Genomic DNA, 57,671 nt, shown 5'->3' with positions numbered 1-57,671 from the left:
CATTCGACTTTGATCAGCACTATCGGAATCCAGACATGAAGCTTTCCTTCCGTTCGTCCGCCCTCGCCACGGCCACCGTCGCCGGCCTGCTGGTCCTCACCGCCTGCGGCAAGAAGGAAGATCAGCAAAACGCCGCGCCGGCGCCGTCGGCGACCGCTCCGGCTGCCGCAAGCACGGCTCCGGCCGCCGCTCCGGCTGGCGCGACCACCGCTGCCGCCGCCCCGGCTGCACAGCCCGCCGCCGCTCCGGCTGCGCCCGTCGCCGCGGCACCTGCCGTTGCCGACACGCTTAAGGTCGGTGCGGTCACGCTCGGCAACGCCGTCGGCGCCGACAAGAAGGTTGCCAAGGCCAAGAACGCCTTCGCTCCGTCGGACAAGACCATCTACGCTTCGGTCGCCACTGACGGCGCTACCGCCGGCGCCACGCTGAATGCGAAGTGGACCTTCCAGGACGGCGAGACGACCACCACGGTCAGCGACATCAGCCAGTCGATCAGCACCGAAGGCCCGGCCGTCACCACGTTCAAGATCCAGAATCCGAACGAGTGGCCGGAAGGCAAGTACAAGGTCGCTATCTCGCTCAACGGCCAGGCCGTGGGCAACGAGGCATTCGAGGTCAAGAAGAAGTAATTCGCTTCTTCCTGCTGAGCGTGTCGAAAAAAGGGTGGCGAAAGCCACCCTTTTTTACTGCTTGCTCTAACTGTAGGAGCCGATTCATCGGCGATAGGGTGCTCGCCTCAGATTAGCCCGCTGCGGCGGGATCGCCGATGAATCGGCTCCTACACAGAGAATTCGCTCGCCTACTTTTTCAGCAGTGCGTTGAGCATGGGATAGCTGACGGCCGCCGGCTCCCCCTTGCCCATGAACTCGGCCGCCCTACGCGCCGTGTTCGCATACGCCTCCAGCGACAGCGCGATGCCCGCACTTAGACGTCGCGCGCCAGCCGCAAAGAGTTCTTCGCGCGAGGGCAGCCCCGGCACCAGCATCACGTTCAGCGGCGCCGGTGTGATGGCTTCGGCGAGACGGCGGATTTCATCGGTCGCCGAGACGCCGGGAACGAACATGCCGTCCGCGCCGGCGGCGATGTAACGCTTTGCACGGCCGGTAACCTCTTCGACGGCGGCATCTCCCGCCGCCATGCCGCGCAGGTACACGTCGGTGCGTGCGTTGATGTAAAGGTCGCGATTGCCCAGCGTGGCGCGTATCGCCTTCAGCTTGGCGACGAGGATGTCTGGCGACTTCGATCCGTCCTCGATGTTGATGCCCGCCACGCCGGCATCCACGAGCGTGGCGACCAGGCTGGCCACTTCGGACGGCTCGTCCGAACAACCCTCTTCGATGTCCACGGTCAGCGGCAGGTCCACCACACGGAGGATGCGACGCACCGCGCCGATCATCTCGTCGGCAGGCAGCTGGTCGCCGTCGGGCCAGCCGCACGACCATGCCACGCCGGCGCTTGTCGTGGCGACGGCCGGGGCGCCGGCATGCTGGATCACCACGGCGCTGGCCGGGTCCCATGCATTGGGCAGGACGAGCAGTTCGCTGCCGCGATGGAGGTCTCGAAGGCGTTGTGCACTCATGGGGAACGTTCCTGGCGAGAAGGTCCGCACACCATCGCGCCTTGGCGCTGCCGCCGCAACTGCCGCCCGACGTGTAGGCGACGCATAGGCCCGGTGAGACAGGGGCTCACCCGTTGACGACACGGACTTCAGACCGCCGATGGTCGAATAGCACCCGACCTGGAGCAGCAAGTGTTGCCGCCCGGGCGGCAGGATCGCTCTATCCAACCGAATTCGCTTCTACCGCACCACCAGAGGAGTCATCGACATGCTGCATTGGGCCGTAGTTTTCTTCGTCATCGCCATTATTGCGGCGGTCTTCGGCTTCACCGGCATTGCCGCCGGCGCCGCCAGCATCGCCAAGATCCTGTTCGTGGTCTTCCTTATCCTGTTCATCCTGTCGCTGCTGTTCGGCGGCCTGCGTCGCGGACCCAGGATATAAATCACGCGCACATCGAGTAAGAGAGAGAACGCCCCGGCCCCAGACCGGGGCGTTCTCTTATCCGGACGTCGCCAACGAGGGTGACCCGTTCTGCGCTCGCCGCGGACGGCGAATCGGCGGATCATCAAGGGTCTGCCCCTCATGTCTCCCCGGACACGCCATGTCATACGACGCCCTTGCCGCGCTTGATCGCCTCCCTCGCATCGCCCTGCTGGACGCCGCGACCGCGATACATCGCCTCTGCCGTATCGAGGAGAGGCTCGGTCTCGCCGCACGCGGCATCCGCCTGAGCATCAAGCGTGACGACGTGATGGCCCTTGGCGGCGGTGGCAACAAACTGCGCAAGCTGGAGTATCACCTGGGTCATGCGCGCGACATCGGCGCGGACACGATCATCACTGTCGGTGGCGTGCAGTCCAACCACGCGCGGCTGACCGCGGCGGCGTCCGCGCGGCATGGCTTCGCCTGCGAAATGCTCCTGGCGCGCATGGTTCCCAAGGACGGAGACGACTACGAGAAGAACGGTAACGTCCTTCTCGACGAGTTGTTCGGCGCGAAGGTGACCCTGTTGCCTCGTGGCGAGAACGCACTCGTTCACGCCAACGCGCGCGCCGAGGCCCTCCAGGCCGAAGGCCACACCGTGGTAATCCTGCCCACCGGTGGATCGACGCCACGTGGGGTGCTGGGCTATGCACGTTGTGCACGTGAGATCGCGCAGCAGGAAGATGAGCTTGGTGTGCGCTTCGATCGCATCGTCGTCCCGAATGGGAGTTCAGGAACACATGCGGGTCTCATCACGGGTTTCGCCGCGCTGGATCGCGATCCGGCGCGGGTGACGGCGTACTCGGTTCTCGCCGAGCGGGATGCTGCCGTCACGACGACGCTCAAGCTCGCGCGCGACGCGCTGGAACTACTGGGGGCTTCTGTCGAGCTTGCTCCGGAGCATGTGCGGATCGACGGATCGCAGCGCGGTGATGGTTACGGCGTACCGACCGCCGGGATGAAGGAAGCCTTGCGCCTGATGGCCAGTGCCGAAGGCATCCTGCTGGACCCGGTGTATTCGGGGAAAGCCTTCGCCGGGCTGATGCAGGATCTGCGCAGTGGTGTCGTACGCGACGGAGAGCATGTGTTGTTTGTCGCGACCGGCGGGCAGCCAGGGCTTTATGCGTATCGCGAGGATCTTGCTGGTTGAGCTCTATGTGGGAGCCGCTTCAGCGGCGATGGGTGCTAGCGACACAGTCAGGAATCGCCGATGAATCGGCTCCTACGTAGAGCATTCGCCGCTGAAGCGGCTCCCACAGGGATGCAGCCTCAAGGCAGCTCGACGCGTGCCACCAAACCGCCTCCGGGGCGATTGGCCAGCGTCAGTCTGCCGCCCACGGACAACATCAGCTGCGCTGCGATAGCCAGACCCAGCCCCGTCCCACCGGTATCCCGATTGCGCGAGGTCTCCAGCCGGTAGAACGGTTCAAGCACACGCGCCAGCTCGCCCTCGGGAATACCCGGGCCCCGATCGGCGACCTCGATGCACAGGGCCCCGAAGGACGTACGCGCCATGCCCACTTCGGCACTCCCCGCGTACTTCAGCGCGTTGTCGATCAGGTTGCCGAGCACTCGCCGCAGGGCCTGCGGTCGCACGATAGCCGTCCCGTCGATGCTGCCCGAGAGACTCACCGCTTTGCCGGTGTCCTGGTAATCGAACACGAGGCTTTCCACGAACGCCGCCGGGTCGATCTTGCGCGGCGTCTCCGTCGCGCCGTGCGCACTGCGCGCATACGCCACGCCTTCGCGTACCAGGTGTTCCATCTCGTGCAGGTCCTGGAGCAGTTTGCCGCGCTCGGTTGAATCGTCGAGCGCTTCGGCACGCAGGCGCATGCGCGTGATCGGTGTCTGCAGGTCGTGCGAGATCGCGGCGAGGATCTGCAGGCGCTCCTTGACGTACAGCGCGATACGGTCCTGCATGGCGTTGAAGGCGACGGCCGCCTGTGCAACTTCGGTCGGGCCCTCCTCGCTCATGCGCGGGCCTTCGTTCGCCGGCGTGATGGCCTCGGCGGCGCGCGCCAGCCGGACGAGCGGACGCGTAGCCAGCCGCACAGCAACCCAGGTGATCACCAGAAGCACGACCATCTGCAGGATGAAGACGAAGGGTAGCCAGTCGGCCAGCGGCATCACGCTGGGCGTCACCTCGATGGCCAGGGGTTCGCCGTCATGCAGGGTGAGGTGCACCTGGTAGCGCTCAGGTCCCACGGAGACCGTGTTCGCCTTGACCGCGAACGAGGGCCCGACCTCATGCTGGATGAGCTGGGTCACGACGCGCGAGCGATCCGAGATCAGATTGGTACCGGGCTGACCCGGGCCGAGGATATAACGGTAGTTGTCACGCTGGAGACGGCCCAGCCACGCTGGCCGTTCAGCGGCGGGGAGGCGGTCGAGAATGGCGACTGACGTGCCGACGTCATGCTCGAGCGTATTGAGCATGACCGTCTTCGCACTCTCGTAGCGTTCGTAGAAGAGCAACCCGAACGACATGCCGTGCGCCAGCAACAGCCCGGCGAAGATGATCAGGTACAGCCGCGATGCGATGCTGTGCGGCATCCAGCGCTTGAGCGTCGCGTTCACCACTCCTCCCCGAGCACCACCACCGGCATCGTGAAGACGTAGCCCTCGTTGCGTACGGTCTTGATGTACGCCTGCTCGCGTGCATCGTCGACGAGACGCTGGCGCAGACGGCTTACCATCAGGTCGATCGAGCGGTCGAACAGCTCGGCGTCGCGACCCTGGGTGAGGTTGAGCAGCTGGTCGCGCGAGAGGATCCGCTGCGGGTGATCGAGGAAGACACGCAGAAGACGAAACTCCGCCCCGCTCAGCGACACGATGGTGCCTTCGTCGTCGAGCAGGTGGCGCGCGGTAGTGTCCAGGCGCCAGCGTCCAAAGCCGAGCATGCCGCTGGCTTCGGTCACCCGAAGGTTGGGCGGAAGCATGCGCGTGCGGCGGATCACCGCATTGATGCGTGCCAGCAATTCGCGCGGTGAGAACGGTTTCACCACGTAGTCGTCGGCGCCCATTTCCAGGCCGATGATGCGATCGGTCTCGTCGTCGCGAGCGGTAAGCAGGAGCACCGGGATCGCCCGGTGCTTGCTTGCGCGCAGGTTGCGGGTGAGCACCAGCCCGTCATCGCCCGGCATCATGATGTCGAGGACGATGAGGTCCACGGCGGTGGCATCGAGCAAGGCGTTCATCTCGCGACCGTCCGCGGCGACGCTGGTGCGCAGGCCGTTCTTCTGCAGGTAGTGCGCGACGCCGGTGCGGATCTCTCGATCGTCATCGACGACGAGGATGTGGTCGACGTGGTCCATGCCAGGCTCCCGTAGGTGGTGGTAGGCAGTTACTAGCAGGTTCACACCTTGCCGAGCAGCTGGCGGACGCGTGCTTCGGTTTCCTCGTAGTTTCCCTCGCCGTAGTGGCTGTAGACAATCCTGCCGTTCTGGTCGATCAGGTAAACAGCGGGCCAGAAGCGGTTGCCATAGGCGTTCCAGGTGGCGTAGCCATTGTCGACCGCAACCGGATAGGTGATGCCCAGTTGCTTGATGGCCGAGGCTACGCCGGGAAGCTCGCGTTCTTCGTCGTACTCAGGCGTATGGACACCGACCACGACCAGGCCGTCCTTCGCATACTGCTGATAAAGCGCCTGGGTATGCGGCACCACGTGCACGCAGTTGATGCACTCGTGTGTCCAGAACTCCACGAGCGTGACCTTGCCATGCAGGTCCTTCAGCGACAGTGGCTGCGAATTGAACCAGTGATCGATGCCGGCGAATTCCGGCGCAGGCATGACCGTCGGGGCGGATGCGGCATCGCCGGCGCGATCCCGGGCCCAGCCGGCGGGCCAGGAAGCGATCAGGGCAACGCACAGGGCGGAGAAGACCAGGAGAAGGCGGGGGGAGGTCATGACGGGTCATCGTTGAATGAGGATGACTTATTGAAGCCCCGCCACGTATCCCACGCGTGTCGCGCAACAGCCGTTTTGTATCCGAACGTACCGGGGGCCGGGGCTCGTTCCGGACCTGGTGGCATTCGCGTGTATCCGAATGTATCCAGCGGCCCTCGCTACACATTCCGACGCGTTTCGGCAGGGATGGCGACACACCGGGGATACGCCGCGGGCGTCTCCTACTCATCACCTTCAACCGAACGGGAGACCACCATGTCACGCATCGAAAATGTCCTCTATACCGGCAAGACCCGCACCACCGGCGGCCGCGACGGCGAGTCGCACAGCTCCGACGGCCGCCTCGTCGTCAAGCTCTCCCCGCCCGGCACGGCCGGCGAAGGCACCAACCCCGAGCAGTTGCTCGCTGCCGGCTGGTCGGCCTGCTTCATCGGTGCGATGGGCCTGGCCGCCCGAGCGCAGCACGTCGCCCTACCCAAAGACACCGAAGTGAATACCGAAGTGGACCTCGGCACCGCCGGTGATCAGTACTTCCTGCAGGCCCGTCTCAACGTGAGCCTTCCGGGCCTCGACCGCGACGTGGCCCAGTCCCTGATCGACTCTGCGCACCGCACCTGCCCGTACTCCAAGGCGCTGCACGGAAACATCGACATCGTCACCACGCTGGCCTGAATCCACTTCGCTACGCATCACGTTGCACGTCAGCCGTGGAGTAGCCATTTTGGCTATGTGACCGGCGGCGCGATAGGCGTAGATTACTGCGGGCCACGCTTTGTGGCTCCCGGTAACGAACGGAGATGCGCATGTTTCGTCGGTCGTGGTTCGTCTGGATGTCGCTATTGATCGTCGCAGCGACACATGGCCAGGAGATGCATGACCATGGGGTTCCCGAGAAACTGGGGAAGGTCACCTTCCCTGTTTCCTGTGACGCGAAGGTGCAACAACCCTTCGACCGTGCCGTCGCCCTGCTGCATTCGTTCGCCTATGGGCCCGCCGCCAAGGCATTCCATGAGGTCGCCGCAGCGGACCCAACCTGCGCGATGGCGCATTGGGGCGTGGCAATGACTTACTTCCACCCGGTCTGGGCACCCGCACTTCCCCCCGACACATTTGCCACGGGTCAGAAGGAAATGCTTGAGGCGACCCGCCTGGGTGCCGCGACCCCTCGCGAGAAGCAGTTCATCCATGCGCTCGGCGAACTCTACAAGGTCGATCCCGGCCTCAAACTCCCGCAGCGCACGCTGGCCTACGAAAAAGCCATGGCCCAGCTCGCCCATGACAACCCGAAGGATATCGAAGCGCAGGTGTTTTACGCCCTGGCCCTCCTTTCGAATGCGTCACCCGCGGACAAGACACACGCGAAGCAGAAGCAGGCCATCGATATCCTCGAGCCGCTTTTCCGCCGCAACCCCGACCATCCGGGTATCGCGCACTACCTTATCCATGCCTGCGACAGCGCGGAACTGGCCCAACGCGGCCTTCCGGCCGCAAGGAAGTACGCAAGCATCGCGCCGTCCGCACCGCACGCGCTGCACATGCCGTCGCATATCTTCACGCGACTCGGCCTGTGGGACGACTCCATCGCGTCCAACCTCGCCTCGGAGAAATCCGCGCGCGAACACGGCGACACGATGGGCCAGCTCCACGCCATGGACTATCTGGTTTACGCGTACGTGCAGACCGGCCGTGTAACGGAAGCCGGCGCGGTGGTCGACGACCTGCATGCCATGCCCCCGCTGGACATGGGGGACTTCGGTGTCGCCTATGCCGCCACCGCCATGCCCATTCGTGTCGCGGTGGAACAGGCACACTGGGCAGACGCGACCGCGATCAAGGACCCGGAGGGGGCACCACCTTCGGTCGTCGCCATTGCCGTATGGGCGAGAGGGCTGGGCCTGGCGCGCACGGGGCATCCGGTGGAAGCACGGCAGGAAGCGACGCGATTGGGGCAGATAGCGAAGCAACTCAGCGACACCGGCGAGCCCTACTGGTCGGTGCAGACGAGCGTGCTCGCGGACGAAGTCATGGCGTGGTCGGCTCAGGCAGCTGGCGATACGGCAAACGCGGTGACGCTGCTCAGCGCCGCGGCGGACAAGGAGGACTCGCTGGAGAAGCGACCGGTAACGCCGGGCCCGATCGTGCCTGCGCGGGAGCAGCTTGGAGACCTTCTGTTGCTGCAGAAGCAGCCTTCCCGGGCACTTGCCGCCTTCAGGACGACGCTTGCGGGATCGCCCGGTCGCGCGGGCGCCCTGGCGGGTGAGGCGCGAGCGATGAAGGCCGGGTTGTAGGTGCCACCGGGCCTATCGCCGGCAGAGCCGGCTCCCACACAAGGTCAGGCAGGTACAACCAGTCCCCATTGGAAAGCCGGCCGAAGGGCCGACTCCTGCATGATCGCCATGCCAGAATGCCCTCAACGAACCCCTGCCGAATCCCCCCCATGACCTTCCCCCGCTCCGTCGTCTTCGCCGCCCTGGCGGTCTGCGCGACCTTTGCCCTGACCACGGCCACCGGCGCGCCCCAGGCGGCAGCGACGAGCGCCGCCGCCGCAGCCGCAGCCGGGCCGATCGCCCTGGTTCCCGCTGACCAGGAAGCCGTCGCGGGGAAGGTAGCCATGCTGTTCCTGACCCGTTTCCACTACCGTCCGCGACCGCTGGACGCCACGTTCTCGGCCGTCGTTTTCGACAAGCTGGTCGAAACGCTCGACCCGGAACGCAGCTACTTCACCGCCGCCGATATCGCGCACTTCGCGCCACTTCGTCCCACGCTGGGCACGGCGATAGACGAAGGCGATCTCACGCCCGCTTTCGAGCCGGTGAACCTGTACCTCAACCGCGTCGTCGAGGAGTCGCGCTATGCGCAATCCTTGCTGAAGGACGGCTTCGATCTCGGCGCCCATGAGTCCATCGCCACGGAGCGCAAGGCAGCGCCCTGGCCGGCGTCCACGGATGAACTCCATGAACTCTGGCGCGAACGCGCCAAGGAAGACTGGCTTCGCCTGAAACTGGCCGGCCAGACCGACGATGCCATCCGCAAGACGCTGACCCATCGTTACGCGAACCTCGCCTCGCGCATCCAGAAGACCAGCGCGGACGACGCCTTCCAGCTATTCATGACCGCCTATGCCGAATCGACCGATCCGCATACCGATTACTTCGCAGCGAAGGCGGCGACAGCGTTCAACACGGAGATGTCGCTGTCGCTCGAAGGTATCGGCGCTTATCTTCGCGAGCACGATGAATACACCCAGGTCACGGAACTCATCGCGGGGAGCCCGGCGGCGAAGTCGGGAAAGATCCACGTCGGCGACCGCATCACCGGGGTCGGTCAGGGCACTGCCGGTCCATTGACCGACGTGATCGGCTGGCGGTCGGACGACGTCATCGCATTGATCAAGGGCAAGAGTGGTACGACAGTGCGTGTCGAACTGCTTCCCGATGAGAGCAAGGGCGATGTCGCCCCGCACGTCGTCACGCTCACCCGACGCCACATCAGCATCGAGGATGAAGCCGCGAAGCAGACGGTGCTCCAGGTCGGCGAGCCCGGCCACGCGCACAAGCTGGGCATCATCACGGTGCCCTCGTTCTATGAAGACTTCGATGCCCGCCGTGCGGGCGACGCGAACTATCGCAGCGTAACGCGCGATGTCTCGCGCATGCTGGGCGAGCTGAAGAAGCAGAAGGTGGACGGCGTCGTCATCGACCTTCGTGACAACGGCGGCGGCTCGCTAACCGAGGCGTCGGACATGGTCGGCCTTTTCACCGGCGCTGGCCCGGTGGTGCAGGTGCGTAGTGCGGATGGCAAGGTCGAGGTGCAGGGCGCCAACACAACCGCACCCGCCTGGTCGGGCGCCCTGGGCGTCCTGGTGAACCACGGCTCCGCTTCGGCGTCGGAGATTTTCGCCGCGGCGATCCAGGATCGCGGTCGTGGCGTCATCCTCGGCCAGCGCACCTTCGGCAAGGGCACGGTGCAGAACCTTCTCGACCTCGACGATGCCGTGGAGGAGGAGCACGACGGCAAGCTCGGCGAGCTCAAGATGACGATCGCGCAGTTCTACCGCATCAACGGCGACAGCACCCAGCTACTCGGCGTGACGCCGAACATCGCTTTCCCGGCAACGGAAGACGAAAAGGACTTCGGCGAGTCGACCTATACGAACGCGCTGCCGGCGTCCTCCATTTCGGCCGTGCCTCATAGATACGACAAGACGCTCGAGCCGCTTGTTGCGAAACTCGATAGCGCGCACGCGGCGCGCGTGCAGCACGCGACGCGCTGGCAGCTCACCATCGACGAGCTCGCCTCCTTCCAGGCCATGGCCGCCCGCACCACCGTCTCCCTGAATCTCGACGAGCGCAAGGCTACTCGTGAGGCCGACCTGAAAGTCTCGGCGGACTTCCGCGCCCGTCGCAAGACACTGAACCTGGCGGACGGGCTCCCGGTCGACGACGACGCCTCACCGCTGGGCGACGACGGCCTCGATCCGGAAGAGCGCAGCGTGGCGCAGGACAAACGCCCGGAGCCGACCAAGCCGTCGAAGGATCCGTACGTGCAGGAAGCCGCGCAGATCGTCGCCGACGAGGCTGTGATGCTGATGACGGCAGCTCCGGCGCAGGCCGCCGGGTAGCGCCTTTCGCCGCTCAGTCGTTCTCGCTCCCGGTCGGTGTCGATCGCCGGATGGATGCCTCGATGAAGGACATCATCGAGTTCACCGCCGGGCTGACCAGGCGACCGCCGGTGGGAACGGCCCATATCTCGTCGGTCGGCAGGCTCCAGCCGGTCAGGACGGGACGAAGCGATCCGTTGGCGAGCTCGGAGGCAACATCCCATTCGGAGACGACGGCGATGCCGGCCTGGGCGAGCAGCGCGTCACGCATGCCCTCCCGCGAGCCCACGCGAAGCCTGCCCTTCAACTCGACATGCTGTACATCGTGGCCTCGGTGAAACGACCACGTGTTCGACGCCTTATCGGCCGACCAGATCACCACCCGGTGTTTCGCGAGCTCGTCGGGCGTATGCGGCTCGTTGTTGCGGGCGAAGTAGGCTGGCGAGCCGACGACGAGGCGGCGTGCCAGACCGATGCGGCGGCTTCCCGGGATCTTGCGTCCCGGCTCACCGTGGCGCAGGCACAGGTCGATCCTTGCCTCCGCGACATCATGGAGCGCGTCATCCATGACGACCTCCACCTCGAGTCCCGGGTTGTGATCGAGAAATCGCGGCAGCTCGGAAACGACATGTTGGCGAGCAAATCCGGGCGGTGCCGCCACCCTGAGCTTGCCGGTCAGTTGCTGTGCCTCCGCACGCACCGCACTGAGCGCTTCTTCGAGCTGGGTCAGTGCATGCTTGGCGTGCCCATGCAAGCGACGGCCCGCATCGGTGGTACTCATGCTCCGGGTCGATCGATGCAGGAGGCGGACGCCGAGCTCCGCCTCAAGCCGCGCCATGGCCTTGGAAGCGCCTGACTGGCTGATGCCCAGTTGCCTGGCAGCCGCTGTGAACGATCCGGCGTCGACGATGCGAACGAAGGTCTCCAGCGCGGTAAAACGTTCCATGCCGTCGCTCCTCAGCGCGCCGCAATCGGTGCGGCCGCAGGACCTTGATTCGCCGTGTCTTCCCAGCCGCCACCCAGCGCGCGAATCAGGTTGACGGTGGCGATGGCCTGCAGGCCCTGCAACTGCACGGCATCGCGGCGGGCGCTGAGTACGCTGCGCTGGGCATCGAGGACATCGAGGTAGTTCGTCTGGCCTTCGGTGTACTGCGTACGTAGCAACGACGCGGCCTTCGTGGAAGATGCCACGGCCTCCCCCTGCGTCTGTGTCTGTCCCTCCAGGATCCGCAGCGTCGCCAGGTTGTCCTCGACCTCGCGGAAAGCCAGCAACACCTGCTGCTGGTAGGTCGCAGCCTGTTCTTCGTACGTGGCTTTCGCATTGGCCAGGTCGCCCTTGCGCTTGCCGCCGTCGAACAGTGGAAGGCTCAGGGCCGCGCCGGTCAACGGACCGAGCAGAAACGAGCGACTGCTCCACTTGAACAGATTGCCGAAGGAGGACGACTCGAATCCACCGGTTCCGGTGAGCGACAGTGAGGGGAAGAAAGCGGACTTCGCCACGCCGATCCGCGCGTTCGCCGCTGCAATGGCACGTTCGGCCGCGGCGATATCCGGCCTGCGTTCCAGCAGGGACGACGGCAGTCCGGATGGGATACGCAGATTCACCGCCTGCAACGGTCTGGCAGGCATCGTGAACTCCGCAGGCGTCTTGCCGAGCAGGACCGCGAGGCTGTGCTCCGAGGTGGCACGCAGGCGCCCCGCGGTCATCGCGGCCGAGCGTGCCGTGGACAGCTCAGCCTCGGCGCGCAACACGTCGACCTCGGATATATCGCCCTCGTCGAAGCGGCTCTTCAGCAGCTTCAGGCTGTCCTCACGCAGGGCAACCGCATGGGCATACACCTCACCTTCGGCATCCAGCTCACGTAACGCGAAATAGTTCTGCGCGACATCCGCCTGCAGCGCGAGCTGCACTGAGTGGAAAAGCGCCTCACTGCGTTGTGTGTCCGCCTTCGCGGCATTCACGCTCGAGGCCACGCGACCGAACAGGTCGACCTCATAAGACACGTTCGCCTGGGCGCGATACACCGTGGACGGCTGGACATGTGTTCCATCAGTCAGGCCCTGGGATGCGGCCGACGGTTGCTGACGCGTGGCGCCAAGTCCGGCGTCGACCGTCGGGAAGTACGCCGAGCGGGCTACCTGGTTGAGCGCACGCGCCTCCTTCACGCGCGCGGCTGCAGCCTTGAGATCCTGGTTGGCCCCGAGCGCCTGGTGCTCGAGGCCATCGAGGACGGTGTCGTTGAAAATCTTCCACCACTCACCGCGCCCCACTCCTTCCGAAGGCACTGCAGCCTTCCAGGTGCTGCCGTCCAGCGCGGTGGCGGTTTCCTGTGACCACGACGGCGACGCTTCCTTGAAGGCTGCGTCCGCGGGAGCGGACGGCGCATGGTAAGCGGGAGCCATCGAGCAAGCGGCGAGAATAAGCGTGGCAGCCACCGCGGTGGCGCCTTTGAACAGACGCCCCATGAAAACGGTTCTCATGACGTACTCCTCAATGTTCCGACGCAGCGTCGAGCTGCATATGCGTATGGGTGCCGTGCTTGTCGACCAGCGGTTTGCCGCCGGCGAGCTTGCGCAACAGGACGTAGAAGACGGGCGTGAGCATCAGGCCGAACAGGGTGACGCCGAGCATGCCGAAAAACACCGCGATACCCATGGCGTGGCGCATCTCCGCGCCGGCACCCGTCGACGTCACCAGGGGAATGACACCCATGATGAAAGCGAACGAGGTCATGAGGATCGGGCGCAGGCGAAGTCGACTGGCTTCGATCGCCGCTTCGACGATGCCTCGTCCATCCATCTCCAGCTCGCGAGCGAACTCGACGATCAGGATCGCGTTCTTCGCCGACAGGCCAACCAGCACCATCAAGCCAATCTGGGTGAAGATGTTGTTGTCGCCTCCGGTCAGCCACACGCCGATCAGGGCCGACAGGATGCTCATGGGAACGATGAGCAGGATCGCCAGGGGCAGCGTGAGGCTTTCGTACATCGCGGCCAGCACCAGGAACACGAGCAGGATGCTGATCGGGAATACCCACAGGGCCGAGTTACCGGCGATGATCTGTTGGTAGGTGAGGTCGGTCCATTCGAACTTGATGCCACGGGGCAGCGTTTCTGCGGCGATGCGCTCGACAGCGGCCTGCGCCTGTCCCGACGAGTAGCCGGGGGCTGGGCCACCGTTGATGTCAGCGGCGGTGAAGCCGTTGTAGCGCACGACCATTTCCGGTCCATAGGTGGTGGTTACCTTCACCAGCGACGACAGCGGCACCATCTCGCCCGCGGCATTACGCGTCTTCAGTGGCCCGATGTCGGCCGCGCCGGCGCGGAACGGCGCATCGGCCTGGGCACGCACCTGGTACACGCGGCCGAACTGGTTGAAGTCGTTGACGTAGAGCGAACCCAGGTAGATCTGCATCGTGTCGAACACGTCGGTGACGGCTACGCCCAGTTGCTTGGCCTTGACGCGATCAAGGTCGACGTCCAGCTGCGGCACGTTGATCTGGTAGCTGCTGAACATCGGGCCGAGCTCGGGAGCCTGCGACGCCTTCTTGAGGAATGCCTGCGTCGCGTTGTTGAGCGCCTCATACCCGAGCGCGCCACGATCTTCGATCTGCAGCTTGAAGCCACCCAGCGCGCCGAGTCCGGAAACCGGCGGCGGCGGGAAGGTCGCGATCTGCGCACCCTTGATCTTCGCAAACTTGGCGTTGAGCGAAGCGGCGATCTTCCCGGCGGAGAGTGCGTCGCCACGTTCCTTCGACGGCTTCAGCACCGGGAACACCAGTCCGGCTGACGATGAGTTAGTGAAGCCATTGACCGACAGGCCGGGGAACGAGGGAACGCCGACCACGCCGGGCTCCTTCAGGGCGATCGCGGTCATCTCCTTGATGACGGCATCGGTCCGCTCCAGGGATGCACCGGCGGGAAGCTGCGCGATGCTGACCAGATAGTCCTTGTCCTGGGCCGGAACGAAACCACCCGGGACCACCTTGCCCAGCGCCACGGCGCCACCGAGAAGCACGAGGTAGACGCCGAGCATGAGGGCCTTGCGACCGACGACGCGGCCCACGCCCTTGCCGTATGCTTCCGAGCCGCGATGGAACAGCTTGTTGAACCCCGCGAAGAAGCGGCCTAGTACGCGGTCCATGCCCCGGGTCAGCCAGTCTTTCGGTGCGTCGTGGCCCTTCAGCAGGATGGCGGCCAGCGCGGGAGACAGCGTCAATGAATTGAAGGCCGAGATCACCGTGGAGATCGCGATGGTCATGGCGAACTGTTGGTAGAACTGACCCGTCAGACCGGACATGAAGGCCAGCGGGACAAATACGGCGACGAGCGTAAGCGCGATGGCAATGATCGGGCCGCTCACTTCGCGCATGGCCTGGTAGGTGGCGTCCCGCGGACTCAAACCCGCGGCGATATTGCGTTCCACGTTCTCCACGACGACGATCGCGTCATCGACGACGATGCCAATGGCAAGCACCATGCCGAACAGCGACAGCGCATTGATGGTGTAGCCGAAGGCCAGCATCAGAGAGAATGTACCGACGATCGAAACAGGAACGGCGAGCAACGGAATCAGCGAAGCGCGCCAGGTCTGCAGAAACACGATCACCACCAGAACGACCAGGGCGATCGCCTCGAACAACGTGTGGATAACAGCGTCAATGCTCTCGCGTACGAACTGGGTCGGGTCATAGATGATCGAGTAACCGACGCCTTCGGGCATGTCCTTCTTCATGTCCGCCATCGCGGCTCGTACGTCGTCGGAAATCTGCAGCGAGTTCGCTCCCGGCTGCTGGAAAATGATCAGCTGCACGGCCTCCTTGCCATCGAGCATGCCGCGCAGGGCGTAGTCGGAGGCGGCAAGTTCGATACGCGCAACGTCAGACAGATGCGTCACGGCACCATCCGGCGAGGTTCGGATGATGATGTCGCGAAACTGCTGCTCGGTCTTCAGGCGACCCTGGGCGTTGATCGACAGCTGCAGGGGCACATCCTTGCTCATCGGCGACGCGCCGACGATGCCCGCTGCCACCTGCACGTTCTGCTCGCGAATCGCCTTCACGATGTCGGACGCCGTCATGTTCTTCTCGGCGACCTTCTGCGGGTCGAGCCACACGCGCATGGCGTAATCACCTGAGCCCCACATCGCCACTTCGCCGACACCGGGCACACGCGCCAGGCGGTCCTTGATATTGATCAGCGAGTAATTGCGCAGGTAGGTCAGGTCGTACTTGCCGTTGGGCGAGTTAATGTTGACGCCCATGGTGAGTGTCGGCGACGACTTCACCGTGGTGACGCCGAGGCGCTGCACATCCTCAGGGAGTCTCGGCAGGGCTTGTGCCACGCGGTTCTGCACGAGCTGCGCGGCCTTGTCGGGATCGGTGCCCAGCTTGAAGGTCACCGTGGTCGCCATGTTGCCGTCGCTGTTGGCCTGGGACTGCATGTAGAGCATGTCCTCGACACCGTTGATCTGCTCCTCGATGGGTGCAGCGACGGTTTCGGCGATGACCTTCGGGTTCGCGCCAGGGTATTGCGCGCGAACGACGACGGACGGAGGAGCCACTTCCGGATACTCAGCGGTGGGCAGCTTGGTCAAGGCGATGATGCCTGCGAGCAGGATGATCGTTGACAACACCCCCGCGAAGATCGGACGGTCGATGAAGAATCTGGAGATATTCATGACGCTGTTCCCGTGATCAGGCGGACGGCAGGACCGCGGCAACCACCGCGCTCATGTCGACCGATGTTGGTTTGACGACTTCGTTGGGGCGTGCGCGCTGCACGCCATGCACGACGACGCGCTCGCCGGGCTTAAGTCCCGAAGTGACGATGCGCAGGCCTTCGTGCAGGTCGCCCAGGAGCACTTCCCGGTACTGGACCTTGTTACCCTCGTCGACGACGAGGACATACTTCTTTGCCTGGTCGGTGCCAACCGCGGCGTCGTCGATCAGGATGGCTTCGTGCGGCCTGCCGCCGCCGACCTTCAGGCGTGCGTACAGACCCGGAACCAGCGAACCGTCGGCGTTATCGAAACGGGCGCGGACACGAATCGTGCCGGACACGGTGTCCAATTGGTTGTCGACGGAGTCGACCACGCCCTTCTGCGAATAGCCGCTTTCATCGGCGAGGCCGAGCGCGACCGGAATGGTCGCGCCATTGTCACCGCGCAGGTAACGCAGATAGGTCTGCTCGTCGACATCGAAGCTGGCGTAGATCGGCGAGACCGAGACCACCGTGGTCAGCACCGGTCCGCTGGCACCGGCATTGACGACGTTGCCTACCGTCAGCTCCGCACGCGAGACGCGTCCGGATACGGGGGCGACGACGTTCGTATAGGCAAGGTTGATGCGCGCCGCGGACAGCGCGGCGCGCGCGGCCTTGAGGTTGGCCTGGGCTTCGCGCGAACCATTCATTTTCTCGTCGTGGTCGCGACGGGCGATCGCGTTGGTGGAAATCAGTCGCTCGGCACGCGCCGCGTCCGTGCTGGCATACGCGGCACGCGCATCGGCGGCGGCGACCTGCGCGGACGCGCGCTCCACTTCGGCCTGGTAAGGCGCCGGGTCGATCGTCAGCAGCGTGTCGCCTTTCTTCACCAGCGAACCGTCACGGAAGTTGACCGAAGCGATCCTGCCGGAGACGAGCGGCCGGATATCGACGCGGTCCACCGCCTGCAACCGGCCAGAGTAGCTCTGCCACTCGGTGATGGTGCGCGAGATGACGGTAGCGACGTCGACTTCGGCGGCCGGAGCGACGGCGTCGGCGTGCGCGGCGGCGACGGCCTCGTGGCCGTGATAGGTCGCGATACCGGCGGCTCCGCCGACGACGAGCAGGGCACCGAGCGCGACGGAGAGTCGTTTACGGATGGCGGTCATGGGATGTCTCCTGGAACGGGTATGAATGAGGGAAGAGCGGATGTCGGTCAGAGCCGGAGGAGGCGCGTCGCCGCGCGGGCATGACGGTCATGACTCACGGTGCATAGAGTGGCTTTCGCCGAGCGCGGGATAAATCCGGCTAATTGCGTTTCTTTGACGCCCCGACAGCGACAATCTCTCGCTTTCTGTGGGAGCCGCTTCAGCGGCGATATCCAGCTGCCCGTCGGCCGATAAACGCCAATTGACGGACAAATTCGATCAGCGAATACTCTTTGGCGCCCAGGGGAACACAATGACCGAACGCGCCGATGCTTCCGTACCCGAGATCGTGGCCTTCACCGCCGTGGCCCAGACGGGGAGCTTCACCCGGGCTGCCGAGAACCTGGGGACAAGCAAGTCCAATGTCGGCAAGGCGGTTCAGCGACTCGAAACGAGGCTGGGGACCAAGCTCTTCCAGCGCACGACGCGCGCGGTGCGTTTGACCGAGGACGGGGAGATCTACCTGCAGGCGTCAGAGGCGGCCCTCGCGGGCTTGCGGGACGCGGAGCAATCCCTGGCGGCAAGGCGTGCCGAGCCGATCGGCAAGGTGCGCATCGATCTCCCCGCTGGGTTTGGGCGGCTGTTCCTGCCGACGCTTGCGGCGCTGCGCGACACCTACCCGAAGATCTCGCTCGAACTGGCCTTCGTCGACCGCCTCTCCGACCCCGTCGCCGAAGGATGGGACCTGGTCGTGCGTATTGGCGAGTTGCCGCCCGAGAGCGACATGTCGGTGCGCAAACTATGTACCTTGCGGAATGGGCTCTATGCCTCACCACACTATCTGGCGCGTAAGCCTGCGATCACCTCGATCGCCGATCTGAGCACCCATGACGCAGCGATCTTTCGTGCCTCGTCCGGCCGCCTGCGGCCGTGGACCGTGCAGGACGGCGACGCCACGCGCGATATCGCGCCTGCCCCCGTGCTCGTGCTATCCGATGGACAGGCCCTGATCGACGCGACCGTCCACGGATTTGGCATCTCGCAATTGTTCGATCGCGTCGCGCGGCCGTTGGTGGCGTCGGGGGCCCTCGTCCATGTGCTGCCCGACGCCGACATCCCCGGGCCGCCCGTTCACGCGCTTATCCCACTCGGTCACCGCATGCCGTCGCGCACACGCATCGTGCTGGACACACTCGCGGATTTTCTTCGCTAGGCCTGCAATCAGTCGTAGAAGGCCGGAATGATCTTCAGCGTGTCGGTTTGCGCCTTGTCATGATTGATGAACAGCTGCGCACGATACGTTCCCATCATGGTCTTGACCTTCTCCATCGACGCGATCGAGGCGGCCTTGTCGGTGTTCAACGTGGGCACAATGTCGTTGCGGAAGTTCCCGGCGAGATGGACGACATCACCCGACAAAATGATGAAACCCGAATGCCTCAGGTGGACAAGCAGGGATTGGCTTCCAGGTGTATGGCCGGGCGTTGGAAAGAGCGTGACACTGCCGTCGCCGAACACATCCGTGATCCCATCGAGAAGTTGAAGATGCTTCGGCGATCCCATGAGCTTGCGCGCGAGCGCTTTCAACTGGTTCACGTTCGGGTTCGGCCCGTCGGGTGAACTGATCCACTCGTATTCGACGCGCTGTATCAGGATGGTCGAATGGGGAAACAGCGTGACGTTTCCGATATGGTCGCCATGCGTGTGCGATATCGCGACGTATTGGATGTCGTCCGGTTTCAGGCCGATCGCGGAGAGTTGGGCGGAAATTGTCTTGTCCAGATGATAGACAATCAGTTGCGGAAGGGTCGACCAGCCTTTCGGATCGTTCAACGTCGATTCCGGAACCCCTGTATCCCAAATCAGCCAATTGCTGCCCCGCTTGATCAGCCAGCATGTCGACGAGAACTCGATGGGCCGCCCGACATTCTCCCCAGGCGTCCACACCGATTCATCGTTCGCGAGCGAATGGCCGCAATCCAGTCGATACAGCCGATCTGCAAAGCCGGCACGTGCCGGATCGGGAAGCGGCGTAGCGGCCTTTCCAGTGGGCGCTATCGCCAACCCGACCAATGTAGTCAGCATGATCACTGCCATCAACGCCCGCGCACGCATTTCCATGACATCCACTCCACTCGTTTATTGCCAGGATATGAGGACACGAGCGTGATGCGAAGGATTGGCGAATTTCGCTCAAGCAGCGAGCGACTCGTGCATGGCGACGACATCCGCCTCGTCCTGAAGCGCCTTTCGCACAGACGGCCGCGCATCGACACGCGCCTTCCATGCCATGAGGTGTTCGAGATGTTCGATGGGCGCACCGCTACGCTCGTGCCACATCGTGGACCATACGTATGCGTCGGCAACAGTGAAGGTGTCACCGTTCAGCCAGGCGCGCCCATCCCCGAGACGCTGGTCCAGCACCGCGTAAGCATTGACGATCTTGTTGCGCGTCCACTGCGCGCCTTCCGGCGTCATCAGCTTGCGCATCAGCGGAATGTGCTTCTGCGCGATCTCGGTCGCGGTGAAGGTTAGTAACTGGTCGATGCGTGCACGCTCGATGGTACCGGGCGAGGGAATCAGACCTGAGCCGGGGTGCCGGTCCGCGAGCCAGGAGACCACGACGATAGTCTCCGAAAGTTTCTCATCATTCGCGTCGTCGAGGACGAGCACAGGAACGTAACCGAGCGGATTGACCTGACCGAAGTCGTCACCGTTCGAGGTGCTCTTGTCGAACACGTTGTAGTGGATGAGTTCCGGCGTCAGGCCGAGCTCGTTCGCGATGATCTGTACGGCCTGCGAACAGGTCTGGTTGGCAATATAGAGTTTGGACATGATCTCGGTGCTCGGCGGTGACGGAACGGCGATCCACATGGAACCGTAACGACAGTTTGCTGACGTCGCGTCCGTAGATAAATCTGTCTACAGGCGAATCTCTGTCGCTCCACCGGATACAAAGGATTAGCAATCAGGCGAAGCCGTTGTACACGCCGATCAGATACCGCAGTGTGGCTTAGCGCAGGCCGAAAGCGTCGGCCAGATCGCCCGCATCGCCGAGGAGGGCAGCCAAGCGTTCGGCCCGCGCGTTTGTCGAGCACCTGATCACAACGCTTTTAGGCAAAACCCCGGCTATCATGCAAGGTCATGACCCCGCACAACCTGAAGGTTAAGCCGCAGCCGCTTCGCTACCGTGTGCTGGTCTACTCCGTGTGCGCCTGTGCAGCCACCACGGGCATCGCAGCACTTCTGCTGCGGGTATTCGACCTGTCGAACGTGGTGATGGCCTTCCTGCTCACGGTCGTTCTCGTCGCCTTGCGTTGGGGTCGTGCTGCGGGGGCATTGGCGGCCTTCGTCGCCGTGCTGAGCTTCGACTTCTTCTTCGTGCCGCCGGTGTGGTCGTTCCGCGTCTCGGACACCCAATACGTCTTCACGTTTCTCCTGATGCTGGTGGTGGCCCTCGTCACCGGGCAGCTCGCTGCCCGATTGCGCGACGAAGCGGTCACCGCAGCCGCCGGAGAAAAGCGCGCAAGCGCGCTGGCGGCGGTAGCCACGGACCTCTCGATAGCCGTGCGTAGCGAAGACATCGCACGGGTGTGCGCCGCACGCATTGGTCCGTTGTTCGATGGCCACGCCACGCTCCTGCTTCCCGGCAACGACGAGCGCATGTCGTCGGATGCCGCCGGGGACATGAGCATCGCCCAGTGGGTGCTCGAGCAGGGCCTCCCTGCCGGGCGCGATACCGAGGCGCTGCCCGCGAACAAAGCAACCTACCTTCCGCTTTCCACGTCCATGCGCACGCGTGGTGTCCTCGTGCTGGAGCGCGCGACGAAGACCCCGCTGGACGCGGGGCAGATCGCCTTGCTACGTGCGTTCCAATCGCTGGTCGCGCTGGCGATCGAACGCGTGCACTACGTCGAGGTGGCGCATGAAACCCAGCTGCGAATGGAGGGCGAACGCCTGCGCAGTACGCTGCTCGCTGCCGTATCCCACGACTTGCGAACACCGCTGACCGCTATCTGCGGCATGGCCGGCATGCTGGGCGAGAACGAGGTGGCACGCGCCATCGTCAGCCAGGCCGATCGCATGCAACGCCAGGTGGTGAACCTTCTGGATGCGGCGCGCATGCAGGGCGAAAGCGTCCGCCTGGACTTGCAATGGCACGCCCTGGATGAAGTTGTCGGTTCCGCGCTGGCCGCCGTACACCTCGGCGGGCGTCGGGTCGTCGTCGACATGCCGCGGGATTTCCCTCTGGTGGAACTGGATGCCGGCCTGTTCGAGCGAGTGCTGGCAAATCTCTTCGACAACGCCGCCAAGTACACGCCCGATGACGCGACACTGCGGATACGGGCCGATCGCACCGGTGCGCGCATCTACCTGACCGTCGAGGACGACGGCCCCGGCTTCCCGCCCGACATCAACGCCGATTCGCTCTTCGAAGAGTTCGCCCGTGGAGCACGCGAATCGGCAGTTCCGGGTGTTGGCCTGGGCCTGGCGCTTTCACGACGCATCGTCGAGGCCCACGGCGGCAGCATTGCCGCGTCTCGCGGCACGCCGCATGGCGCGCGTTTCGAAATCATCCTGGCCGCTGGTGAGCCGCCGTCGATCGACCTGGAAGACTTCGCATGAACAAGCCGCGCATCCTGGTGGTGGAAGACGAAGCGGACATCCGCCGGTTCCTGCGGCTGGCCCTGGAACGTGAAGAGATGACCGTGTTCGAGGCCGGCGATGCGCTACGAGCCCGCATCGAGGCCGCCAGCCGCCAACCCGACCTCATCGTGCTCGACCTCGGCCTGCCCGACGACGATGGCAAGGCGGTGATCCGTGACGTGCGCGGGTGGTCGTCGGCACCAATCATCGTGCTTTCCGCGCGTGACATCGAGGCGGAGAAAGTCGCCGCGCTGGAAGCGGGCGCCGACGACTATCTCGCCAAGCCTTTCGGTGTTCCCGAACTGGTCGCCCGCGTGCGAGCGCAGTTGCGCCGGGCCAGTCTCGCCGGCGACCGTAGCCAGGCCAGTGCACGCGTGCGCTTCGGCGATATCGAAGTGAACCTGGCCACACACGAAGTCTCCCGTCGCGGCGAAGCCATCCACCTGACGCCGATTGAGTACCGCCTGCTGACCGCGCTGGTGCGTGGGCAGGGCAAAGTGCTGACCCACCGACAGCTCCTGCACGACGTATGGGGGCCGGGCTATGCCACGCGACCGCATTACGTGCGTGTCTACATGGCGAATCTCCGACAGAAGCTGGAGGAAGAGCCGGCGAGGCCGCGCCATCTCGTGACGGAGCTCCAGGTGGGTTATCGGCTGGCAGGTCTGAACTGAAGCGTCTTGATGGCGCCTTGATATCGCGGCGGACAATACAGCGCCGTCCTTAGACGTCGGTGCCTAGCATGGGCGGTCATCCCTGATCCAAAGGCTTGACCATGAATTTCCGCTCCATGCTTCTTCCCGCCGCCCTGCTGACGGCCCTTCCGGTATTCGCCGCCCGGGCCGACGACGCTCCCCCCATCTGCACGGACCGTCCTACGAAAGCCAACGGCACCTGCACCGTGCCCGAGGGCGCGTGGCAGCTGGAAGCCGATGTGGGCAATGCCACGCATGACGCGCACCCGGGAAGCAGTACCGACACGCTTTACTTCGTCAATCCATACCTCAAGTACGGCATCGGGGCGCATACCGACATCGAAGTGAACTGGGCGCCGGCCGTACGCATCCGCACGAAGGCCGATGGCGACCGCCAGACGACGCGCGGCTCGGGTGATGTCTATGTCCGCGTGAAGACCGGTCTCTATAGCGGTGAGGTTTTCAGCGCGTCGATCATTCCCTTCGTGAAAGCACCGACGGCATCCCACGGTATCGGCAACGATCACTGGGAAGGTGGCGTCGCCGTGCCGATGAGTGCAGCCGTGGGCGGTGGCTTCACGGTGACGATCGGTCCGGAGCTGGACGCGCTCGCGGATGCCGACGGGCACGGACGCCATCTTGCCGTGACCAACCTGGTGAACATTGCGCATTCGTTGACTGGCCCGTTGTCGGTAGCCGTGGAGTACTGGCGACAGGACAACCATGATCCGTCGGGCCGCGTGAAACAGGAGTCCGCGGATATCGCCTTTACCTACCTGGCCAGTCCGGATCTGCAGCTGGACGTGGGTGCGAACATCGGCGTGAACAGGGCTACGCCGGACCACCAGCTTTATGGGGGGATGTCATACCGATGGTGATGGAATGGGGAGCGGTATCATCAGGCGACCCGATGATTGCAGGCATACCCGATGACCGCTCCCCTTCCCATGCCCGAATCCCCCGAGCGCGTCGTGCGCTTCTGGCGCGAGGCCGGCTTCGACTGTTGGTTTACGAGTGATGCCGGTTTCGATCGCGTGTTTCGCGAGCACTTCATGGGCGCACACCTGGCGGCGGCGTCCCGGAAGCTGGACGCATGGATGGCGAGCGCGGAAGGTTGCCTCGCCCTGCTGATCCTGCTCGACCAGTTTCCGCGCAATGCATTTCGTGGCTGCGCCCATATGTACGCCACGGATCCGCTCGCACGCTTCATCGCACGACACGTGCTGGAGCGAGGCTTCGACAGGCAGCTCGACGACAACATGCGCGCGTTTGCCTATCTGCCGTTCGAACACTCCGAGGACCTGGGGGACCAGGAGCTTTCGGTGAAGCTGTTCGATGCACTGGGCGGCGCATTCCAGCCGTACGCAGCGACTCACCGCGACATCATCGTGCGTTTCGGACGCTTCCCGCATCGCAATGGCGAGCTGGGGCGTGAGACGACGCCGGCGGAACAGGCGTTTCTGGAAAACGGTGGGTTTGCGGGGTGACGCTGGGGGATCGCCGCTGAAGCGGCTCCCACATGAAGCGGAGGGAGATGGTGCGCCCGGAGGGATTCGAACCCCCGACCAATGGCTTCGGAAGCCACTACTCTATCCGGCTGAGCTACGAGCGCTGATGATGCAGGTGCGCATTGTAGCGGAATGGCTCGGGGCGGCCTAGCCTGAGCCGTCAGGCCCTGGCCAGGCTGGGTTCGGAACCCGCCGCCGCGGCACGCAGGCTTTCCCTGTACCGCCGGCTGCAAGGCAGGACGGTGCCGTCGGCCATGTGCAGCCGGGCGTCACCGGCATCCAGCGGTTCGATGGCCGTGACCTGCGCCAGCTGGACCAGATAGCTACGGTGCGCCTTGACGAACACCGCCGGATCGAGCCGGGTCTCCAGCGCGGCCAGGGTGCTGCGCAGCGGATAGTCGCGGCCGCGCACGCGCAGGTTCACGTAGTTGCCGGCGGACTGCACCCATTCGATGTCGGCCGTTGCAACGAGGAAGTCACGGCCGAGCTTGCGCACGAGGAAGCGCTCCGGGCGGTCCACCGCTTCGACCGGCGGGCCTTCGTCCGGCACGTCGAGCAGGCTGGCCTCGCCCTGTATGTGGCGCCCGAACCATTCCACCATGTGACCGACGGCGACGATGAGGAAGAAGGTGCGGATGTCCTTCAGGTACTCGTAGACCGCCTGGTTTGCCCAGGGACCCGGTTCGTACCGTGAACCGAAGGTCGAATAGACCAGCATCCGAAGCAGGTCCATGCCGACCACGTGGCAGGCGGAGTAGACAAGGCTGCCGAGGAAGTACAGCGGCAGCCGGCGACGCCAGGTGTCTGCGTGCAGCGGCCAGCGATCACAGGCCTTCAACATGAAGGGCAGCATCAGCAAGCCGAGGACGATGCTGCTGAATTCGTTCGTCGCGATCTGCCAGGTCGGCGACGGGATGTCGTAGCGGATGGCGTCCATCCGGCTGGTCATGGTGTTGCCAATGGCCGCCGTGACGAAGACCAGCACCCAGAAAGCGATCATGAGTGAACGGCGACGGCGGTGGGCGCGGTCGAGTTCCCTGCCGGGCGGTGTGGGGGTCGTGGCATCCATGTCGGGAATCATAGCGTCGTCGTCACCGATCCTCACCGAAGCCGGTCCCACCTACCCCACCATTCGTCCCCGAATGCCTCGCGTTCGCCCCCTCGTGGTGGTGGCAGGCCCGGTGCCAAGCCGATTCTGGCCATGCCTTCCCTACAGGACGCATGGACATGAGCACCACCCGCCGCCACGACATCGATGCCTTGCGCATCTTCGCTTTCGCCCTCCTGATCCTCTATCACACGGCCATGGCCTATGTGTCGGGCTGGGACTTCCATATCAAAAGCGTGCACACGGCCGAGTGGCTGCAATGGCCGATGATCTTCATGAACCGCTGGCGGATGTCCCTGCTGTTCCTGATCTCGGGCGCCGCTATTGCCCTGGCCGCGCCTGAGGGCCGCCTCGGGCGGTTCGCCCGTGAGCGCACCTGGCGGCTGATGCTGCCGCTGATCTTCGGCATCTTCGTGGTGGTGCCGATCCAGCCTTACTGCGAGGGCGTGGCCAGCGGCCATCTGACACCCGGCTTCTGGAACTTCCTCGTCAGCTACTGGAACATTCACCCCTGGCCGAAAGACAGCTTCACCGGCTGGCAGTACGGATTCACCTGGAACCACCTCTGGTACCTGGCCTACCTGTGGACGTACACGCTGTCCCTGGTCGCCCTGATGCCGTTGCTGGGCCTCGCCCGGGTTCGCACGGCCGTCGCTGCCTTCTGCCGGGCACCTGTGTGGGTCTTCGTGGGTGCGCCGACCGCGCTGCTGCTGTTCTACATCCTGTATCTGGCGCCGATCTTTCCGGGTACGGGCGCCCTGGTCGGCGACTGGTATCAACACGCCAAGTACGCGACGATTTTCCTGGGCGGCTATCTGCTCGCCCGTGAGGCCGGGTTCTGGAACCGCGTCGTATCGATGCGCAAGATAACGCTGGCGACCGCACTGGTGTCGATCACGCTCTACCTCGGCCTGCGACTGACCGGCCAGCTGGTAAGTGCCGATTCGTGGGTGTATCGCGTGCCGCAGACGTTCTGGGATGTGCTGTCACAGACTGCGCAGAGCGTTTATCTATGGGCCGCCCTGCTTACCATTCTCGGCTGGGGCAAGGTCTTCCTCGACCGTCCCTTCCGCTGGCTGCCGTATTGCACCGAAGCGGTGTATCCCTGGTACATGCTGCACCAGAGCCTGATCATCCTGCTGCTGTTCTGGCTGAAGCCGATGGCACTGGGGCCGTGGCTGGAACCGGCGCTGGTGCTGGGCGGGACGGTTGCCGGGTGCTATGTGCTGCACGAATTTGTGATTCGGCGGGTGGGTTTCATCCGGCCGCTGTTCGGATTGAAGGCGATCAAGCGCACCGAGCGCGCTCTTGTAGGAGCCGATTCATCGGCGATGGGTGCTCGCGAGGGAATCTGATTTCGACGCGCCGCAGGGATCGCCGATGAATCGGCTCCTACAAGAGCATCGCCGATGAATCGGCTCCTACCCAATGAAGAAGGGCGCCTTGCGGCGCCCTTCCGTGTCTCATTTGGTCTTGTAAAGCTCGCCCAGCCAATCGGGCTTGCTCTTGTCGCGTTCCAAATGCGGGTACATCAGGCCGCCGTGGTAGTCGACGTTGATGGTCTTGTACTGGTCGAAATTCTTGACCAGCAGCTGGATCGGGGCCTTGTTCGTCTTCGCATCGGTGACGGCGTCCTTCAGCACGTCGCCGCCGAATTCCTTGTTGTTCACCGCCACGATGTGCATACCCGGCGAGAGGCCGGCGTTGAAGGCGGGGCCGTCCCAGCGCACGTCGGAGATGTCGCCCTTCGACGACACGGCGAAGCCGGCCGAATAGGTCAGGTCGGTCACCATGCGGCGGGTCTCGAAGCCCTTGATCGCTTCGGAAGGCTTGTCGTTATAGACCAGCTTCCAGCCGCTGCGCGCAATACCTTCGATATCGCCCTTGTGGCCATCGACGCGCTCGCGCAGGTAGGTCGACCAATCGAACGGCGCGATGCCGTTGAGGGTCGAGGCCACTTCTTCAAACGTGTACGGATTGACCTTCCAGTCACCGTCCTTCATACCGAAGAACGCCTTGGCGAAATCGTCCAGGTTGCGCTTGTTCTTGGTGAGTTCGCGCAGCTTGGTGTCGACATCGAGCCAGATCATCTGGCCGCCCGAATAGTAGTCTTCGCTCATCTGGTAATTGCGATACGAGAGCGGGCGACGCTGGGCGATGGTCGGATCGTTGGTGGTGTCTTCAATATTGCGCCAGGACAGGCCCGGACGGCCCTTGTCATAGGTCGCGGCGACGAAGGCGAGCAGGTCGCGCGCCTGATCCTGCGAGACGAGGCCCGAACGAGCGGCAACCACGTTCCCCCAGAACTGCGTCTGGCCTTCGTAGACCCACAGCAGGCTGTTGCCCATCGGCACATTGAAGTTCGGCGTGGCCAGGTCGGCGCCACGGCGGTATTTGCCGTCCCAGGAATGGTTGTACTCATGGGCGAGCAGGTCGCGGCCGAGCCAGTTCTTCTCCCATTCGGTGAAGTAGCCCGGGGCGGCGCTGTTCTCCGAAGAGCGATGGTGTTCCAGGCCGATGCCGCCGAGCTTGTCGGTCAGCGCGAGCAGGAAGTCGTAATGGTTGTAGTGGCGTGCACCGTAGAGCTTGTCCATCTGCTGGACGAGCTTGCGGTGGATCTCCAGGGCTTCCGGCTTGATCTCGAGCGACTTGGCGTTGTCGGCAACGATGTTCAGATGGACCGGCGAGCGGCCGTTCGGATCGAGGTCGACACGCTTGAAATAGCGACCGGCAAAGATCGGGGAGTCGACGAGGTTGTTGTAGTCGATCGCCTTGAAGTTGACCGTGTCGCCGCTCTTGCTCGCTTCCTCCAGCGCGCTGCCGTACTGGAAACCAGCCGGGAACTTCACGCTCGCCTCAACCTGGATGCGATCGGCGCGATAACCGGCCGGGTACAGCGACACCTGGTTCCACTCGACGTTGACGATGTCGGGCGTCATGACGATGCGACCCTGGCGAGTGTCCTGCGGGGTCAGCGTCTGGAACTCGACGTCCACGGAGGAAGCACCGGCCGGCACGTCCACGTTGAAGGCATAGACGTTGAATTCGTCGCGCTTCCACTCGACGCGCTTGCCACCGGCAGTCACGACCAGGCCAGCGAACTGGTCGATCGGGCCGCTCGGTGAATGGTGGCCCGGGATCCACTGCGGGAACAGCAGGGTCAGCGGACCCGGCTGCGCGGGAATATTCTCGCGGACGCGGAAAACACGGTGGTCGAGATCGGTCGCATCGACGGCGAGCTTGAGCGTGCCGTTGTAAGCAACGTCCTGCGGAGCGGGGACATCATCCGCGCGGACGGCCGTCGCGCCGACGCCGGCGAGGGCCGCCAGCAGCGCGGAGGCAAGAAGGGTGGATTTCACTGAGTTCTCCCGTGGAGCGTGTGGGTCGCCCGGCCATCCATGCGAGCGGGTCGGCGCGAGCCCCTGCGGTTCGCGCAAGCCGTCGATCCTAAACTTCGCGCGCCGGGGTTCCCTATGCCAGAGGTAACGGACGGCGCACGCCACCTGGCATGCGCAGGAACTTGCGATAGCGTGAGGGGCGGATTGTGCTTGGCGCTGGAAGTTAAAAGATCGTAATATCGCGCGGCCAGTAAAGGGGCCGCCCGGCGAAGGGGCCGGTGCGCACTACCAGGAACACAGGGAAACTCATGGAAAAGCTTCTTCTTACAACGGCCGCTGCGGCCGCACTTTCGTTCGCTTCGTTCGGCGCGCATGCCGCCAACGAAGGCGCCTTCATCGGTATCAACGGTGGCAGCGCCAACTACGATATCAGCCACAGTGGCTTCCAGGACAAGAACGACACCGCCTTCGGCGCGGTGGTCGGCTATCGCTGGGCGGTGGATCGTCCGTTCTACTTCGGCGTTGAAGCTGGCTATGTCGACCTGGGCAAGATCACGAGCCGCTACGAGACCTCGCAGACCTTCGGTACCCTGCTCGATACGTATAAGGAAAAGTACGAACTCAAGGGCCGGGCTTTGCTCGTGGGCGCCAACGGCAAGTGGGTGCTTCCGCACCACTGGACGATCACGACCCGCTTCGGTCTTGCGCATTCGCACACGTCCTACGACGCGGATCAGAATGAGATCTTCGATGGCAAGAATGTCTACAGCTACTCGCTCCGCGATTCGTCCAATGACAACGGCATCTACGCCGGTGTCGGCTTCGGCTATGACTTCACGCCGAACTTCGGCGTGACGGTGAACTACGACAACTACTCGCTGAAGGCGCAGAACATTACCGGTGACAAGCGCACCGTGAATGTCGGCGTCTGGGGCGGTGCGGCAGAATTTCGTTTCTGATCGATCCTTGTCGTGCACCACGAGAAACGGCCGCTTTCGCGGCCGTTTCTTTTTGCGATGCGCCGAATCAGGTGCGCGACGGAATCTTGAGTCCCCGCTCCACACCTGGCCGCGACGTGCCACGCTCGAGCCACGCGATGACGTTCTGGAAATCATCGAAGCCGACCAACTCGCGCGCACCGTAGAACGTCACCAGATTATTCACCCATCCCAGCGTGGCGATATCCGCGATGGTGTACTCGTCGCCGATGATCCACTCGCGACCGTCGAGCCGGCGATCCAGCACGCCGAGCAGGCGCTTCGCCTCGTCGACATAGCGTTGCAGCGGACGCTTGTCCTCAAACTCGCGGCCGGCGAATTTATGGAAGAAGCCCACCTGCCCGAACATCGGTCCAATCGCGGCCATCTGGAAGAACACCCACTGGATGGTTTCCCAGCGCTTCGCCGGATCGGCGGGAATGAAGCGTCCCGTCTTCTCCGCCAGATAAAGCAGGATAGCGCCGGATTCAAACAGGCCGATCGGCTTACCGTCGGGACCGTTCGGGTCGATCATCGCGGGAATCTTGCCGTTCGGGTTCAGCGACTCGAACTCCGGCAGCTTGTTCTCGTTCTTCATGATGTCGACCAGATGCACCTCATACGGCAGGCCCAGCTCCTCGAGCAAGATCGAGGTCTTGACCCCGTTGGGGGTCGGCAGCGAGTAGAGCTGGATGCGATCGGGGTGCGCAGCGGGCCAGCGCGAGGTGATCGGGAACGCGGAGAGATCTGACATGGTGCCTTTCCTTCGGGCCGTGAACCTTCGAAGGTAGGTCGTTACCGTGCCCGATTCAATGGGCCTTTCCCTGACTTCCACAATTGCCGTAGGTGTATGGCGCATTCGGGCCGAGAGTGACCATGAACGCTCTCGGCCGCGGTATCGTCCGCGCCCCACACGCAAAGGACTGCCATGGCATTGCCGCTAGCCGAACCACGTAGGCGTTTCATTCTTATTAGGATGGCCTTTGGCACCCTCATCGCCCTGGTTCCATGCGTGTCGCATGCACGTACCGATAATGCGGTCGATCTGTTCGATGAGGCGATCGCCCGCGGATTGCCGCAAACGATCGTGCTTGACGATGGCGCGCTGACCATCGAGTCACCGCTCGATGTCGAGCTCCACTTCCCGAACGAGCGGGCAGGCGACGTACCAGGCAGCATGTACCTCGTGACATGGCGCGGCGAGCAAGCCGTGCTGACCCGGTCAGGGACGCATGTCGATATCAGCATGCCTCGATCCGGTAGCGTGGAAGTCACTGGATTCAGTAGCGAAGCCGAAGGAAGCCATCACATGGAAACCGGTGCGCCTCACAGCTTCACCGAGTCGGTCGCACGGCAAGCCTCGTCGCAGAAGATGACCATGCCCCGATACGCCGCGGGAAAGACCACCATCATGAAGGCGCAGCGCGCCGCCGCCCAGCCTACGTTGATCTTCTGGCTGTTCCTGCACGACGACACGCTGGGCGTCACCCGGCAACATATTCACGCAAGTTACGTAGCCTGGTGGCTCGCCGATATGAAGCGCATATTTCCCACCCGGCGATTGTCGGCGATCTACAGTCAGCACGTCGCCGGCTTGACCGATATCCCCTATGGGCACGAATCGTCGCTCAAGGACTGGTCCGCCGCCGTCGACAACTATGCGTGGCGGGAGAAACTCCCGCGTGTCCCGGGCGAATTCGAATACAAGTTCATGCTGGTTACCCGCGACGAGGTTGCACCAGGCGCATCCGGGCTCGCCTGGCTTGGCGGCGATGAGGCCATGGCCTCGCTTACGGGACGTTACACCATCGTCGCCCATGAGTACGGCCACACGCTGACGGCCAGCCACGAGGACGCCGAAGTGCGCTGGTCCTCGGGGTGGCCGTGCGAAACCAACCTCATGTCGTCCGTCAGTCCGCTACGCGCGAACTGCTATCGCTATTCGGCGGCGAACGAACGACGCATGCGCAGGCATATGGCGAACGAATGGACGGTGCCGGTACGACTGGATCCTCCGGGCATTCCACGCCTTCGGATCGAGTGACTGGCGAGCCGCGTCAGTCGCGATTGAGCTTGCTGTGCCTCACGCTATAGGTGAAGTACACGATCAAGCCAATCGCCATCCAGATGGCGAAGCGCTCGAAGGTAATCCACGGCAGGCCCCAGATCAGTGCCAGCGAGAACAGGATGCCGAGCGGCGCGACGAACCAGACCGCTGGCGTCTTGAACTTCCGCTCCAGGTCCGGCTTGCGCACGCGCAGCACGAGCACCGAAGCGCAGATCAGGATGAACGCGCTGAGGGTGCCGATGTTGACCAGCTCGGCCACTTCACCGATGGGCAGCAGGCCGGCGACCACGGCGGTAAAGATGCCGAGGATCATGGTCGGACGCGCCGGCGTGCCGAACCGCGGATGCACACGAGCAAACCAGGCCGGCAGCAGCCCGTCGCGCGACAAAGCGAACCAGATGCGTGCCGCACCGAGCATGAAAGCAAACAGCACGCTGATGACGCCGATGACGGCTGCCACGGCAATGACATTGCTGAGCCACGGCAGGCCAATGGCGTTGAAGGCATCGGAGACCGACGCTTCACCATTGAGCGTGCCGTAGGGCACGATGCCGGTGAGCACCAGCGATACCGCGATGTAGAGCACCATCGCCACAGCCAGCGAGAGCAGCACCGCGCGCGGAAGATCGCGCTGCGGATCCTTGGCTTCCTCGGCGGCGGTGGTCAGGGTGTCGTAACCGAACACGGCAAAGAATACGACGCTCGCGCCGGTCAGCACGCCCTGCCAGCCGAAATGGCCCATGCCTTTATCGTCGAACACGCGTTCGGGGATGAACGGGTGCCAGTTGGCGGTATTGATGTAGAACGCACCGACGCCGATCACCAGCGCCACGCCGATCACCTTGATGCCGACGATGACGGTGTTGAGGCGCGCGCCCCACTCGGTCTTGACCGAAAGAAGGATGGCGACGAAGAGAGAGATGCCGGCCGCGATGATGTTGAAGCGGTGCGCGTCGGTCGGCGCGGCGACCGGATGGGCGAAGCTCACGCCCAGCGGGCCCATCGCGTGCTGCCAGTAATACGCCATGGTGTCGGCGCTCATGCTCTTCTGCGCCCACTCCGGCAAATGCACGCCCGCCGAGGCGAGCAGTACCTGCACGTAGCCCGACCAGCCAATGGCAACGACCGCGACCACCAGCGCGTATTCGAGCAGCAGATCCCAGCCGATGATCCAGGCGGCGCCTTCGCCAAGCACGGCGTAGCCGTAGGTGTAGGCGCTGCCGGTGACCGGGATCAGGCCGGCGAACTCGGCATAGCAGAGAGCGGCGCAGGCGCTGCCGAGGCCGGCGATGATGAAGCTGAGCGCGACCGCCGGGCCGGCATTGAGCGCCGCCTGCTGGCCGGCGAGCACGAAGATGCCCACGCCGATAATGCCGCCGATGCCGATCGCGGTGAGCTGCCACAGACCCAGCACCCGCCGGAAGTCCTTGCGCTGGCCTACCTCGGCCTGCAGCTGCTCGACGGACTTGTGACGGAGGAACTTGGCTAACGACATCGGGGGGTCCCTGGGACTGGCTGACCGGGGATCATACCTGCGGCAGGCCCACCCCGTGGGGCCAGCGACCCTGTGGGAGCCGCTTCAGCGGCGAATCCTGACCGTGTCGCAAGACCCATCGCCGCTGAAGCGGCTCCCACAAGGGGCAGGCTATGGCGTATCCAGCGCCTTCCGGCCCAATGCCGGATCGTCGGTGAAGAACGCATCGATACCCGTCGCCAGGTAGGCCCGAATCTCGGCCACCGAGCCCGCCTCGTTTCGCGCCGAATCCCCCGCATCGTTGCGAAAATCCGCAGCGAGGAAGTGATTCTCCGGCCGGAACGTGTACGGATGGACCTCTAGGCCGGCGGCGTGCGCGTCATGGACCAACGGGGCTACAGGCGCCAGGCGGCCGTCCTTGTCCAGCGGAATGATGCTGCGCGTCGACGGCCCGATGGCGTCGGCGTAGGTCGCGACGGCCCTTAGCCCCTTCGGCGTCATCATCGCGCCATAGGTCGTGCCGGCATCGTCGGCCGGGTGCTCGCCGGCGTCATCCATAAGCTGGAGAAGGCGAATGTTCGGATGCCCCTTGCCGAGCTTGCCGTGCAGGTACTTCAGGTTGCCGACCTCGAAGGACTGGATTTCGACCGGGGCCGTGCGCGTGTACGCGTGTGCCGCGAGAGTGGCCAGCACCTTGTCTTCCATCGGCAACCCAACCCCACGGAAATAGGTGGAGTGCTTGATCTCGGGAATGATGCCGATGACGCGACCGCGGGCCGACGACTCCGCGGCGACGTATTCGATCATCTCGTCGAAGGTCGGCACGCTGAACTGACCGTCGTAAGCCGTGTTGGCCTTGCGGATATCGGCGAGGCGCTCGCGGGCACGCAGCGTCTTCAGCTCGGCGAGCGTGAAGTCCTCGGTGAACCAACCCGTGATCTGCACGCCGTCGACCGTCTTGGTGGCGCGCCGGCCGGCGAACTCCGGACGCGCGGCGACGTCGGTCGTGCCGCCGATCTCGTTCTCATGACGGATGACCAGCACCCCGTCCCTGGTCGACACCAGATCGGGCTCGACGAAGTCCGCACCGTCCTCAATGGCGACCGCGTAGGACGCGAGCGTGTGCTCGGGACGTAGCGCGCTTGCGCCACGATGGCCGATGACAAGAACCTTCGCGGCGAGGGGCTTGGCCGGTGCTGCATGCGTGGACATCGAAAGCGCTCCCAACGCCAGGGCGAGAGCGCACGAGGATAGTGCAAACAAAGGGCGTGTCTGTGTCTTCATCAGAAATCCGCCGTGAGGGTGACGAAGCTCTGCCGCGGCGCGCTGGCGTGGAAGGCGAGCGCGCGGCCGTTCGGATCCGTGGCCGCGAAGGCGGTCAGGTTGGTCGCGTAACGGTGATCGGTGAGGTTCGTGATGTTGAGAGCCAGGGTGAGTGCCTTGAGGCTGGCGACCGGACCAAAGTCATAGCTCGCGCCGAAGTCGAAGGCGGTGGCGCCGGCCACGCTCTGGTCGTTCGTGTATGTGTAATAGCGCTTACCCGTGTACTTGCCCTGCAAACTGGCTGACCAAGGGCCATAGGTATAGCTGATCTCGCTCGCCACCATGCGCTTGGGCGTGTCGACCGTGGTCTTGTCTTTGACCGGCACGACCTGGCCGTTGGCGACGTAGTTATCGTCGTACTTCGAGCGGTTGAACGAAGCCGAGTTGTACCACTCGAGACCACGAACCGGCTTCCAGATGAAGGTGAACTCCGCACCACGACTGCTGACGGATCCGACGTTCACGAAGGCGGTGTTGCACTCCGGGCGCGTGCCCTGCTCGATGCTCGGGCAAGGATTGAGCGAGAGCAGGCGGTTGTCGAACTTCACATCGTAGAGGGCGACGGAGGCTTCGTACCATGTGCCGACACTGCGGAAGCCGCCGTCGATGCTGCGCGATTCTTCGGGCTTCAGGCTGGATTTCGTGCCCTCGAACGCGGCCTGCGAGACCGAGAGCGGGCCGCCGGCGCCGCCACCCTGGAAGGCTGCGATATTCTTCGCATAAGAGAGGAACAACTCCTGGCCAGGTGCGAGCTGGTAGGCCAGGCCCGCCTGCGGGAGGAAGGACTTCTCCGCCTTGAGCGTACCGTTCGCGTACGGACTCTCGACACCCGGCAATTCGCGCGCGGTCATCGTGGTGTGCGGGCTTTTCACCCCGAAGTCCACACTCAGGCGGTCGTCAAACGCCTTGAAACTGTCCTGCAGGTAGGCCTGCTTCGTCGTGATGACATAGTCCTGGGCGAACAGGCGGCGATCCGGATCCGAAAGGTAGCGATCGTCGCTCACCGGTCCGTCGATGTAATAGAAGTTGCGCTCGACGTGGTGATCGTTCTTCTCGTACCAGAGGCCGCCCTCGACATGATGGCCACCAAGATCCCACGCTAGTGAAGCGATGGCGCCGTTACGGTTGATCGTGTAGTTGGTGCTGCGGATGGAGATCGGCAGCTCCTGTGCCGTACCCGGATACGACTTCTGACCCGGCGACCACCAGTGACCCTGGCCCGCATCTTCGTGGTGATAGACCTGGGTATGCAATGTGGCCGAGTCGGAGACCGTGAAGTCGCCGGCGAGGTAGTAGAGGTCGTCACGGCGCAATGCACGGCTCTGGTAGTAGGCGTCGTCGATGTTGTCGACGCCGCCGGAGAAGCCGCAACGCGGATCGCTCACGCCCCCCTTGGTGTACGCAGGCGCGCAATAGGCCGCGGCCAGCGCGCGGTTCCAGTCTGGCGCGTAAAGATTCCAGTCCCAGCCGAGGCCGCGCTTCATGCCACTCCTGGACAGATAGGCGTAGTCGGCCTGGCTGGTACGCGAGGTATCGGCGAAACCGGTGATCCGGTTGCCCTCGCCGAACTCATAGACGGCCTTGCCATTGAACTGCTTGGTGTTGGTCGGCGAGTTGGGGTTGGCCCACATGTCCGCGTCGCTGTGCGCGCCGGACAGGTACATGGAGAAGCCCTTGTAGTCGCCGCTATCGATGCGCGCATAACTGCGCCGGTTGTGGTCGCTGCCCAAGGTCTGCGCGACCTTGCCGCCGAAGGTCTTTGCCGGGTCCGAGGAGAAGTACTGGATGGCACCACCGAGGTTACTCGTCGATGCGGTGCCCAGTGCACCGATGCCTTCGGACAGTTCGACCGTCGCCATGTTCTCGGCGATCAGGGCGCGCGAGATGTTCAGGCCGTTGTAGTTGCCATACGCGTTATCGCCCAACGGCAGGCCGTCCAGCGTATAGCCCAGGCGCGTCGCATTGAAGCCGCGCAGCGTGATCGTCTGCGATTCCTCGTTGGCGCCGAAGGCGTCGTTCGACTGGACGGAGACACCCGGCAGGCGATTGAGGATCTTTTGCGGGCTGGTCCCCGGCGGCAATATCCTCTGGTCGGCCGGCGTGATGCGCTGCACCTGTCGTGTTTCACCCTGGCCGATCACCGAGACGCCTTCGAGCTGCTGCGCCTGATCGGCGGCGGTGGGCGGCGGTACGTCCTCGGCATGGGCCTGGAGGGACATGGCGGAAACAAGGGCGAGAAACAGGGTACGGCGGGAAAGCGTCATCGACAGGGAGCTCGTCGTTGGGGGAAGCCGGCTAGCCTGCGGATGCGATATGTATGTTTTCTTACGAAAGGATGTGATTCTTGCGAAGAGGTGACGCCCATCGCATTTCCCAGGACAGTCACGGTTAGGCCAGACCTTCGGTTTCTGCTAGTTTCCCGACCCGATACCCTCGGTCCCACCGGATACCCCATGCTCAAGCATCTCGCGATGGCCACGCTCTCGGCCGCCCTGCTCGCTTCCTGCGCCAGCGCGCCGAAAGACAAGACCGCCAGCCCCGCGGCCATCACCGATGGCGCGACGCTGGACCTGGCCATCCTCGAGACGACCGACGTCCACTCGAACATCCTCTCGTACGACTACTACAAGCAGAAGGACGACCCGACCTTCGGCTACGAACGCGTCGCCACGCTGATCCGCCAGGCGCGCAAGGAGTTCCCGAACACCGTGCTGTTCGATAGCGGCGACACCATCCAGGGCTCGGTGCTCGCCGACTACCAGGCCATGGTCAAACCGGTGGGTTGCGATACGGAGCTCGGCATCTACGCCGCGATGGACGCGGTTGGCTACGACGGCGGCACCGCCGGCAACCACGAGTTCAACTACGGCCTGCCCTTCCTCGCCCAGGTCACCAACACGTCGATGAACGTGGACGGCGTGAAGGCACAGCAGTGCGCGGGGCCGAAGTTCCCGCTGGTCCTGTCCAACGTCTACAGCGCGCGTGACGGCAAGCCCATCTTCAAGCCCTGGACCATCGTGACCAAGACGGTCAACGTCACCACGGCGATGGGCAAAGTCGTACCGACCACACTGAAGATCGGCATCATCGGCTTCACGCCACCGCCGATTCTCGACTGGGACAAGCGCAATCTCCAGGGCAAGGTCACCGTCGACGGCGTCGTCGAAGCCGCGAACAAGTACATGCCGGAAGTGCTCGCACAGAAGCCCGACCTGGTGGTCGCCATCCTGCACGGCGGCCTCAACACCGCGCCGTACACGCCGCAGATGGAGAACGGTGGTTGGTATCTCGCCGGCGTGCCCGGCATCGACGCGCTGCTGCTGGGTCACTCGCATACCGAGTTTCCGGGGCCGCGCTATATGGACATGAAGGATGTGGACGCGAAGCGCGGCATCGTGCGCGGCGTGCCCGCCGTGATGGGGGGCTTCTTCGGCAAGGACCTCGGCGTGATCAACATGACGCTGAAGCGCGAGGGCGATCACTGGGTGGTGGAGAAGGACAAGAGCCACAGCCAGGTCCGTCCCATCTGCCCGAAGAAAAACGATTGCGTCGCGGTCGACCCGACTATCGAGCCGATCGTGAAAGAGGCGCACGAAGCCACGATCGCCTACGTCAACACACCGATCGGTGCAACCGATCACGACCTGACCAGCTACTTCGCCGACGAAGGCAACATGAGCGCGCTCGCCGTGGTCAACGCCGCGCAGGCCGACTACGCGCGTGACGAACTCAGCCGCACCCACCCGGAATGGAAGGACGTCCCGCTGATCTCCGCCGCGTCCGCGTTCCGCACGGGCTTCGGCGGTCCGGACGATTACACCGATGTACCGAAGGGCCCGATGACGATCCGCAATGCGGCGGACCTTTACTTCTATCCGAACACGCTTGCCGCGGTGAAGATCGATGGCGCAGGGGTGAAGGCGTGGCTGGAAGAATCGGCCCGGCGCTTCAACCAGATCGATCCATCGAAAGAAGGCGAGCAGCCGCTGACCGGCAAGTTCGTCGCTTATAACTTCGACCAGATGCAAGGTGGCATCACCTACACCATCGACATCACCAAGCCGGAAGGCCAGCGCATCGGCAACCTCCGTTACAAGGGCAAGCCGGTCAAGGACACCCAGCCCTTCATCGTGGTGACCAACAGCTATCGCGCGAACGGCGGCGGCGGGTTCCCGGGTATGAACGGTGATTCCGTCGTGCTGAATGCACCGGATGGAAACCGCGAAGTCGTCATCAAGTGGGTCGAAGCGAAAAAGACGATCACGGCGAAGGATGTCGACAAACGCTCGTGGCGCTTCGTGCCCGTGAAGACCAAGGGCAGCCTGACCTTCACCGCCGCGGCAGGCAAGGAAGACATCGCCAGGGCCCAGGGCCTGGCAATCAAGCAGCTTCGCGACAACGGCGACGGTACCGCCATCTACGCCCTCGACCTCTCGAAGCACTGATCTCGCTTACTGGGGCCCGCTATCGCGGCGCCCTGCTCATTGTGGGAGCCGCTTCAGCGGCGATAGGGGACTTGCCGCAACCCCATCGCCGCTGAAGCGGCTCCCACAGTTCATTCCTGCAGTGGTCCGGCCTGAAGTGGGCCGCACCCCTCGGCAGCATCGCCGAAATCCACATAGGCCATCCGGCCAGCCCCGCCCCGCTTGACAGCCGCGCACACGCGGGCATAACGTCGGGCTCATGCATCTCAATACGCCAGCGCTGCGTTTCATCCCGGCCCTCCCGGCCGGCGCGCTCGCGTCCGTATCCACCACCGCGACTACAACGACAACGACCACTACCCTGGTCGGAGGATCGGAGTTCGCGCGCGCCTAGTTCCTTGTCGCTGCCGGCCCCGACCTCCCGCAGGACGGGATCGGCGCCGGAACTCCCAGCCAAGATCCCCCACCTGATGTGACGAAGGGCCTCTCACCGGAGGCTTTGATCGTGTCCATCGCTATCGCATTACCCCGTTCGCCCTTACGTGTCGCGCCTATTCGCGCGGCCGTCGCCCCCCTCGTGGTCAATATCGGTGTCGTCGGACCCGGCAAGGTCGGTAGTGCCTTCCTGACCCAGATGCGCCTCGCCGCGCCGCGCCTGCTGCGTGAGTGCAACCTGCAACTCAGCCTTCGGGCAGTGAGCGACAGCCGGCACATGTGGCTGGATTGCGACGACGACGCCCTCAACGGGCGCCAGCACGGCGCCCAGATCTGGCGTCCGGCCGAGCTCGACGAGTTCGCCGCGTACGTCGCCGGGCACGAGGGCGAAGTGGCCGTTCTGGCCGACTGCACGGCCAGCGACTTAGTGGCCAACCACTACGCCGGCTGGCTCGGCGCGGGCATCCACATCGTCACCCCGAACAAACGCGCCGCCAGCGGTCCGCTGGATCGCTGGCACAAGATTGCCCGTGCCTCCGACGCCAGCGGCGCCCGCCTGCACTACGAAGGCACGGTGGGCGCGGGCCTGCCGGTGGTGCAGACCCTGCGCGACCTGATCGACACGGGCGATGAATTACTCGCCGTGGAAGGCATGCTCTCCGGCACGCTGGCCTGGCTATTCAATCGCTTCGACGGCTCGGCACCTTTTTCGGCCCTGGTCCGCGAGGCCCACGCCATGGGCTACACGGAGCCCGATCCCCGCGACGACCTCTCCGGCATGGACGTCGCCCGCAAGCTGGTGATCCTCGCCCGCGAAGCCGGCGTATCGCTGTCGCTGGACGAGGTTTCCGTACGCAGCCTTATCCCCGCCGAACTGGCCGCCTGTACCCGCGAAGACTTCATGGATAGCCTCCAAGCCATGGATGCACCAATGGCCGCCCTGCTTGCCGATGCCCGCGCCGCGGGCGGCGTGCTGCGCCACGTAGCCCGCCTCGACGGCCGCCAGGCGTCCGTGGGCGTGCAGGTGGTCGGTGCCGACCATGCCTTCGCGCACTCACGCCTCACCGATAACGTGGTTCGCTTCGCCACGCGCCGTTACTGCGACAATGCGCTGGTTGTCCAGGGGCCGGGTGCCGGCCCCGAGGTCACCGCCGCGGCGGTCTTCACGGACCTGCTGCGCGTGGCTGGCGCCATGGGAGTAAAACGGTGCGCATGTTGAAAGAAGAATCCTCGCCCCTGGTCCGTGCGGATGTCGCCGTGGCCGAGGCATACGCCAGTGTCGGCAATGTCGGCATCGGTTTCGACATCCTTGGACACTGCGTCGCAGGTGCGGGCGATCGCGCCGAAGTGCGCCGTATTTCCGGACGTGAAGTGCGTATCGCCGCCATCGATGGGGTGATCACCGACCTGCCGATGGCCGCCGCGGACAACACCGCCGGCGCCGCGTTGCTTTCGATGATGCATGCGCTCGACCTGCCGTTCGGTTTCGAGCTGGTGCTGCACAAGGGCATAGCGCTTGGCTCGGGCATGGGTGGCTCGGCCGCTTCCTGCGTCGCCGCGGTGGTCGCTGCGAATGCGTTGCTGGACGAGCCGCTGTCGCGCGAGGCGCTGTATCCGTTCGCTTTGGACGGTGAGGCGGTCGCCAGCGGCAGTCGTCATGGTGACAATCTGGGCCCCATGCTGCTCGGCGGACTAGTGCTCGCTACCGACAAGCGCCTCGTGCGCATCCCGGTACCGGCCCAATGGTACTGCGCGCTGGTCCATCCGCATGTCGTGCTGGAGACCCGTCGCGCCCGCGCTGCGCTCGCCGGCCATTACGCGCTGAGTGAGTTCGTTGCCCAGAGCGCCAACCTCGCGCTGGTGCTGGCCGGTTGCTATCGCGGCGAAGCGGCGCTGGTGCGCGAAGGACTTTCCGACGTACTGGTCGAGCCGCGCCGCGCGCCGCTTATTCCCGGCTTCGCCCGGGTGAAGCAGGCCGCACTCGACCATGGCGCGTTCGGCGCCAGCATCTCCGGCGCCGGTCCAAGCGTATTCGGCTGGTTTGAGGATCGTACCTCCGCCGAGGCGGCGTCGGTCGACATGCATGCCGCATTCAAGGCCGCAGGACATGACAGCGACGTGCTCGTCGCGCCCATCGACGGCCCTGCCGCCCGGCTGCTCTGACCATGCGCTATGTCAGCACGCGCGGCGGTGCCGCGCCCACACGTCTTTCCGATGCCATCGCTGCCGGCATCGCGCCCGATGGCGGGCTGTATGTTCCCGAGAGGATGCCGCGGGTATCGCTGCCACCGCCGAACGCATCCCTCGCCGGCACGGCGCTGCGTATGCTCGAGCCGTTCTTCGAGGGCGATCCGCTCGAAGACGATCTCCCGGCCATCTGCGCCGAGGCCTTCGCGTTTCCGGCGCCGCGTCGTCAGCTGAGCCTCGACGGCGCGCATGTGCTCGAACTGTTCCATGGCCCGACCGCGGCATTCAAGGACTTCGGTGCGCGCTTCCTCGCCGCCTGCATGAGCCGTCTGCGCCGTGACGGTGATCGCCCGCTGACCATCCTCGTCGCCACGTCAGGCGATACCGGCGCGGCAGTCGGGGCGGCCTTCCACAACCTGCCCGGTGTGCGCGTCGCCATTCTCTACCCGGACAACCGCGTCTCGCCGCGTCAGGCCCACCAGCTCGGCAGCTTCGGCGGCAACGTGCGCGCGCTGCGCGTGGAGGGGAGCTTTGACGACTGCCAGCGCATGGTGAAAGGCGCGCTGGGCGATGCCGCCTTGCAGGCGGACGTACCGATGTCCTCGGCGAACAGCATCAGCCTGGGTCGTCTGTTACCGCAGATGGCCTACTTCGGGCACGCGTCCCTGGCTTCCGATGGCCCGATGAATGTGATCGTCCCCACCGGCAATCTAGGCAACGCCGTGGCCTGCCTGTGGGCGCGAAAGATCGGCCTTCCCATCGGTGATGTGCTCTTTGCCTGCAACGCTAACGACACGCTCCCTGAGTTCTTCGCCGGCCAGGCTTATCGTGCACGTGACGCCATCGCCACGATCGCCAATGCGATGGACGTGGGTGCGCCGAGCAACTTCGAACGACTCAGCCACCTCTTCGGAGGAGACGACAACGCACGCCGCGGCGGTCACGCCGAAGGCGTGGATGATGCCGAGATCCGCGATGTCATACGGCGTCACGCCGCCAGCGACGGTGAGGTCTTCTGCCCACACACGGCGACGGCGATGCGCGTATTGGAGCGACGGCGGATGTCGGGAGACTCGCGCCACTGGACCGTTGCGGCGACGGCACATCCGGCCAAATTCGATACCGTCGTGGAACCGCTGATCGGACGGTCCGTGGAAGTGCCCGAAGCGTTGGGTGCCATGCTGGGCCGCAAGGCGAATGCTGAGCCACTCGCCGCACAAGGCAGGGCGCTCGCAGACTGGCTGCGCCGCTGGTAGCCCATCCGCGACCGGGTTATCGCCGATAAATCGGCTCCCACACAAGAGCCGCCCAGTCCGCGCTGCTGCCCAGTCCGCGCCTTGCGTGGGAACCATTGTGGCAACCACAGTGGGAGGCGCTGTGGGAACCACTGTGGCAACCACAGTGGGAGCCGCTGTGGGAGCCGCTGTGGGAGCCGCTTCAGCGGCGATGCTTTTCCGACAGGACAGTCCCCAATACCACTCCTCGGAACCGCCGACGGAATGCGCTCTCCCACTGCAAACCACCGCCTCGGGCGTCTAGCCGTCCGAATGTCCTAGGAAACAAGTTTCAAGAGAAAGTGTTGACACCCGTCGGCGAACTGACATACGTTCGGTGACATGACGCAGCGCACCACCACTGGCCGCTTTGCCCTTGACCGCCTTCCGGCGGCAGTAGGCAAGCTGCGTCTTGGCGGCGGCCTCCTTCTTATTAACCTTGTACTTATTACCTGCGGAGGTGCGGGCTAAGGGCAAGTGTCCAGGTAAATAGAAACAAACCTGAAGACTCCTTAAGAACCCCGCACCCGGCAACGGATGCGGGGTTTTTTATTGCCCCAGGCCCGCCTCATTCACGAGCGGAGCCAGACATGAATCCAGCAAACCAGGGCAGCACCGAATCCGTCGAGAGCGACGTAGGCGGCCGCGTGCGCATCTTCGACACTACCTTGCGCGACGGCGAGCAGGCCCCCGGCTTCTCGATGGACCGGCGTGCGAAATTGCGCATGGCACACGCCCTGGAGGCGCTGGGTGTCGACATCATCGAGGCCGGGTTCCCCCAAGCCTCACCCGATGATTTCGCCGCCGTGGCGGAGATCGCGAGGACGCTGACGACGCCCACGATCGCCGCACTGGCCCGATGTCAGCCAGCGGACATCGACAGTGCGGGTAAGGCATTGCAAGGCGCGCGACACTCACGGATCCACCTGTTCCTGTCCACCAGTCCCCTGCACCGCGAGCACAAGCTCGGCAAAAGCAAGCAGGAAGTGATCGATATCGCCGCAACGGCGATCCTCCGGGCCAAGGCCCTCGCTCACGAAGTCGAATTCTCCGCCGAAGACGCGCTGCGCACCGAGCCAGACTATCTGGCCGAGATCTTCTCCGTCGCCGTCGAAGCCGGTGCCTGCGTGCTCAACGCGCCCGACACCGTCGGCTACGTCACCCCCCAGGAGATCACCGAGATGTTCGCCTACCTGCGCAAGCATGTACGCGGCGCGGACCGCGTGGTGTTCTCCGCGCACTGCCACGACGACCTGGGCATGGCCACCGCGAACAGCCTGGCCGCGATCAGCGCCGGCGCACGGCAGGTCGAATGCACCATCAATGGCATCGGCGAGCGGGCCGGTAATGCGGCGCTGGAAGAAATCGTGATGGCGCTACACACGCGCCGCCCGCTGTTCAAGGTCGATACCGGCATCGTCACCGAGCGCCTGTTCCCCACCTCGCGCCTGCTCGCCGAGGTCACCAACCAGGCCGTGCCGCGTAACAAGGCCATTGTCGGCGACAACGCCTTCGCCCATGAATCCGGCATTCATCAACACGGCATGCTCAAGCACCGCGGCACCTACGAAATCATGCGTCCTCAGGACGTCGGTGCGAAAACCTCGCTGGTTCTCGGCAAGCATTCCGGCCGCCACGCGCTGCGCCAGCGGCTGGTCGAACTCGAGTACCAGGTCGATGAAGCAACGCTCGACGCCGTCTTCGATAGTTTTAAAACCCTTACAGACAAACAGCGCTCAGTGACCAACGATGACCTCTGTTCTCTGATGGCCATGCATCAAAACAACACCGCGACCGCCGCCGTCGCCCTTAGTCCCTGAAGGAGCACCACATGGAAGCCCCGACCCATCTCTGGCACAACGGTCGCATCAAGACCTGGGCCGACGCCACCGTCCATGTCGGCGCACATGCGCTGCATTACGGATCCTCCGTGTTCGAGGGCGTGCGCGTGTACGCTACCCCCGACGGACCGCGCTACTTCCGGCTGGAAGAACACACCGAGCGCCTGTTTCACTCCGCGCGCATCTACGACCTGGCCATCCCATTCGACGCCGATGCGATCAACCGCGCCTGCCGCGACGTGATTGCCGCCAACGGCCTCACCTCGGCCTATGTGCGCCCGATCGTCTTCCGCAGCGGCTTCACCTTCAGCCTCGCGCCGCCGCTGGATACCGCGGTGGACGTGGCCATCATCGCCCTGCCCTGGGGCGCGTACCACGGCGCGGATGCCATCGAGAACGGCGTGGATGTGTGCGTCTCCTCCTGGAACCGCGCGGCGCCCAACACCTACCCGAGCGGCGCGAAGGCCGGCGGCAACTACCTCAACAGCCAGCTGATCGCCCGCGAAGCGATCAACGGCGGATTTGCCGAAGGCATCGCCCTGGGCACCGACGGCCTGCTGAGCGAAGGCGCCGGCGAGAACCTGTTCATCGTGCGCAAGGGCACCATCTACACGCCACCGGCCGCGTCGTCGATCCTCTGCGGCATCACGCGCGATTCCGTGCTGACCCTCGCTCGTGAACGCGGTTTCGACGTCGTGGAGCAGTCACTGCCGCGCGAGATGCTCTACTTCGCTGACGAAGTGTTCATGACCGGCACCGCGGCGGAGGTCACCGCCGTGCGCTCGGTCGATCGCAAGCCCGTCGGCAATGGCCGCCCTGGTCCGATCACGCGCCAGTTGCAGGAAGACTTCTTCGGCTTGTTCGACGGCCGCACCGAAGATCGCTGGGGCTGGTTGAGCGCCATCGATGAACCTGCCGTCGCCGGGAGGGCTGCCGCATGAGCGCGCGTACCCTGTTCGATAAGCTGTGGGACAGCCATCAGGTCGCTCCTGAAACGGAGAGCACGCCTGGCGTGCTGTACATCGACCTGCACCTGGTCCACGAAGTGACCTCACCGCAGGCCTTCGACGAGCTGCGCTCGCGCGGCCTGAAGGTGCGTCGCCCCGATCGCACGCTGGCGACACTCGACCACTCCACACCGACCCTGCCCGCCAACGCGAGTGGCGTTCGTCCGTACTACACGAAGGAAGCCGAAGCGCAGGTTGCGAAACTGGAATCCAATGTCCGCGAGTTCGACGTCGAGCTGATGGGCTGGGATAGTCCCCAACGCGGCATCGTGCATGTGGCCGGCCCCGAGGTCGGAGCGACGCAACCGGGCATGACCATCGTCTGCGGCGACAGTCATACAGCCACCCACGGCGCGTTCGGTGCGCTGGCTTTCGGCATTGGCACCACCGAGGTCGGCCATGTGCTGGCCACGCAGTGCCTGCTCCAGCGCAAGCCCAGGTCGTTCGCCATCCATGTGGACGGCGCATTGCAGCCCGGCGTTACCGCGAAAGACCTGATCCTGCACATCATCGGCAGCATCGGCATCGGCGGCGGCACGGGTTATGTGCTCGAGTACAAGGGCGACGCAGTGCGCGCCCTGTCGATGGAAGAGCGCATGACCGTCTGCAACATGTCGATCGAGGCGGGCGCACGCGCCGGCCTGATCGCTCCCGACGAGACGACATTCGCCTGGCTGGAAGGTCGCGAGCGCGTACCGAAGGGCGAGGCCTGGGACCGCGCCGTCGCCTATTGGCAGACACTGCCCAGCGATACCGGCGCGGCGTACGACCGCGAAGTACGCATCGACGCCTCGACCATCCAACCTTCCGTCACCTACGGCACCCACCCGGGCATGGTCGTCGCCATCCACGCGAACGTGCCCGCCGCCGCCGACGCCGTGGAACAGCGCGCGCTCGACTACATGCAGGTGGTGGCGGGCAAACCAATGGCTGGCGAACTCGTCGACGTGGTGTTCATCGGCAGCTGCACCAACGGCCGCCTGTCCGACCTGCGTGCGGCAGCCGGCATTCTGCGTGGACGCCGTGTCGCGGCCGGGGTGCGCGTACTGGTGGTGCCCGGCTCCGAGCAGGTCCGTCGCGACGCCGAACGCGAAGGGCTGCACGAGGTCTTCCGCGCTGCTGGTGCCGAGTGGCGCGAGCCAGGCTGCTCCATGTGCATCGCCATGAACGGCGATCTCGCCCAGCCGGGCCAGCTCGTCGTCGCTACCAGCAACCGTAACTTCGAAGGACGCCAGGGCAAGGGCGCACGCACCGTGCTGGCCAGCCCGCTTGTCGCCGCCGCCTCGGCGGTGGCCGGGTGCGTCGCCGATCCCCGCGAATACATGACCCAGGAAGTTGCCGCATGAGCCAGACCACCCGCCCGCTCGCCTACGTGCATTCGTGCACCGCGGTGTTGCGCAACGAGAACATCGACACCGACCGGATCATCCCCGCGCGGTTCCTCACCACGACCGAACGCACCGGTCTGGGCAAGCACTGCTTCGAAGACTGGCGCTATGCCGCCGACGGCAGTGACGACCCCGCGTTCCCGCTGAACCAGCCCAGCGCACGCGGCTGCGCGATTCTCGTCGCCGGCCACAACTTCGGCTGCGGTTCCTCGCGTGAACACGCGCCGTGGGCCCTGCTGGACTACGGCATCCAGGCGGTCATCTCCAGCGAGATCGCGGACATCTTCCGTGGCAATTCGCTGAAGAACGGCCTGCTCGCCATCGTCGTAAGTACGGCCGAGCATCGCTGGCTTCTCGACAACCCCGGTATCGAACTGCGCATCGACATCGCCGAGGGTTCGATCCGCCTGCCCGATGGCGGCACGATCCGTTTCGACCTCGATGCCTTCTCCCGTCATTGCCTGCTCAACGGCGTGGACCAGATGGGCTTCCTGTTGCAACAGGAGGCTGCCATCGCCGCCTTCGAACACCGCCTGGAGGAAGCCGCATGAAGGCCCAGATCGTCGTATTGCCGGGTGACGGCATTGGCCCCGAAGTAGCAGCGGCCGGCGTCGCCGTGCTGCGCCAGGTGGCCGAGCGCTTCGGTCACCAGTTCACCTTCAGCGAGCATGCCATCGGCGGCGATGCCATCGATCGCTTCGGCGATCCGCTGCCGCCGGCCACGCGTGAAGCGCTGCTCGCCGCGGATGCCATCCTGCTGGGTGCGGTCGGCGGCCCGAAGTGGTCGGACCCGAATGCGAAAATTCGCCCCGAGCAGGGCCTGCTGGCCATGCGCAAGCTGCTCGGCGTCTTCGCCAACGTGCGTCCGCTGAAACTGCATCCGCGCACCGCGGCGTTGTCACCCCTGAAAGCCGAACGCACACAGGGTGTCGATCTTGTCTTCATTCGCGAACTCACCGGCGGCATCTACTTCGGCGCGAAGACGCGAAGCGAAACCGACGCCTCCGACGAGTGCCGCTACAGCGTCGAAGAGATCGAGCGCGTCGTTCGCCATGCTTTCGAACTGGCACGTACACGCAAGAAGAAAGTCACCTCGGTGGACAAGGCCAACGTGCTGGAAACCTCACGCCTGTGGCGCTCGGTCGCGACGCGCGTTGGTGCCGACTACCCCGACGTTGAGCTGGAACACCAGCTGGTCGATTCGATGGCAATGCACCTGCTCACCCGTCCCGCCGACTACGACGTCATCGTGACCGAAAACATGTTCGGCGACATCCTGACCGATGAAGCCTCGGTGCTCGCCGGTTCGCTGGGCCTGTCGCCTTCCGCGTCCATCGGCGGTCCGGGCGCCGGCGTCTACGAGCCCATCCACGGCTCCGCGCCTGATATCGCCGGGCAGCAGCTGGCCAACCCCCTGGGCACGATTCTCTCGGCCGCCATGTTGCTGCGCCATTCACTGGGCCTGGTCGACGAGGCCGCCGTGGTGGAAGCCGCGGTGGATCACGTACTCGAGCACGGCAATCTCACGCGCGACCTGGGTGGCAATGCGACGACGTATACCGTGACGCGAGCTGTTCTGGATGCATGTAACGCCAAGGCGGAGGCCGCATGAACGAGAAGAAGATCCCCATCCGCACGCTGCGCAGCGATGCGATCAAGACCGGACCGGATCGCGCTCCGGCACGCGCCATGCTGCGCGCCACTGGCCTCGACGACGAAGCGATCGCACGGCCGATGGTCGCGATCGTGCACAGCTGGTCCAACGTGTCGCCGTGCAACCTCAATCTGCGTGACCTTGCCGAAGCGGCGGCCGAGGGCGTGCGCGCCGCCGGGGGTACGCCGGTGGAGTTCAACACCATCGCCGTCACCGATGGTATTGCCATGGGCACCTCCGGCATGCGTTCGTCGCTGGTCAGCCGCGAGGTGATCACCGACTCGATTGAACTGGCGGTGGACGGCCATTGCCTGGATGCGATGGTGGTGCTTTGCGGCTGCGACAAGACGATTCCGGCCGCCGCGATGGCACTGGCGCGTCTCAACATCCCTGGCGTCGCGCTCTACGGTGGCAGCATCGCGCACGGTAGTCGCAACGGTTGCCCGATCACCGTGCAGGAAGTGTTCGAAGCCGTGGGCGCGCACGGTGCGGGCAAGATCGACGACGCCGAGCTGGACGACGTCGAGCGCCATGCCTGTCCGGGCGCCGGAGCCTGTGGCGGCCAGTTCACCGCCAACACCATGGCGATGGTGCTGACCACGCTGGGTCTGTCGCCGGTGGGTTTCAACGATATTCCCGCCACCGACCCGGCCAAGCGTGAGGCCGCCTTCCGCTGTGGCGAGCTCGCCATGGCTTGCCTGGACAACCACCGCCTGCCGCGTGACGTGATGACACGTGCGGCCTTCGACAACGCGGCACGCATGGTGGCGGCGACCGCCGGCTCAACCAATGCCGTGCTGCATCTGCTGGCGATGGCCAACGAGGCCCGCGTGCCGCTGAGCATCGAAGACTTCGAGCCTGCGTCAGCCAATACGCCGGTGATCGCGGACCTGAAACCCGGTGGTCGCTATAGCGCCGTGGAGCTGACTGCCGCTGGCGGCACCGCCATCGTTGCGCAGGAGCTGCGCAGGGCCGGGCTGTTGACGGATACGCCGACAGTCACCGGGCGCAGCCTGTTCGCGGAGCTGGATGCGGCACCTCCGGCAGCCGAGGGGCAGCAAGTCGTGCGCTCCGTCGCCCATGCGTTCAAGCCGCGCGGCGGTTACAGCATCCTCTACGGCAACCTGTCACCGGAAGGCTGCATCCTGAAGCTGGCTGGTCACGGTCGCACGAGCCACGCCGGGCCTGCGCGCGTGTTCGAAAGTGAGGAAGAGGCCTTCGCGGCCGTGCAGGCAGGCCGGATCCGCTCCGGCGACGTGATGGTCATCCGTAATGAAGGCCCCGCCGGCGGCCCGGGCATGCGCGAAATGCTGGCCGTCACCGCCGCCCTTGTCGGCCGCGGCCTCGGCAACGACGTGGCCCTGATCACCGACGGCCGGTTCAGCGGCGCTACGCACGGCTTCATGGTGGGGCACATCGCACCGGAAGCAGCGCGCGGTGGCCCGATCGGACTGATCCGCGAAGGCGATGCGATCTTCATCGATGCCTCGACACGCGAACTGCGAACCGACGCCGACCTCGCATCGCGCCGCGGCACATGGCAACCGACACCGCCGAAGGTGACGCGAGGTGTGCTGGCGAAGTACGCGCGCCTCGTGGGCTCGGCGGCGGAAGGCGCCGTTACGCAGGCCTTCGACGATGCGCCCGCAACGACAGCCGCCACGACGCCCATCCGACGCAAGTCCGATGAAGAAAACATGACTCAGGAGCTGATCGGCAACTGAGGCTGACTCATGTGGGAGCCTACTTCGTCGGCGATTCCTGCGAAGCGAGAACTCCGACCTTATTGCGAGCCCTATCGCCGCTGAAGCGGCTCCCACACAAAGCATCGCCACACGCAGTACCCACAGCCATTCGCCAGTACGCATCAGGAGACACCCCCGTGACCGATAAGCAAGCCACTACCGCTCCGCTGCAAAATGCCCGTATCGCCGTGCTCGGCTACGGCAGCCAGGGTCGCGCACACGCGCTCAACCTGAAAGATTCCGGACTCGACGTGGTGGTTGGGCTGCGGCCCGGCGGCCCGTCATGGAGCCGCGCCTATGTCGACGGCTTCGCCGTGGCCGAGCCCGGCGACGCTGTGCGTGGCGCGGACCTGATCGCCGTGCTCACGCCGGACATGACCCAGCCGGGGATCTACAAAGAGTCGATCGAACCGAACATCAAGCCCGGTGCGACGTTGCTGTTCGCGCATGGCTTCAACGTGCACTTCGGCCAGATCGACCCGCGCAAGGACATCGACGTGGTACTCGTCGCGCCGAAAGGTCCGGGTGCACTCGTCCGCCGCGAATACGAGATCGGTCGTGGTGTGCCCTGTCTGTACGCCGTGCACCAGGACGCCACCGGCCATGCAACCGAACGCGCCACGGCCTACGCCGCGGGCATCGGCGGCGCACGCGCCATGCTGATCGAAACCGACTTCAAGGAAGAAACCGAGACCGACCTGTTCGGTGAGCAGGCCGTGCTCTGCGGGGGTGCCAGCGAACTGGTGATCAAGGGCTTCGAAACCCTGGTCGAAGCCGGCTATCGCCCGGAGATCGCCTATTACGAAGTGATGCACGAGCTCAAGCTGATCGTCGACCTGTTCTACGAGGGCGGCATCGCCCGCATGCTCGAGTTCATTTCGGAGACGGCGCAGTACGGCGACTACACGCGCGGACCGCGCATCGTCGACGAAGGCACGAAGCAGCGCATGAAGCAGGTACTCACCGAGATCCAGGACGGTACGTTCGCCCGTGAGTGGACGGCCGAGTACCAGGCCGGCCTGCCCAACTACAAGGCATTCAAGCAGCGCGATCTGGATCACCCGATCGAGAAGGTCGGCGCCCAGCTGCGCGCACGGATGCCCTGGCTCGCCACCAACCAGCCAAAAGCTGCCACCGAACCCGCCAAGGCCGACTAATCACCAGGCAATGGCGCACACGCGCCCTTCTGTAGGAGCCGATTCATCGGCGATCCCGTGGCAGCGGGACTATTGCGGCGAGCACCCGTCGCCGCTGAAGCGGCTCCTACACGAGCTCCGGCTCTTCGACGCTAAAGGACTCAGATACCCGTGAACGCGCAACTGGAACCCGTCGGCGACATTCGCCGCGCAGCCGTGAATCATCCCCTGGCCGGCAAGTCCATGACCGGGGCGGACATCGTCGTGCAGGTGCTTGCCGATGAGGGCCTCGATGTACTTTTCGGTTACTCCGGCGGCGCTATCCTTCCCGTGTACGACGCGGTATTCCGCTACAACGAAAGCCACCTCCACGAGGATGGCAGCGAATCCCTTCCGCTCATCGTTCCCGCCAACGAGCAGGGCGCCTGCTTCATGGCGGCGGGCTATGCGCGCGCCTCCGGGCGCGTCGGCGCCGCACTGGTCACCTCCGGCCCTGGCGCGACCAACGCCGTGACGCCGGTGCGTGACTGCATGGCCGATTCGATTCCCCTGGTTGTCATCTGTGGTCAGGTCCCCACCGGGGCGATCGGCACCGACGCGTTCCAGGAGGCGCCCATCACCGCGATCATGGGCGCCTGCGCGAAGCACGTGTTCCTCGTCACGGATGCATCCACGCTCGAGGCCACCCTGCGTACTGCCTTTCATATAGCGCGCAGCGGGCGACCGGGACCGGTGGTTATCGACATTCCCAAGGATGTCCAGAATGCCCCGCTCATCTTCGAAGGCCGTCGCGAGCTTGCCGTGCGCGGCTATCGGTCCCGCCTGCACGCCGTGGAGTCCGCCGTCATCGACGACACTCACTGCGCCGAGTTCTTCGCCACACTCGCCAAAGCGGAGCGTCCACTCATCTATGCAGGTGGTGGCATTGTCTCGGCTGGTGCAGCCGATGCCCTGCGCGAGTTTGCGCACGCCTTCGGCCTGCCCGTCGTCACCACGTTGATGGGCATCGGTGGCTTCGACACTACCGACCCGCTCGCGCTGCACATGCTCGGCATGCACGGCGCGGCCTATGCGAACTACGCGATGGACGACTGCGATTTCGTCTTCGCCCTGGGTGCGCGCTTCGATGACCGCGTGGTGGGTGTGCCGGCCAAGTTTGCACCCAAAGCGCGGGCCATCGCCCAGATCGACATCGACCCGGCCGAGATCGGCAAGGTGAAGGCGGTGGACTGGCAACACATTGGCTCACTCGATACCTCGCTGGATCGCCTGCTGGCTTATGGACGAAGCATCGGTTTCAAGACCGACTACGCACCGTGGCACGCCCACGTCGCCGCGCTCAAGAAAACACATGCCATGGACTTCTGCCGTGACGGCGCGGCCATCCACCCTTGTGCGGTCATCGAGGCGATCAACCGCATCACCGACGGGCGCGCCATCATCAGCACCGGGGTCGGCCAACATCAGATGTGGGCCGCGCAGTACTTCGACTTTCGCGAGCCGCGCAGCTGGCTCACTTCGGGCTCGATGGGCACCATGGGCTTCGGCCTGCCCGCCGCCATCGGTGCGCAGTTTGCACGACGCGACCGCATCGTGATCGATATCGACGGCGATGCGAGCATCCGCATGAACATCGGCGAGATGGAAACCGTCACCACGTACAACCTGCCCGTCAAGGTCCTGGTGATGAACAACAGCGGCGACGGCATGGTTCGCCAATGGCAGAAACTGTTCTTCAAAGGCCGGTTCTCCGCGTCGGACAAGAGCCTGCACAAGAAGGATTTCGTTCGCGCCGCCCAGGCCGATGGCTTCGAGTGGGCGCGACGCCTTGAACAACCCGCCGACATTGAGTCGGCAATCGCCGCGTTTCTCGCCTTCGACGGCCCCGCCTTTCTCGATGTGGTGATCGATCCCGACGCTGGCGTGTATCCCATGGTCGGACCCGGTTCCACCTATGCCGAGATGATCACCGGCGACTGGATTGCCAGTCGCCATGCACCGGTGATCGACACCGCCGAACCCACAGGGATGTTCTGACCATGCGCCACCTGATCTCCATGCTGTTGCAGAACGAAGCCGGCGCACTGGCACGTGTCGCCGGCCTGTTCGCCTCGCGCGGCTACAATATCGAGTCACTCACCGTGGCGGCGACGCACGATGTCGAAGCGTCTCGCCTCACCCTGGTGGTGTTCGGCGACGACGCTGTCGTTGAGCAGATCATCAAGCAGACCGCGAAGCTCGTCGACGTGATCGAGATCGCGGAGATCACCCTACGCGAACATGTGGAGCGCGAACTCCTGGTCACCCACGTCGAAGCCGGCGCAGCTGCCGTCGATGCCTGCCTCGCCCAGTTCGGTGGACGCCTCCTGCAACGGGCCGGCAACCAGTCGGTGGCGGAGTTTACCGGCCGGGCTGAGGAGGTAGACTCTTTTCTCGATGCGCTCCGCCTCGTGGGTAACATCGTCGATCACGCACGCAGTGGTATCGCCGCGATCGAACGCCCCATCGCAATGGCCTGACGGGAGCCACCCGTCGCTCAGAAGTAGCTGATCTCGAGTCCAAGGTCGCTGGAGAAGCCGATGTCTGCAGTGAGGTCCAGGTCATTGACGGGATGGATGCTCGGCTCCGCCACTACCCTTACATAAAGATTCGTCATGTTGACGGGAGCCTCCGTACTGTTCGCCTGTGTCACGAAACCCACCGCGAAGAGGCCGTTCCTGATCGGCAGCTTCTCGGTATGCGGCGTCGAAGGCCCCCACGTAGCCTGGCCTAGGTCGGCGTCGCTGCTAGCACCGGTCGCGTAGCCTTTTGTCTTTCCGTCAATCAGGGTCGTGTGTGAGATGAACTTGAGTCGAAGGTTACCCACCTGGTTATCGCCTTCGACCGAGCGCATGGGGAAGGCCTCGGGGTCGGACGCGTCCTGCCCGCCACCTTCCCTGATGACGAATGCAAAGCGCTGGGGCTGCGGGCACGTAACGGTAATCGGAACCTCCTTGTCCCCCAGTTTCGTAGGTTGAGTGGGATCCGGATTCAGCATGTCGCGCCGGATTGTTCCGAGGCTCAGCGTGCTTTGAACTGCCAGGGAACATGCGGCGCCTGGCGTAATGGCACCCCTGACCAGCAGATCCGCGCTTGATTCACCGGCAGAGGCTGATGTGGCAAGCACCAGAGATGCCGAGGTGCAAAGAATCTTCAGGTTTCTCATGTGACTTCCTTCTTGAGTGTCTGTATTGGCAGGCGCTTCCTGCCTGCGTTCGTGAATAGCTTCTGTCAGAAGTACCTGATCTCGAAGCTGACGTCGGTGCTGAAGACGATGTCGTCGTTCAGGGAAAGCTCGTTCAAGGGGCGGATCTGCGGATACAGCAGAAGGGTTGTGTAGAGGTCCTTGACGTATGAGGGGGTGTCGCTGCTGCCCTCACTGGTGACGAAGCCCGCCACCTGCCTGCCGTTCGAGATGGGCATGATGCTGCCGGTCGACGGGCCCCAGATTGCATTCGCAAGATCCGCCACCTCGTCGGTCCCTGTGACGTAGCCATTCTCGCCATCCATCCTCGTCGCGTTGTTGTCGAAACGGATGAAAAGACTTCCTGTCGGAAGATGATCAGGGTCCGACACGAGTCCGAAATCCAGTATGTGGTTGCTCGCCCCGTGCGACGTGCTGCTCACGGCCAGCGCGTAGCGCGATCGGCTCCCGCAGTTGATGTCCATCCGTACCTTTTCCTCCTTCAGCGGCGTCGGCGTGGTCGCATTGAGCTTGTCTCGCTTCAGCCGACCCAGGTCGATGAGGCCATCGCCGACAGTCACCCCACAGGCCCCGCCTGGAATAATGCTGCCACCGACGCGGAGCTCCGCGCTCGAGGCGTCCGCTTCGCTCGCAGCGGCCACGACGGGGAACATGATCGCGAGAAGGATCGGGCGGTATTTCATTGAAACGTCTCCTTTGCGGTTGTTCCGCAGTCAGTAGATGATCTCGAAGGTCACGAGGCCGTCGGCGACAATCTCTTCGTTGATCGACAACAGATGCCGTGGTGCGATGAAGATCGCCGCATCGAGGGTTACGCTGAGTGCTTTCACGGCAGTTGGGCCCGTCGCCCCGTCGGCGGCGAGGGCATATCCGACCCGCTCCGCGTTCGCGCGATCTGCCGCCACGGCACTGCCCATCGCAACCCAGGATCGTCCGCCGTCGACCGACCGCGTCGCGAGCAACCCGCCGCGCTCGGAAGTCGCCACGGCGCTCCAGTGCAGTACGTAGGAACCGATGTCCTCGCCGGCCGGAGTCTTGCCCAACCCGAACAGTTGTCCATTCTTGGGGCTGGTGCCCAGCGCTACGGGGGCGACGGCCGTACCCGCGCGCTCATCGCGTGTCACTCGGAAGGCGAATGGCGTGGGTGCGTCGCACCGCACCTGAAGCTCTCCGTTGCGGACCATCGGGAGTCGCGTGGAGGCGCCTTGGCGATCGAGATCGGTGGCGCGGAGTCGGCCAAACGACACGTGGCGCAGTACCGACACACTGCAAATACCCGGCTGTACATCGGCTTGCAGTGTCAGTTCTCGCATAGCTCGCGCGCCGTCGGTTTCGACTGCACCGCCCACCATCCATCGGGTTACGTCGCTGACGGTGAGCGCGCGTTCGTCCACGCGAGTCTCGATATCGATCTGCGCGCTGAACTCGCGACCCACAGCCGTCGCGCCGTTCTTCACCGGTGACAGCCCCTGGCCGGGTATCCACGGCTGCGAGGCACCTGTCTGGCGCGGCGTGCCGCCATCGCGATCGACCTGCCCCACTTCGACAGGGACGCCATCCAGGAATCCGTCGCGCAGGCGCAGGGAGAAATGACCATCGTCGGTGAAGCGGAATCGACCCGGTCCAGCGGGCATGCCGCGGAAGTACGTGGTCATTCCCCGTGGTTCCGGGCAGCGAATGTGCATGCCTACGGTACGCATCGGCAGCTCGAGCAGGCCATTGCCATCGAGGGGAAGCGTCGTCCGGCTCAACCGGCCGTAGTCGACTTGCGGCGCATTCAGCGTCACTTCGCAGCTGCTGTCCGTCGCGCCCACCGTGGTGGCCATGAGTGAAGTGACGAGCCATATACAGAGGCAAGCAAGGAACTTCATCGAGCGCGATCCTCGACAGGACGGCACACCGCCTCCGCGGATTCGTAATAGACGCCTGGTTCGGCAGATTCATCCGGGTCGATGACCAACTCGCAGTCCGCCGCGCCGACGTCACTGACCCGCAGCCGCGGTGTTGCCAGTGCATTGGGCACGAAGATCTCGCCATCGCCCTGCACGACGCCGACCAGTTCACCGTGCTCGTCGGTCACGGTTGCACCGAATGGCAACACGCGCGCGTCGGGCGTCCGTGCAAGGACGAGCACACGACGAGTCTTCTTCACCGCGAAATCGAGTCGGGCCACCGCGCCGCGGGCCGCCTCGACCACCGTAGCGCCGTTGTGGATATCGATGTTCTTCGGGAGGGAGTCCGTAGCGACCTCGATACTACTCTTGCCGTAGGGGCTGAGCTGCGGAAGGACCGCGTAACCTCGCGAGTCTGTCCAAACGGGGCCACTGGGCGTGGCGATGCGAATGCCTGCGGCGTCGCCCACCGACAACACGCCGAACGTGTCGCGCACGGCGTACGGTGACGCCGTGAGACCTTGCTCGTGAAGCACCAGCCCCCCACGCAGGCCAAGGCTGTAGTTGCTGTTGCGCGTGTCTCGCGTATAGCTTGCATCAAGCTGAAAGTAACGAGGGAGTACCGACGCAGCCGTCGTAAGGCTACGACGCCTGCCATCCGGTCGGTATTCGACTCCTGCGCGGTACGATGCAAACTCGTTGACCTGTTCCGAGAAACTCGCTCCATAGCGGCTTTCCCCGGCATACCGGCGCACGGTCGCGCCAAGACGCCGGCTTTCGCCCAATGGCACGCTAACGTTGAGGTAGATGCTGTTATTCGCCCCACGACGCACCCGACTCAGCATCCACTCCGCGGAGAGCGAGACGGACGCGCGCCCGAAGCGGGTTCCCCACGACGCAAGCGCT

46 protein-coding genes, 1 tRNA gene and 1 pseudogene (1 of these 48 only partly in view) are annotated in these 57,671 nt (G+C 64.5%); 27 read left to right on the top strand and 21 right to left on the bottom strand.

What is annotated here, in order from left to right; all coding sequences use genetic code 11:
• Nucleotides 1-35: 35 nt before the first annotated feature.
• The gene (locus C8J98_RS18010) at nucleotides 36-629 is read left to right on the top strand and encodes a hypothetical protein (RefSeq protein WP_107914579.1); all 594 of its coding nucleotides are present in this window, start codon (nucleotides 36-38) and stop codon (nucleotides 627-629) included.
• Nucleotides 630-799: 170 nt separating this feature from the next.
• Here C8J98_RS18010 and C8J98_RS18005 read toward each other — a convergent pair whose 3' ends face one another.
• On the bottom strand, nucleotides 800-1,579 hold the full coding sequence (locus C8J98_RS18005; RefSeq protein WP_107914578.1) for an isocitrate lyase/phosphoenolpyruvate mutase family protein: 780 nt from the start codon (nucleotides 1,577-1,579) through the stop codon (nucleotides 800-802).
• 247 nt (nucleotides 1,580-1,826) lie between these two features.
• Between C8J98_RS18005 and C8J98_RS18000 the strand changes: the two genes are divergently transcribed.
• A complete protein-coding gene (locus C8J98_RS18000; protein WP_046968321.1) occupies nucleotides 1,827-2,000 on the top strand; it encodes a DUF1328 family protein in 174 nt (57 codons plus the stop codon).
• A 160-nt stretch (nucleotides 2,001-2,160) separates the two neighbouring features.
• Nucleotides 2,161-3,192 (top strand): D-cysteine desulfhydrase family protein, encoded by a 1,032-nt coding sequence (locus C8J98_RS17995; protein ID WP_107914576.1) that lies wholly within the window; start codon nucleotides 2,161-2,163, stop codon nucleotides 3,190-3,192.
• Between the two features lie 119 nt (nucleotides 3,193-3,311).
• Here C8J98_RS17995 and C8J98_RS17990 read toward each other — a convergent pair whose 3' ends face one another.
• Genes C8J98_RS17990 through C8J98_RS17980 form a run of 3 tightly spaced genes read right to left on the bottom strand, consistent with a single transcriptional unit; the run spans nucleotide 3,312 to nucleotide 5,949 of the window.
• Nucleotides 3,312-4,619 (bottom strand): HAMP domain-containing sensor histidine kinase, encoded by a 1,308-nt coding sequence (locus C8J98_RS17990; protein WP_233260277.1) that lies wholly within the window; start codon nucleotides 4,617-4,619, stop codon nucleotides 3,312-3,314.
• Complete coding sequence (locus tag C8J98_RS17985) at nucleotides 4,616-5,356, bottom strand: response regulator (RefSeq protein WP_107914573.1); 741 nt, start codon at nucleotides 5,354-5,356, stop codon at nucleotides 4,616-4,618. Before C8J98_RS17985 ends, C8J98_RS17990 begins: the two co-directional genes overlap by 4 nt.
• 41 nt (nucleotides 5,357-5,397) lie before the next feature.
• Nucleotides 5,398-5,949 (bottom strand): redoxin family protein, encoded by a 552-nt coding sequence (locus C8J98_RS17980; protein WP_107914571.1) that lies wholly within the window; start codon nucleotides 5,947-5,949, stop codon nucleotides 5,398-5,400.
• A gap of 255 nt (nucleotides 5,950-6,204) precedes the next feature.
• Between C8J98_RS17980 and C8J98_RS17975 the strand changes: the two genes are divergently transcribed.
• The 3 genes from C8J98_RS17975 (at nucleotide 6,205) to C8J98_RS17965 (ending at nucleotide 10,570) form a co-directional block, all read left to right on the top strand.
• Nucleotides 6,205-6,621, top strand: coding sequence for an organic hydroperoxide resistance protein (locus tag C8J98_RS17975; RefSeq protein WP_107914569.1), 417 nt, complete (start codon nucleotides 6,205-6,207; stop codon nucleotides 6,619-6,621).
• 131 nt (nucleotides 6,622-6,752) lie between these two features.
• A complete protein-coding gene (locus C8J98_RS17970; RefSeq protein WP_107914567.1) occupies nucleotides 6,753-8,237 on the top strand; it encodes a hypothetical protein in 1,485 nt (494 codons plus the stop codon).
• 149 nt (nucleotides 8,238-8,386) lie between these two features.
• Nucleotides 8,387-10,570 (top strand): carboxy terminal-processing peptidase, encoded by a 2,184-nt coding sequence (locus C8J98_RS17965; RefSeq protein WP_158272751.1) that lies wholly within the window; start codon nucleotides 8,387-8,389, stop codon nucleotides 10,568-10,570.
• A gap of 13 nt (nucleotides 10,571-10,583) precedes the next feature.
• Here the strand turns inward: C8J98_RS17965 and C8J98_RS17960 are convergent, their stop codons facing one another.
• From C8J98_RS17960 to C8J98_RS17945, 4 genes are read right to left on the bottom strand one after another with little or no spacing between them, the layout of a single operon-like run.
• Nucleotides 10,584-11,495 (bottom strand): LysR family transcriptional regulator, encoded by a 912-nt coding sequence (locus tag C8J98_RS17960; protein WP_107914563.1) that lies wholly within the window; start codon nucleotides 11,493-11,495, stop codon nucleotides 10,584-10,586.
• A gap of 11 nt (nucleotides 11,496-11,506) precedes the next feature.
• Nucleotides 11,507-13,030: an efflux transporter outer membrane subunit gene (locus C8J98_RS17955; protein ID WP_107914561.1), complete on the bottom strand. Its 1,524-nt coding sequence runs from the start codon at nucleotides 13,028-13,030 to the stop codon at nucleotides 11,507-11,509.
• A gap of 10 nt (nucleotides 13,031-13,040) precedes the next feature.
• Nucleotides 13,041-16,229, bottom strand: coding sequence for an efflux RND transporter permease subunit (locus C8J98_RS17950; protein WP_107914559.1), 3,189 nt, complete (start codon nucleotides 16,227-16,229; stop codon nucleotides 13,041-13,043).
• Nucleotides 16,230-16,245: 16 nt separating this feature from the next.
• Complete coding sequence (locus C8J98_RS17945; protein WP_107914557.1) at nucleotides 16,246-17,421, bottom strand: efflux RND transporter periplasmic adaptor subunit; 1,176 nt, start codon at nucleotides 17,419-17,421, stop codon at nucleotides 16,246-16,248.
• 292 nt (nucleotides 17,422-17,713) lie between these two features.
• On the opposite strand from C8J98_RS17945, the gene C8J98_RS17940 reads away from it, so the two are divergent.
• Entirely contained in the window at nucleotides 17,714-18,613 is a 900-nt protein-coding gene (locus C8J98_RS17940) for a LysR family transcriptional regulator (protein WP_107914554.1), read from the top strand.
• Between the two features lie 8 nt (nucleotides 18,614-18,621).
• On the opposite strand, the gene C8J98_RS17935 is transcribed toward C8J98_RS17940, so the two are convergent.
• Both C8J98_RS17935 and C8J98_RS17930 read right to left on the bottom strand, forming a co-directional pair.
• Nucleotides 18,622-19,521 carry an N-acyl homoserine lactonase family protein gene (locus tag C8J98_RS17935; protein ID WP_107914552.1) on the bottom strand — a complete coding sequence of 300 codons (900 nt, stop codon included), beginning with the start codon at nucleotides 19,519-19,521 and terminating at the stop codon, nucleotides 18,622-18,624.
• A 72-nt stretch (nucleotides 19,522-19,593) separates the two neighbouring features.
• On the bottom strand, nucleotides 19,594-20,235 hold the full coding sequence (locus C8J98_RS17930; protein WP_107914721.1) for a glutathione S-transferase C-terminal domain-containing protein: 642 nt from the start codon (nucleotides 20,233-20,235) through the stop codon (nucleotides 19,594-19,596).
• A gap of 309 nt (nucleotides 20,236-20,544) precedes the next feature.
• Between C8J98_RS17930 and C8J98_RS17925 the strand changes: the two genes are divergently transcribed.
• The 4 genes from C8J98_RS17925 to C8J98_RS17910 all read left to right on the top strand — a co-directional run bounded on the left by C8J98_RS17925 (nucleotide 20,545) and on the right by C8J98_RS17910 (nucleotide 24,229).
• The gene (locus C8J98_RS17925) at nucleotides 20,545-22,026 is read left to right on the top strand and encodes a DUF4118 domain-containing protein (RefSeq protein WP_107914550.1); all 1,482 of its coding nucleotides are present in this window, start codon (nucleotides 20,545-20,547) and stop codon (nucleotides 22,024-22,026) included.
• A complete protein-coding gene (locus C8J98_RS17920; RefSeq protein ID WP_107914548.1) occupies nucleotides 22,023-22,721 on the top strand; it encodes a response regulator in 699 nt (232 codons plus the stop codon). The genes C8J98_RS17925 and C8J98_RS17920 overlap by 4 nt, the downstream gene beginning before the upstream one ends.
• 101 nt (nucleotides 22,722-22,822) lie before the next feature.
• A complete protein-coding gene (locus C8J98_RS17915) occupies nucleotides 22,823-23,620 on the top strand; it encodes a transporter (RefSeq protein ID WP_107914547.1) in 798 nt (265 codons plus the stop codon).
• 51 nt (nucleotides 23,621-23,671) lie between these two features.
• Entirely contained in the window at nucleotides 23,672-24,229 is a 558-nt protein-coding gene (locus C8J98_RS17910; protein WP_107914546.1) for a DUF924 family protein, read from the top strand.
• 48 nt (nucleotides 24,230-24,277) lie between these two features.
• Here C8J98_RS17910 and C8J98_RS17905 read toward each other — a convergent pair.
• Nucleotides 24,278-24,354: transfer RNA gene (locus C8J98_RS17905), tRNA-Arg, on the bottom strand.
• Nucleotides 24,355-24,410: 56 nt separating this feature from the next.
• Complete coding sequence (locus C8J98_RS17900) at nucleotides 24,411-25,250, bottom strand: LytTR family DNA-binding domain-containing protein (RefSeq protein WP_107914719.1); 840 nt, start codon at nucleotides 25,248-25,250, stop codon at nucleotides 24,411-24,413.
• A gap of 227 nt (nucleotides 25,251-25,477) precedes the next feature.
• On the opposite strand from C8J98_RS17900, the gene C8J98_RS17895 reads away from it, so the two are divergent.
• The gene (locus tag C8J98_RS17895; protein ID WP_107914545.1) at nucleotides 25,478-26,713 is read left to right on the top strand and encodes an acyltransferase family protein; all 1,236 of its coding nucleotides are present in this window, start codon (nucleotides 25,478-25,480) and stop codon (nucleotides 26,711-26,713) included.
• Nucleotides 26,714-26,821: 108 nt separating this feature from the next.
• Here the strand turns inward: C8J98_RS17895 and C8J98_RS17890 are convergent, their stop codons facing one another.
• The gene (locus tag C8J98_RS17890) at nucleotides 26,822-28,717 is read right to left on the bottom strand and encodes a M61 family metallopeptidase (RefSeq protein ID WP_107914544.1); all 1,896 of its coding nucleotides are present in this window, start codon (nucleotides 28,715-28,717) and stop codon (nucleotides 26,822-26,824) included.
• Nucleotides 28,718-29,004: 287 nt separating this feature from the next.
• On the opposite strand from C8J98_RS17890, the gene C8J98_RS17885 reads away from it, so the two are divergent.
• Nucleotides 29,005-29,655, top strand: coding sequence for an outer membrane beta-barrel protein (locus C8J98_RS17885; RefSeq protein ID WP_107914543.1), 651 nt, complete (start codon nucleotides 29,005-29,007; stop codon nucleotides 29,653-29,655).
• A gap of 67 nt (nucleotides 29,656-29,722) precedes the next feature.
• Here C8J98_RS17885 and C8J98_RS17880 read toward each other — a convergent pair whose 3' ends face one another.
• Complete coding sequence (locus tag C8J98_RS17880) at nucleotides 29,723-30,427, bottom strand: glutathione S-transferase N-terminal domain-containing protein (RefSeq protein ID WP_107914542.1); 705 nt, start codon at nucleotides 30,425-30,427, stop codon at nucleotides 29,723-29,725.
• A 258-nt stretch (nucleotides 30,428-30,685) separates the two neighbouring features.
• Between C8J98_RS17880 and C8J98_RS17875 the strand changes: the two genes are divergently transcribed.
• The gene (locus tag C8J98_RS17875) at nucleotides 30,686-31,717 is read left to right on the top strand and encodes a hypothetical protein (RefSeq protein WP_146171666.1); all 1,032 of its coding nucleotides are present in this window, start codon (nucleotides 30,686-30,688) and stop codon (nucleotides 31,715-31,717) included.
• Between the two features lie 13 nt (nucleotides 31,718-31,730).
• Here C8J98_RS17875 and C8J98_RS17870 read toward each other — a convergent pair whose 3' ends face one another.
• The 3 genes from C8J98_RS17870 to C8J98_RS17860 form a co-directional block, all read right to left on the bottom strand.
• Entirely contained in the window at nucleotides 31,731-33,236 is a 1,506-nt protein-coding gene (locus C8J98_RS17870) for an amino acid permease (protein WP_107914540.1), read from the bottom strand.
• Between the two features lie 150 nt (nucleotides 33,237-33,386).
• Nucleotides 33,387-34,427 (bottom strand): glycerophosphodiester phosphodiesterase, encoded by a 1,041-nt coding sequence (locus C8J98_RS17865; protein WP_233260276.1) that lies wholly within the window; start codon nucleotides 34,425-34,427, stop codon nucleotides 33,387-33,389.
• 71 nt (nucleotides 34,428-34,498) lie between these two features.
• Complete coding sequence (locus C8J98_RS17860; RefSeq protein ID WP_233260285.1) at nucleotides 34,499-36,757, bottom strand: TonB-dependent receptor; 2,259 nt, start codon at nucleotides 36,755-36,757, stop codon at nucleotides 34,499-34,501.
• Nucleotides 36,758-36,991: 234 nt separating this feature from the next.
• Here C8J98_RS17860 and C8J98_RS17855 point away from each other — a divergent pair, with 234 nt between their 5' ends.
• From C8J98_RS17855 to ilvN, 13 genes and pseudogenes are all read left to right on the top strand, one after another.
• Complete coding sequence (locus tag C8J98_RS17855) at nucleotides 36,992-38,983, top strand: bifunctional 2',3'-cyclic-nucleotide 2'-phosphodiesterase/3'-nucleotidase (RefSeq protein WP_107914538.1); 1,992 nt, start codon at nucleotides 36,992-36,994, stop codon at nucleotides 38,981-38,983.
• A 532-nt stretch (nucleotides 38,984-39,515) separates the two neighbouring features.
• On the top strand, nucleotides 39,516-40,616 hold the full coding sequence (locus tag C8J98_RS17850; RefSeq protein ID WP_233260284.1) for a homoserine dehydrogenase: 1,101 nt from the start codon (nucleotides 39,516-39,518) through the stop codon (nucleotides 40,614-40,616).
• A complete protein-coding gene (locus C8J98_RS17845) occupies nucleotides 40,610-41,560 on the top strand; it encodes a homoserine kinase (RefSeq protein ID WP_107914713.1) in 951 nt (316 codons plus the stop codon). Before C8J98_RS17850 ends, C8J98_RS17845 begins: the two co-directional genes overlap by 7 nt.
• A gap of 2 nt (nucleotides 41,561-41,562) precedes the next feature.
• Entirely contained in the window at nucleotides 41,563-42,840 is a 1,278-nt protein-coding gene (gene thrC, locus C8J98_RS17840; protein WP_107914537.1) for a threonine synthase, read from the top strand.
• A gap of 608 nt (nucleotides 42,841-43,448) precedes the next feature.
• Nucleotides 43,449-44,654, top strand: a pseudogene (locus C8J98_RS17835) (2-isopropylmalate synthase); the annotation flags it as partial.
• Between the two features lie 35 nt (nucleotides 44,655-44,689).
• The gene (locus tag C8J98_RS17830) at nucleotides 44,690-45,640 is read left to right on the top strand and encodes a branched-chain amino acid transaminase (protein ID WP_107914535.1); all 951 of its coding nucleotides are present in this window, start codon (nucleotides 44,690-44,692) and stop codon (nucleotides 45,638-45,640) included.
• Complete coding sequence (gene leuC, locus C8J98_RS17825) at nucleotides 45,637-47,052, top strand: 3-isopropylmalate dehydratase large subunit (RefSeq protein ID WP_107914534.1); 1,416 nt, start codon at nucleotides 45,637-45,639, stop codon at nucleotides 47,050-47,052. Before C8J98_RS17830 ends, leuC begins: the two co-directional genes overlap by 4 nt.
• Nucleotides 47,049-47,645, top strand: a complete 597-nt coding sequence (leuD, locus tag C8J98_RS17820) for a 3-isopropylmalate dehydratase small subunit (protein ID WP_107914533.1) — start codon at nucleotides 47,049-47,051, stop codon at nucleotides 47,643-47,645. Before leuC ends, leuD begins: the two co-directional genes overlap by 4 nt.
• Nucleotides 47,642-48,706, top strand: a complete 1,065-nt coding sequence (leuB, locus tag C8J98_RS17815; protein WP_107914532.1) for a 3-isopropylmalate dehydrogenase — start codon at nucleotides 47,642-47,644, stop codon at nucleotides 48,704-48,706. The genes leuD and leuB overlap by 4 nt, the downstream gene beginning before the upstream one ends.
• Nucleotides 48,707-48,732: 26 nt before the next feature.
• The gene (ilvD, locus tag C8J98_RS17810; protein WP_107914711.1) at nucleotides 48,733-50,472 is read left to right on the top strand and encodes a dihydroxy-acid dehydratase; all 1,740 of its coding nucleotides are present in this window, start codon (nucleotides 48,733-48,735) and stop codon (nucleotides 50,470-50,472) included.
• Nucleotides 50,473-50,630: 158 nt separating this feature from the next.
• Complete coding sequence (gene ilvC, locus C8J98_RS17805) at nucleotides 50,631-51,650, top strand: ketol-acid reductoisomerase (RefSeq protein ID WP_107914531.1); 1,020 nt, start codon at nucleotides 50,631-50,633, stop codon at nucleotides 51,648-51,650.
• Nucleotides 51,651-51,872: 222 nt separating this feature from the next.
• Nucleotides 51,873-53,666 (top strand): biosynthetic-type acetolactate synthase large subunit, encoded by a 1,794-nt coding sequence (gene ilvB, locus C8J98_RS17800; protein WP_107914709.1) that lies wholly within the window; start codon nucleotides 51,873-51,875, stop codon nucleotides 53,664-53,666.
• 2 nt (nucleotides 53,667-53,668) lie between these two features.
• Complete coding sequence (gene ilvN / locus C8J98_RS17795; protein ID WP_107914530.1) at nucleotides 53,669-54,148, top strand: acetolactate synthase small subunit; 480 nt, start codon at nucleotides 53,669-53,671, stop codon at nucleotides 54,146-54,148.
• A gap of 17 nt (nucleotides 54,149-54,165) precedes the next feature.
• Here the strand turns inward: ilvN and C8J98_RS17790 are convergent, their stop codons facing one another.
• The 4 genes from C8J98_RS17790 to C8J98_RS17775 form a co-directional block, all read right to left on the bottom strand.
• Entirely contained in the window at nucleotides 54,166-54,834 is a 669-nt protein-coding gene (locus C8J98_RS17790) for a DUF1120 domain-containing protein (protein ID WP_107914529.1), read from the bottom strand.
• A 65-nt stretch (nucleotides 54,835-54,899) separates the two neighbouring features.
• Nucleotides 54,900-55,556 carry a DUF1120 domain-containing protein gene (locus C8J98_RS17785; RefSeq protein ID WP_107914528.1) on the bottom strand — a complete coding sequence of 219 codons (657 nt, stop codon included), beginning with the start codon at nucleotides 55,554-55,556 and terminating at the stop codon, nucleotides 54,900-54,902.
• 30 nt (nucleotides 55,557-55,586) lie between these two features.
• Nucleotides 55,587-56,744, bottom strand: coding sequence for a hypothetical protein (locus C8J98_RS17780; RefSeq protein WP_107914527.1), 1,158 nt, complete (start codon nucleotides 56,742-56,744; stop codon nucleotides 55,587-55,589).
• Nucleotides 56,741-57,671, bottom strand: the 3' end of a protein-coding gene (locus C8J98_RS17775; protein ID WP_107914526.1) for a fimbria/pilus outer membrane usher protein. Its footprint extends 1,568 nt past the window's final position; only the last 931 of its 2,499 coding nucleotides appear in the window; its start codon lies off the right edge, out of view — the gene reads right to left on this strand; it ends in the stop codon at nucleotides 56,741-56,743. Before C8J98_RS17775 ends, C8J98_RS17780 begins: the two co-directional genes overlap by 4 nt.

It is taken from the genome of Luteibacter sp. OK325, assembly GCF_003050935.1.
GTDB lineage: Bacteria > Pseudomonadota > Gammaproteobacteria > Xanthomonadales > Rhodanobacteraceae > Luteibacter.
The sequence above is the reverse complement of the archived record's forward strand: the minus strand, read 5'-3'. Positions and strand labels throughout refer to the sequence as shown.

Bases quoted from the DNA above. Each gene is read 5' to 3' on its own strand.
- C8J98_RS18010 (WP_107914579.1), top strand. From the start codon at position 36: ATGAAGCTTTCCTTCCGTTCGTCCGCCCTCGCCACGGCCACCGTCGCC.
- C8J98_RS18005 (WP_107914578.1), bottom strand. From the start codon at position 1,579: ATGAGTGCACAACGCCTTCGAGACCTCCATCGCGGCAGCGAACTGCTC.
- C8J98_RS18000 (WP_046968321.1), top strand. From the start codon at position 1,827: ATGCTGCATTGGGCCGTAGTTTTCTTCGTCATCGCCATTATTGCGGCG.
- C8J98_RS17995 (WP_107914576.1), top strand. From the start codon at position 2,161: ATGTCATACGACGCCCTTGCCGCGCTTGATCGCCTCCCTCGCATCGCC.
- C8J98_RS17985 (WP_107914573.1), bottom strand. From the start codon at position 5,356: ATGGACCACGTCGACCACATCCTCGTCGTCGATGACGATCGAGAGATC.
- C8J98_RS17980 (WP_107914571.1), bottom strand. From the start codon at position 5,949: ATGACCTCCCCCCGCCTTCTCCTGGTCTTCTCCGCCCTGTGCGTTGCC.
- C8J98_RS17975 (WP_107914569.1), top strand. From the start codon at position 6,205: ATGTCACGCATCGAAAATGTCCTCTATACCGGCAAGACCCGCACCACC.
- C8J98_RS17970 (WP_107914567.1), top strand. From the start codon at position 6,753: ATGTTTCGTCGGTCGTGGTTCGTCTGGATGTCGCTATTGATCGTCGCA.
- C8J98_RS17965 (WP_158272751.1), top strand. From the start codon at position 8,387: ATGACCTTCCCCCGCTCCGTCGTCTTCGCCGCCCTGGCGGTCTGCGCG.
- C8J98_RS17960 (WP_107914563.1), bottom strand. From the start codon at position 11,495: ATGGAACGTTTTACCGCGCTGGAGACCTTCGTTCGCATCGTCGACGCC.
- C8J98_RS17955 (WP_107914561.1), bottom strand. From the start codon at position 13,030: ATGAGAACCGTTTTCATGGGGCGTCTGTTCAAAGGCGCCACCGCGGTG.
- C8J98_RS17950 (WP_107914559.1), bottom strand. From the start codon at position 16,229: ATGAATATCTCCAGATTCTTCATCGACCGTCCGATCTTCGCGGGGGTG.
- C8J98_RS17945 (WP_107914557.1), bottom strand. From the start codon at position 17,421: ATGACCGCCATCCGTAAACGACTCTCCGTCGCGCTCGGTGCCCTGCTC.
- C8J98_RS17940 (WP_107914554.1), top strand. From the start codon at position 17,714: ATGACCGAACGCGCCGATGCTTCCGTACCCGAGATCGTGGCCTTCACC.
- C8J98_RS17935 (WP_107914552.1), bottom strand. From the start codon at position 19,521: ATGGAAATGCGTGCGCGGGCGTTGATGGCAGTGATCATGCTGACTACA.
- C8J98_RS17930 (WP_107914721.1), bottom strand. From the start codon at position 20,235: ATGTCCAAACTCTATATTGCCAACCAGACCTGTTCGCAGGCCGTACAG.
- C8J98_RS17925 (WP_107914550.1), top strand. From the start codon at position 20,545: ATGACCCCGCACAACCTGAAGGTTAAGCCGCAGCCGCTTCGCTACCGT.
- C8J98_RS17920 (WP_107914548.1), top strand. From the start codon at position 22,023: ATGAACAAGCCGCGCATCCTGGTGGTGGAAGACGAAGCGGACATCCGC.
- C8J98_RS17915 (WP_107914547.1), top strand. From the start codon at position 22,823: ATGAATTTCCGCTCCATGCTTCTTCCCGCCGCCCTGCTGACGGCCCTT.
- C8J98_RS17910 (WP_107914546.1), top strand. From the start codon at position 23,672: ATGACCGCTCCCCTTCCCATGCCCGAATCCCCCGAGCGCGTCGTGCGC.
- C8J98_RS17900 (WP_107914719.1), bottom strand. From the start codon at position 25,250: ATGATCGCTTTCTGGGTGCTGGTCTTCGTCACGGCGGCCATTGGCAAC.
- C8J98_RS17895 (WP_107914545.1), top strand. From the start codon at position 25,478: ATGAGCACCACCCGCCGCCACGACATCGATGCCTTGCGCATCTTCGCT.
- C8J98_RS17885 (WP_107914543.1), top strand. From the start codon at position 29,005: ATGGAAAAGCTTCTTCTTACAACGGCCGCTGCGGCCGCACTTTCGTTC.
- C8J98_RS17880 (WP_107914542.1), bottom strand. From the start codon at position 30,427: ATGTCAGATCTCTCCGCGTTCCCGATCACCTCGCGCTGGCCCGCTGCG.
- C8J98_RS17870 (WP_107914540.1), bottom strand. From the start codon at position 33,236: ATGTCGTTAGCCAAGTTCCTCCGTCACAAGTCCGTCGAGCAGCTGCAG.
- C8J98_RS17865 (WP_233260276.1), bottom strand. From the start codon at position 34,427: ATGTCCACGCATGCAGCACCGGCCAAGCCCCTCGCCGCGAAGGTTCTT.
- C8J98_RS17860 (WP_233260285.1), bottom strand. From the start codon at position 36,757: ATGTCCCTCCAGGCCCATGCCGAGGACGTACCGCCGCCCACCGCCGCC.
- C8J98_RS17855 (WP_107914538.1), top strand. From the start codon at position 36,992: ATGCTCAAGCATCTCGCGATGGCCACGCTCTCGGCCGCCCTGCTCGCT.
- C8J98_RS17845 (WP_107914713.1), top strand. From the start codon at position 40,610: ATGTTGAAAGAAGAATCCTCGCCCCTGGTCCGTGCGGATGTCGCCGTG.
- thrC (WP_107914537.1), top strand. From the start codon at position 41,563: ATGCGCTATGTCAGCACGCGCGGCGGTGCCGCGCCCACACGTCTTTCC.
- C8J98_RS17830 (WP_107914535.1), top strand. From the start codon at position 44,690: ATGGAAGCCCCGACCCATCTCTGGCACAACGGTCGCATCAAGACCTGG.
- leuC (WP_107914534.1), top strand. From the start codon at position 45,637: ATGAGCGCGCGTACCCTGTTCGATAAGCTGTGGGACAGCCATCAGGTC.
- leuD (WP_107914533.1), top strand. From the start codon at position 47,049: ATGAGCCAGACCACCCGCCCGCTCGCCTACGTGCATTCGTGCACCGCG.
- leuB (WP_107914532.1), top strand. From the start codon at position 47,642: ATGAAGGCCCAGATCGTCGTATTGCCGGGTGACGGCATTGGCCCCGAA.
- ilvB (WP_107914709.1), top strand. From the start codon at position 51,873: ATGACCGGGGCGGACATCGTCGTGCAGGTGCTTGCCGATGAGGGCCTC.
- ilvN (WP_107914530.1), top strand. From the start codon at position 53,669: ATGCGCCACCTGATCTCCATGCTGTTGCAGAACGAAGCCGGCGCACTG.
- C8J98_RS17790 (WP_107914529.1), bottom strand. From the start codon at position 54,834: ATGAGAAACCTGAAGATTCTTTGCACCTCGGCATCTCTGGTGCTTGCC.
- C8J98_RS17785 (WP_107914528.1), bottom strand. From the start codon at position 55,556: ATGAAATACCGCCCGATCCTTCTCGCGATCATGTTCCCCGTCGTGGCC.
- C8J98_RS17780 (WP_107914527.1), bottom strand. From the start codon at position 56,744: ATGAAGTTCCTTGCTTGCCTCTGTATATGGCTCGTCACTTCACTCATG.